Below are 57,671 nucleotides of genomic sequence, written 5' to 3'. Positions count from 1 at the left end.
CATTTTAATGATATTAATGGAAACCACTATAACTATGAAAAATAGTTATCATTGGAGGATTATAAATGAAAATAGAACTTGAATTCGAACAAGAAGTGATAAACTACTATAAGTGGTTAGATCAAAAAATAAATGAACTTAAACAGTTAAGTGTATATAGTATTAATGGATATTACTTTTTAGATAATGGTGGAATTAAGACTTTTCAAAGTTATTGTCAAAATGAACTAATAGAAATTTTTAGCGATCATTTGACTAATTACCATTTTTATATCTTTCTGAGTAAGAAAGTAAGTGATGCACATTCGCGAATAGAGAGATTCCGAAAAGTATGGAAATCTATTGATTCAGACATAAATACTTCAGGTTTTGAAAAGGGGCCAGAATTACTTTTAGATGAACATGAAAAACCGTTTTATGTCAGTATGGCCAAGGTTCCTCAACATGATTTAGATAAAGCATTGCGAATAATGGATCAGTATCAATCTAGTTTCATGATTGCCAGTAGAAGGGATTCTATGCTCTCAGAGGAATCTATAAAAGATTTGTTTTACTCAGGATTGGATAAGAATAGTCATGAAATAGATTATCAAGCGCTTTTTTTGAAGTATGGTTTGAATAGTGAAATTATCTTTAGATGGGGATCTGTTCTAAATGAGGCCGAATTGGCAATGATTTTAAATCAAGATCATACCCAGAAAATACGGGAGCGAATACAAAGCCATTCATAGTATCTTCAAAATGATCCCGTAATATTTTAAACAATCACCATATTCGGGACTGATCCCCGGTTTTGAGAGACTGGGATCAAAACACCGTATGAAACAGCCAGTTGTCGAAACTCTTTCGAGGACTGGTTGTTTCATTTCTATAGAATTCGAATAGTGGTATATGGATTTTATAAAATCGCTGAGTACTGTTTGTCAGAAGGTATTTGCTTTCCTTCAATCGAGAGAACATAAAATCCAAATACATGGAGAATACTATCGAGAGCATGAAATTGAAGCACTTAAAGTGAATGTGTATGAAGTCTTTATTCATTTAAATCACCTTCTTGAGCAAACAAAATTTTCAAGTGGGTATGGGGATTTTATTTTTGGAAGAATATTTCCGTTTTGGATTACGCATCGAGAGAACGGAATATTTTTATGAGCTAAGTATTTGGGGGCTGCGATGAACAGAATTGAGACATCATTTAAGGAGTGGAATGAACCACTCCTTTTTTCTATCGATGGTGTCATACGCTTGATCGATGAATTCCCTTCAAATTTAAGCAATTCACTATCTTTACCTTTCGCATTCGTATAAAATAAGAGCAGTGAAAAATTGAAGAAATGCTTGATACATGAAGGGCGTGTAAGCTGTGAGCTGCATGACATGATGAGATGTATGAACGTGAAGGCTGAAAAGCTGTTCTTCCTCACATATGAGATCTTGTAAGCGTAACCATTATTTGTCACTTCATTGCGATGGTGTTGAGGGGTGTGTCAGGATGAGGAATCCGTATGTGAGAACGGCTTCTAGTCTGTATATTAATTATTTTTTATTAGGTATGGTCAATATTATTTTGGCTTCAAATATGCCATTTTTAATCAAACAGTTAGATACCAATAGTGCGGGAATTAGTTATATGATATCGGCGCTTGGCATTGGCAGGGTGCTCACGTATGGTTTATCAGGCGTACTGTCAGATCGTTTTGGGCGAAAGCCGGTCATTTTGGTTTCTGGTGTGCTGATGGCGGTGTTCCTCATCGGAATCCCATTGTCTCCGAATTATCAAATCGCGTTTGCATTTGCGATTTTGGCAGGCGTCGCGAATTCGGCAATGGATGCAGGAACATATCCTGCGTTAATGGAGGCTTTTCCGCAAAACTCGGGATCTGCGAATGTGATGGTGAAGGCCTTTATCTCCATTGGGGCAACCATTTTGCCACTGGCGATTTTCTTTTTAGCAGAGCATGATTTGTTTTATGGAATTTCATTTTTTGTCCCTGCTCTGATCTATCTTGTGAATGTCTTGATGCTGTGGACCTTGCCATTTCCGAATCATCGTAAGGTGGAGCAAGTCCAGGTAACGGAGTATGACGGACTTCCGCGCTTCTCGACAGAGCCTACATTTTGGAGGGAAGGGATCGCACTCATTTTGATCAGCTTTACGTCAAATGGACTGTATGCACTGCCGCAAATTTGGCTTCCTACGTACGGTGAGGCCATCTTGGGGATGGCATCGGGCAGTGCTGTAAAACTGCTCAGTTACTATAGCATGGGCGGGCTGCTGTCTGTCGTGATGCTCGCGTTTCTTTTGCGCCGTTTTGTCCGTCCGGTCACTGTACTGCTGATCTACCCCATCATTACACTTGTTTCCATTTGTGTGCTCTTGGTCGTGAAATCCCCAGTTATAGGAACCGTCAATGCTTTTGTATTGGGATTTTCAACGGCAGGAGTTTTTCAGCTGACGTTAACTGTGATGGCTGAATTCTTCTGGAAAAACAAAGGGACGATGACAGGGATTATCTCTACAGCGGGCGGCGTGTCGGCTATCGTCATTCCGGTCGTAACAGGTTTAATTCAGAGTCACGCGTCCATTTTACAAATCTTTATGTTCGATGCAGCTGTGGCTGTTGCGGCCATTATCGGCGCACTGTATATCCTGTATCGATACCGTCAAATCATGATACATGATTAAAAAAAAGACGACCTCCGCAGGAAGTCGTCTCAGCGTGTAGAGCTGAAAACAAAGGGCTAAAATGATATCATTTTAGCCCTTTGTCTTTTTTATTTTAGAATCGGTCATTTTCAAAAAGAATTTGTTTTACTTGATCAACTGGCATATCTTCACCAGTAAAGAGTTTGTAAGCAAGTGCACCTTGCCATAGCATCATTCCAAGACCGTTAATGGTTTTGGCGCCAGCTTCCTGTGCTTGCGCAAGAAGCTTTGTTTTTTGCGGGTTGTATACGACATCTGTCACGATCAAATCTTCACGAAGTACATCAAGTGTATCATCGATAATGCTGAGTTGATCCAGTGGTTTCATGCCAAGGCTTGTCCCATTTGCCAGGATCGCACTTTCTGCTACTTCACGGCGGAACGCGTCTTTGTCTTCAAGTGGGAAAATGTTTGCTTTGACACCGAATGATTTCATTTCGTTGTTGATGTAATTTACATTTTCTTCTGCTTGAACAAAGTATTGATCATTACGAGCAAAAATACTAATTTCACGAATGCCGGACTGTGCAAGCTGAATCGCAATCGGAGTCGCAGCACCGCCAGAGCCAACGAGAGTGACCTTCTTACCAGCTAATTCAACACCATGTTCAATCAAGTTTCTTACATATCCAAGACCATCTGTGTTGTAGCCGATGAGCTTACCATCCTTGTTCACTACAGTGTTACTTGCACGTGTATATCTTGCAGAATCATCTAGTTCGTCTAAGTAATCCAATACTTTCATTTTGTTCGGCATAGAGACGTTAAATCCAGCTGCACCCATTGCTTTCATACCATTTACGGCTGCTTCTAGTTCATCATTTCCTACTTCAAATGCAAGGTAAGCATAGTTGATACCTGTTAGTGTATAGCCAAGGTTATGCATACGTGGTGAAAGGCTGTGCCCGATTGGTGTAGCAAGAAGACCAACTAATTTTGTTTTCCCATCAATATTACGTTCATGTATGTTTGTCATGATTGACATCTCCTTTAATTATCTAAATAATTTTTTCATGCGTCCAAGAACAAAGAGCGCTAGTAATATGCTAATAACTGCGATGATCATATCGAAAAATAACGTCATTTTAATATCGTACGTGCTGACCAATCCACTTGTAATGAGCGGCACGAGTATAAATGCTGAGCTTGCCGCAATGTTGACATAGGATGAAGCCGTTGCTTTGTTTGTCGGGAACAATTTCATCATAATACTCATCGCCAGCTGGAAGATTCCCGCTGTAAATAGTCCTAAGAAGAAGGTGCTGACAATGACAATGCTGTAAGTTTCAACTTGGAATAGTGCAAGCATTGCAAGGAACGCCCCAATTGGATAAATGATCGCCACCATAATCGGTGAAATGAATTTATCTAAGACGATCGAAAGCAATAGAACAGATACCAGTGCACCAATACTAAAATAAGATAGAAGCTGTGTAGCTTGTTCTGTGCCAAGTCCGATTAATTTTAACCCGAGCTGCGGAAGCCATGTCTGCCATACGACAAACAATGCAGTCGATGTGAATCCCATCAGTACAACAGCTAAACCTTCGCCAAGCATTTTTGGTTCTTCTTTCAGCTGGTCCTGTACTGGAAGAGAGTCTTGTGAAGAAACTTGCTTATGGTTCGGGAATGGCATAAAGATTAAGTAAATCCCTACAAGTAAATAAAGAAGCCCTAGTCCAAAGAACGCCCAGCCCCAGAAGATGTCATGTGCCACTAGGAACGCCAAGATAAATGGAAGAACAGTCGCCCCAATGGATACAGACGCTTTTACTAAAACAGAAGCCGAACTTGCTTTTTTCGGAAATGACTCTGACAAAGCAGGATAGGTTCCTGAATCAAGCAGTGAGTTGGCAATACCTGCTGATATCGCAAAGATAAATGCCAGTGTATAACTTGTTGTCGTTGGAATACCGATTAAGAATAATAAGTAAAGAAAATTTCCTGTAATAATGACAGGCTTACGTCCCCAGCTGTCGGCTAACCGGCCTGAGAAAAAGAGCGCAATGAGTTTACCAATTCCGATCGCCGATACAAGCAAGCTGATTTTCGGAATATCCACATGGTAGCGTTCAGATAAGCTGTCCATGTTGGAAGCTACAATAATATTGATCATGCCAAGCATGAAGTAGTTTAAATACATGCCAAGTGACGATTTTATATAAGGATTTTTCATGTTCCCACTCCTATATTTGAAACCCCATTTAAGGTCAAATTCTTTGTATACCCTTTGTTATTGTTTCCTTCAAAATAAATAATATGAAGCCCATCACAACACCCCTTATGTGATTGATGAAAAAATAATGAATATTCATCTGTTCTTCAATTAAGTACATCGTTCTACTAAAAATGAAAAAATAATAAAAGCCTTGATTAGGAAGTGAAACTTCATGATTTGATCAGAATCATAAAAAACCACTTTTAACTGTTTTTTGATAGAAATGATGATATGACGAAATAGGTATAACGATATACTAAAAGAAGCAACGAGATAAATATACTCCTGCATTTTAAATGTGTCAAGTTTATGACTTTGTGATTTAAAAAAAGAAAAATGAAACAAAGAAATAGTTGACTTGATCAATAAAAAAAGAGAATTGCTGCACACAATTCTCTTTTTCATCATGATGGAGAGGTTTCTCTAATATGAAGTTGAGGCTTTAAAATCAATCGCTGCAGCTCTTCATCCTGTTCGTTCATTTTATGATATAAAAGGTTCGCTGCTTTTACCCCGATGGATCGTGGGAAGGAGGAAACAGTGGTGAGCGGCGGATGATACATTTCTGCTTCAGGAACATTATCGAATCCAACGACATCGATATCTTCACCAGGCTTGATGCCCCGTGCTGACAGGGCTTGAATGACCCCAAAAGCGAATAAGTCACTAAAACAAAAAATAGCAGTAGGGGGCTCAGGCTGATCCATCACTTGGGCAAGTGCTTCTTTCCCGCCTTCACGAGTAGGTTCTATATCAATAATAAGAGAATCATCAATCGTCACATTTTCTTCGTCATGAGCTCTTTTGAAACCTTTCATCCGCTCAATCCAAGTCGAAGAAGTCTTGATGCCGCCTAAAAAAGCGATGCGGCGATGCCCTTTTTGAAGAAGATGATGAACCGCCATCCAAGTACCTTGTTCATAATCAACACCGACATAGTCACATTGCACATCTGATAATTCACGATTTGCCAGTACTTTTGGGGTGCGAATTTGATTTAATTGTTTGACCGTTCGAGCAGAGCTTTTCGAAGCTGGGTTTAAAATAATCCCGCCCACTCGGTGCTCTACCATGGTGGAAATGAGCCGCTCCTGTTTATCGACACTGTCAAAGGTCGTACCAAGTAAAACAGTATAGCCCAGTGACTCAAGCGTGGTTTGTACGCCAATTAAAAACTCCGAAATAAAGGTGTTAGAAATATCCGTCACAATCACACCCACGATATTTGAGCTTTTTGACCGCATGTTGGCAGCAACGCGGTCGTATACGTATCCTAATTCCCCCATGGATTGCAGTACTTTGTTTCGAGTGGCTTCAGAGATTCTAGGATTATTTCGAACAACGAGTGATGCCGTTGAAGTCGAGACACCGGCATGCTTGGCGACTTCCTGTAATGTGACACGCTGCTTGTTCATTTTTTTCATTTATCTTCACCAACTTCAATGGATTGCCTAACTTTGTTCATCATCAAGAGGGATTTCTCTATCAGACGAGCCGAACATCTTTTGATTTATTATACATGAATCAGGGGGGATTGATGAAGTGAAGACATATGAGTAACGCCGTAAATCATAAAAGATTACCATTGACAGCTTTCAGATTGAGGCGTAAAATATGAAATTATTCAGAAATAGCAACATTTTAATTAAATAACGAAGGCTATGAATGCTGTGGGTCACACTATAGCAGGAGCAGCTTCTGGAGAGACCGCATGTATGTGCGGCGCCGAAGGGTTCACAATCTCAGGCAAAAGGACAGAAGAGTACGAAATATTGTATTTGTGGTGCATGGATGATGCCGTGTATGACTTTTCTCTATTTTGCTATTCTTTTATGACCGTGAGATTGGAGCGCATCCAATCTCTTTTTTTATGGACTTTTTTAAAGGGTTCATTATTTCAGGATAAGATCGTGTCGTAGGAGGGTGTTAGCATTGGCACAACAAGAATTAAAACGTGATTTATCAAACCGTCATGTGCAATTGATTGCCATTGGCGGAACCATTGGAACAGGACTGTTTTTAGGATCTGGAAAAGCTATTCAATTGGCAGGTCCTTCAATTATTTTTGCTTATTTAATTGTCGGGATGGCCATCTTTTTTGTCATGAGGGCACTCGGAGAATTGCTTTTATCGAAGGCAGGCTATCAGTCATTAACCGATATTGCAGAGGACTATCTCGGCCCGTGGGCTTCCTTTGTGACAGGATGGACCTATTGGTTTTGCTGGATTATGACAGCGATGGCGGATGTCATTGCGGTCGGTGTGTACGTGCAGTATTGGTTTGACATCCCGCAGTGGATTCCTGCCATCATTTGTTTATTGATTTTACTAGGATTGAATCTATTAACGGTGAAGCTTTTCGGAGAAATGGAATTTTGGTTTGCACTCATTAAAGTAATTACGATTCTATTATTGATCGGGGTTGGAATGGTTCTTTTAATCATTGGTTTTCAAACAGATGCCGGACCGGTGACAGTAACGAATTTATGGTCTCATGGCGGGTTATTCCCGAATGGTGTCACAGGTTTCTTATTGTCATTCCAGATGGTGATTTTTGCGTATGTGGGAGTTGAACTGGTCGGTGTGTCCGCAGCAGAAACAGCCAATCCGCAAAAAAACATCCCTTCTGCGATTAATAAGATTCCATTAAGAATTCTATTTTTCTATGTGGGAGCGATTTTTGTCTTACTATGTATCAACCCATGGACTGAACTCAGCGCATCAGAAAGTCCTTTTGTGAAAACCTTTGGACTCATTGGGATACCAGTAGCAGCAGGGCTCATTAATTTTGTTGTGTTGACGTCTGCGGCATCAGCTTGTAATAGCGGCATGTTCTCGACGAGCCGTATTCTGTATAATCTTAGTCATCAAAAGCAGGGTCCAGCTTCCTTCGGACGTCTGAACAAGCATGCTGTCCCAAGCAATGCCCTGTTTGTTTCGACGATTGTGGTATCGGTTGGAGCTCTTTTAAGCAAGCTGATTCCCGAACAAGCCTTTGGTATTGTGACAACGATCAGTGCCATTTGTTTCATTTGGGTATGGAGTATTATTTTAATTAGCCATTTGAAATATAAAAAAACACGGCCTGAATTGCATGAAGCATCTACCTTTAAAGCACCTTTCACACCTTTTGTGAATATATGTGTTTTGGTTCTCTTCGCTGCGATTCTAGTGATCATGCTGTTTGCAGATGCAACACGCCCCGCGCTCTTATTAACGCCGGTCTGGTTTGGTTTCTTACTATTGATTTATGCACGAAAGAAACGCCGCGCGTCATAATGAACGGAAAAAGCACAGCCTTTGCATTAGGCTGTGCTTTTGTTCATTTAACGATTTCTAATCTTTAGCACATAATTTGCATTCAAAATGATCAAAACAACACCAATGACCATGATTGAGAAAAGCTGAGAGTGATTGGCTCCAAGGGAATACACAATCAAAATAAACATGGCGCCGGTCAATAGAACATTCATCATTTGATACGTGTGAAACAGTCCGCCAAGCATCACATGCTTTTCGCCTTCGTCTGAAATAGCGAGCAGCTTTTTACTATAATCTTTGTCAGATGGACTTGGCAGGTTGCGATTAGGGTAGACAAGCTTTAGAACAGATATCGCTATATATGAACTGATAATGGAGACAATAAATAAAGCAGCATTGACGAGAATCAACCAAATGGGCTGCTCGGTGACGATCGCGATACCGATGGCAACAATGGAAAAAATGGTACTTACCGTATTGGCTAAAGTCAAATCAGTAAAGGTCCGATATTGTTTTGCCTCCAGTTCATCCTCTTCATCTCCAGAAACCGAAAGAGATACTCTTTTTTTCATACGTGAAATCCCTGAAAAACAATAAATAATCAATAAAATCGTCAATCCACTGATGACAAGAGTGGCTTCAAATGCAACATCAAGAAGTGTCATTTCAAATTCGGCTGCCAGCAGACAGTAAGCGCCGAGAAAGCCAAGGAGAGCACCTAAGAGCATTTTGTATACAGTTTTCATGAGAGTTCATCCTCCTCGAATAGAAAAATACGTTCAATGGGTTCCTGAAAAATTCGTGAAAGCTTAACAGCGAGCAATAGAGACGGCATTAACTCATCTCGTTCCATTAAGCTGATGGTTTGACGAGAGACCTTTGCACGCTTTGCAAGTTCAGTTTGGTTTAAACCATCTCGCGCACGAAGCTCTTTTAACCGATTTTTCATTCTGTCACCTCAATTTTGGTTGAAATCTTTCCTTGATTGTAAAGCATTATATTCATTTTGACAAGTAAAGTTGTCAAAATGATAAAAATAATTGTCAGAAAGATCATCTTTATTGAAAAGGTGAACCATGATACGCTAAAGGAAAGAGAAACAGAAAACAGGTGATGTCCGTGTTCATTGATCAATTAAAAAATGACTTACATCAATCACAACCGTTGTTCATTGGAGAAGAGACAGCGTTCAAAGCAGCAGTCCTTATCCCTTTGGTGCAAGTAAATGGAGATTGGCATATATTATTTGAGGTCCGATCGTTGACCATGAGAAAACAGCCGGGGGATATTAGCTTTCCTGGGGGCAAGCTTGACGGCAGCGAAACTGCACAGGAAGCTGCACTGCGAGAAACACATGAAGAGCTGGGCATTCCGCCAGAATCGGTCGAGATCCTTGGACAGCTCAGTCCTTATATCGCTTCTCCATCTTTTGTGGTATACCCATATGTCGGTATCATTGATGAGCAAAAAGTGAAACACTCCTTTAATCAAGAAGAAGTAGAGGAGACTTTTACCGTGCCTCTATCATGGCTCAGCCAATATGAGCCATACTTACATCATGTATCCGTTCAGCCAACACCAGGAGAGGACTTCCCTTATGAAAAAATCATGAATGGTGAAAAATACAGCTGGGGAAGCCGTTCGATTGAGGAATGGTTTTATGATTACGAAAACTACACCATATGGGGATTAACAGCCCGCATATTAAAGCATTTTGTGACCGTTACAAAAAGAAATTCCTAGAGAATCGCTCTCTAGGAATTTGTTGTATTCAGACGGTCCTTCGCTGTTTGTTGACCTTTACTTATTGAAATAGGGGATTTTGCTTGGCTCAGTCCGTAGGAAGGCATGTTCACGTAGATGGATTCATACGAGCCGGCTTGAATTTGGTACGTTTCATGATAAATTCCGACGGCGTCATTATTTCGTGTTCTTTGGTTAAATTCTTTCCAAGCAGCCAAATGCTTCTCCATCTTGGCATAGGCAAGGAGGTCATCTGTTGATTTCCAATATTGAATCATCGCTGTCGTGCGTAATCCAAAGTAATTCTCTGTCCCAAGAAAGCCAAGCTCATCTTGATGGGTATACAGCTCCTTGATCATGCCAGGCATCGCCATGAACACAGGCAGCCATTGATGAATGGCCCAGCGTTTGTTGATCCTCATTCCGATGATGAACACAACAATCGAATCAGAATTGTCCGTTGTAAATCTACCCGCACGTATGTCTTTTTTCATTCATTTACCCTTCCTTCTTCATCGAATGGAATGTGTCCACGCACCAATCAATTCCTGCTTGAGCCACTCTTTTTCCATAATCTAAAGTAAACAGCCAATACTTCGCATCCGCTTCATCTGGATAAAGCTCTTGAATGTTTTGTTCAATTGAAACATAAGTTTCATAACGAATACGAAGCTGCCGCTCATAATCCTGTAAAAGCACTAGTTTCTTCTCAAACGAAAGATATTGACCAAAGAATAACTTTAATAACACCTCATTACGCTCTGTTGGTAACTGATCGAGCGGCTGCGCCAGCCACTCTCTTAACGTATTCAGTCCTTTTTCAGTCAAATGATATTCCCGCTTGTCTGAGCGGCCAGAAGCAGCAGCAGGAGAAACTTCCGCAAGGCCTTCCTCGACTATTAACTTTAAAGCTGGATAAATTTGTCCATAACTGATTTTCCAAAAATGATGCAGGCTTCTATCAATTAATTGCTTCACTTCATACCCTGACTTACAATCAGTCGTTAAAATACCTAAAATCGCATACGTCGTATCATTGTATTTTTTCATATCAGCACACCTATCTAAATGATATATCTTTTAGATATATAATAAATGATGTGAAGTGGCAGATACAAGGGGTTGTTGAAAAATAAATTCGATAAAGGGAGTGGATATTTACCTGATTTTGCTAATCAGAGGGGTGAATCACTCATATATATGGATGATCTTTCATCAGATTATATATTGGAGGGGTACGTATGAGTAAATCGAAAATCTGGTTTGTGGCTGTCCTGACGGTATTAGTCCTTGGTGCAGTCAGCTGGTCAGCCTATCAAGCAATCGGAAAAAAGAGTGCATTGAATCAATCCTACGCCTTTGCGCAGAAAACAAAAGAGGGCGTGAATTGGTTTAAGGTAACGGAGAGAAAAGGGAAAGTAACCGGTCACTTGAATGAAACCATTTTAGAAGAAAGTCCGGAAATGCATTTTGATCCGAATTTATTTAAACATAAATATCAATTAACTGGAAAAGCAATTGAAAACGGTTATGAATTTGAAGTGAAGCGAGGAAAAGATTCGGTGATGTATGAAGTACATGTTGCTGGAAAAGATCTCTCTGTGAAAAAACAAGGTGAAAACAAAAGCATCACATACAAAGCAGTTGATCAAAAAAAATTAAATGCGTATCAAAAAGCCATTCAAGATCGATATGATGAGTTAATTGATGACTCAGAAACTAGATTTTATGATTATTTAAGAGACTACATCAAGAAAGTAACAGGTGCTTATGGTTATCTGTATACTGCGGAGGATGGTACATACCAACTATTTCTACAAGTAAAGCACATGCATATTGAGTCTGAATGGTCAGGGGCCTTTCTAATGAGAACAGTTCCAGGGGATGGTGGTGAACCTTATAAAGAGACGAAACATAAAGCGGGTGGTGTTTCTGATGGAATCATGTTTGATATCAGTACCTATCCTCAAATCGAAGAGCACAAAACTGGTATTATCGTAGGTTCAACGAATCGAGGTGCAAAATCAATAAAACTTCCTCTGAAAATAGCAGGCGGCATCGTAGAATTTAAACCAGTCTCAAAGCAGGAATATCAAAAACAATCTGAAGCATTTAAAAAGCAGGCAGAAGAAAAGAAAAAATAGATGATGATAACCAGATGAATGAATAAATTTATCTGGTTTTTTATAATGAAGATAGTTATTGGTGAAAAAAAGAGAGGAAGGCAAACGCTTCAACTAATTAAGGAAAATGAATTTGGGTCTATAGACCTTAATAATTTTTAGAAAAATAAATGTTGACGCTTTCATATAATCAATATATACTAAAAACAAATCCAATATGAATAAATTAGACATGTGACTGGTCATGCAGGCAGGATCTAAAAACGATGAATTTCTTTTATTTGTCGTTTTAGGTCCTTTTTTTATTGCCAAAATATAGGTCTCATGTATGAGAAAAGGGGGAGAAAAAATGGATTACACACAAGTTGCCAAAGACGTTTTACAGCATATAGGCGGCAAAGAAAACATTGCGCACCTTGAGCACTGTTCAACAAGACTTCGCTTCACGCTAATTGATCAGAAAAAAGCAGATGTACCAGCACTAGAAAAAACACCAGGTGTCATAGCTGTCAGAATGTCAGGACAATGCCAAGTGGTGATTGGGAATGACGTCATTGAAGTGTATCAAAAGGTAACAAGTTTAATAGGCAGCAGCTCATCAAGCCAAGACGTGCCATCCAATCAGCCAAAAGAAAAGAGAAAAGCAGGCACAGTCCTGTTAGATTTCATTGTCGGTGTCTTCCAGCCTCTTGTACCAGCTATCGCAGGCGGAGGAATTTTAAAATCATTTCTTCTCCTTTTCTCTTTATTAGGCTGGATGGATGCAAAGGGACAAACCTATCAAATACTGAACATGGTAGGTGATGCACCACTTTACTTTATGCCTTTATTAGTTGCTGTAACGACGGCGAATAAACTAAAAGTAAATCCACTGGTCGCATTATCAGCAGTCGGTGCGCTCCTTCTGCCGAACATGACAGCAATGCTTACAGAAGGTGCGCAATTACTGTCATTCGATGTAAAAAATATAGCTTATGCGTATCAAGTGTTTCCGGCAATCCTTTCTGTATTGCTTTACGCGCAAATGGAAAAATTCTTTACGCGGTTTTCACCAAAACCAATTCGGATTTTCTTCGTTCCGATGATGTCATTGGTCATTACTGTACCAGTTACGTTACTTCTGTTAGGACCGATTGGTTTTACAGCGGGGCAAGGCTTTTCATCTATTATTCTTGCGATGTTTAATACGGTAGGCTGGGTAGCTGTCGCAATTTTAGCAGCGGTCCTCCCATTCATGGTTGCTTCAGGCATGCACAAAGCAATGGTCCCTTATGCAGTCACAACGATGGGAACCCTTGGGAAAGAAGCGCTTTATTTACCGGCATCACTTGCGCATAATATTGCGGAAAGTGGAGCGTGTTTTGCTGTGGCACTTCGAACAAAAGACAAGGTACTCAGATCAACAGCCATTTCGGCAGGGATTTCAGCCTTTTTTGGTATCACAGAGCCGGCGTTATACGGTGTAACACTTCAAAATAAGCGAGTCCTTGGAAGTGTTATGATTGGTTCGTTTGTTGGCGGAATTTTCATTGGTTTAGTTGGTATACAAGCCTTTGTGCTTGTTGGCCCAGGATTAGCAAGCATGTCGATGTTTATATCAGATGAACTTCCGCGAAATCTGATGTTTGCTATCATTGGAGCAGTCATTTCATTTATTGTCGCATTTATCGCTGCTTTTGTATTAGGTAAAGATCGAACAGTAGAAGAAAAGACAAAGGACCAAGCTGCATTTGCTGAACAAATTGGAGCAGGAGAAACTTTCAAAAGCCCTGTGATTGGTCAAATGATCTCTCTATCTGAAGTAAAAGATGATATTTTTTCTTCAAGGGTCATGGGGGACGGAATTGCCATTGTACCTTCAAAAGGAGCACTTTATGCACCAGTAGATGGTGAGGTGACCTTGCTGTTCGAAACAAACCATGCGCTTGGTATGAAAACGGACCAAGGGGTTGAAGTATTATTCCACATCGGCATTGACACTGTTCAGTTGGAAGGACAGTATTTCCATCCAAAAGTGCAGGCAGGAGATCGTGTTCAAGCAGGAGATTTATTGATTGAATTTGATTTAGAAAAAATTATGGAAGCAGGATATGATCCAGTAACACTTGCTGTAATCACAAATACAGATCAATATGATATTAAGGTACAGCCATTACAAGAGGTCAATCGTCAAGATACATTGATGGTTGTTACACAATTAGGAGGCTAATCATATGACAAAAATCAAAGGTTTTCCAAAAGGATTTTTATGGGGCGGCGCCATTGCGGCTAACCAGGCAGAAGGCGCCTGGAATATAGATGGAAAGGGACCGTCTGTTGCAGATATTGCAATGTACCGTTCCAACTTGAGTGTAGAAGATTATGAAGGTCATCTTGCTGTTACCACTGAAAATATAGATCGTGCAATGAAAGATCCAGACGATAAAAAATATCCAAAACGCAGAGGTATCGATTTCTATCATCACTATAAAGAGGATTTGGCTCTCTTTGCAGAAATGGGATTTCAAACACTTCGGATTTCTATTGCATGGAGTCGTATCTTCCCTACTGGAGAAGAAGCGGAACCGAATGAAAAAGGGCTTCAATTTTATGATCGTGTCTTTGCAGAAATGAAAAAACACAACATAGAACCGATCGTGACTCTCTCTCATTATGAAATGCCTTTAGCGCTTAGTGTGAAATATAATGGCTGGGTTGAAAGAAAAGTCGTTGATCTCTTTGTGAAGTTCGCCAATGTATGTTTTGAACGATATAAACATGATGTGAAATATTGGCTCACCTTTAATGAAATTGATAGTATTCACCGCCACTCTTTCATTACAGCAGGAATTATTCCTGATCGCTGCCCAGAAGGAAAAGTGGAAGAAACGGTGTACCAAGCACTTCATCATCAATTTGTCGCATCTGCTATCGTAACAGCAGATTGCCATCGCATCATCCCAGGCAGCCAGGTAGGATGTATGCTGACAAAATTGACAACGTATCCGCATACGTGCCACCCGAATGATGTGGAACAAGCTTTGAAACAAAACTTAGAAAACTATTTCTATGCAGATGTTCAGGTATTTGGCGAGTATCCGCCACTGATCAAGCGCATGCTGGAGAGAAAAGATATTCATATTCAAATGGAAGCAGATGATCTTACCATTTTAAAAGAAAACACAGTAGATTTTATCTCATTCAGCTACTATATGTCTTTAACGGAGTCAGCCCAAGAAGGTTTAGAAGAGACAGAAGGGAACACAATTCGAGGAGTCAAAAACCCTTACCTTCCTTCAACTGACTGGGGCTGGCAAATTGATCCGGTTGGTCTGAAAATTTCTTTGATCGAATTGTATGATCGCTATCAAAAACCTCTTATCATTGTCGAGAACGGCTTGGGTGCAAAGGATGTAGTTGAAGGTGATGGCTCTATCCATGACGACTATCGTATTAACTATTTTAAAGAGCATTTCCGTCAAATGAGAGAAGCGATTGAAGAAGGCGTCGATCTCTTTGGATATACGAGCTGGGGCTCGATTGATATTATTAGTGCAGGTACATCACAAATGTCAAAACGCTATGGCTTCATTCACGTCGATCAAGATGATGACGGGAACGGGACATTAAAACGATCTCGAAAAGATTCATTTTATTGGTACCAAAAAGTCATTGAGACAAATGGTGAATCGCTTGATTGAACACCACAATCATGAAAACAGGTGATGACGATGTTTAAAATCAAAAAAGTTTTAAACTCGAGTGTGGTCCTGGCTGAAGATCAGAACCAACAGGAGATGGTATTGTTCGGCCGAGGAATTGGCTATGGACAGAAACCAGGTCAAATGATAGAAGAGAAAAAAGCGGACCAAGTCTTTATGTCAGTTGATAACATGAGAGCAAAAGAATTTCTTCAACTGTTAGATTCAATGCCTCAGGAGTTTATCGATTTAACTCAGCACATCGTCCAATATGCAGAAAAACGTTTAAACTCAACTTTAAATTCAGGTGTTTATTTTACCTTAATGGATCATTTGAATTTTGCAGTCGAACGTCATAAAAAGAATATTAATATTACGAATCGCGTGTATTGGGAAATCAAAAACTACTATACGGAAGAATTTGAAGTAGGGAATTACGCACTTGAGTTAGTCAATGACACATTTGGCATACAATTACCAAAAGAAGAAGCTGCTAATATCGCCTTTCACTTAATTAATGCATTAGGTGAAAAATCCGATTCGAAAGATGGTATGAAATATGCCAAGATGATCGGGAGTATTGTCAATCTTGTGCGCTATACATTGAATATGAAAATGGATCAAGAGAATATTCATTACAGCCGGTTCATTACACATGTGAAATTCTTTGTAGAAAGATTTTATGCTGATAAATTATTATCAGATCAAGAAAATGAGTTGTTTGAACAAATTGCACACTTATATCCTCAAGCGATGGATGTTGCTTTTAAGATCAAAGACTATATTAAACAGGTGCATAGTATCGTCATTCCTAATGATGAACTTACTTATCTTGCGGTACATATACACCGCCTCATATCTTATCAGCAACTAAAATAAATGTGGAACCACTTGCCTTGATGAGGCGAGTGGTTCTTTGTATGACCAATATTTTTATAAAGTTCCGATAGGTCGTTCTGTTGTACCAGGATTTTCATCATTTAATGAATTGAAAGCCCCTGTTTGTCCTAAAACAACGATGGTTAAAGCGATAATCAATAAACTCATTTTTTTCATTTGAATTCCCCCAGTCAATGATAGGATGTTTCATGCGATCAGCTTCCTTTAAAAAGAGATAGGCTTGATGAATTGCTCCCAGCTCTTCAAAGTGTTTTGCAGCTAATGCACTTAATTCACAGGCTCCTTCAGCATCCTTTAATTTTTTAAGAATGCTGATTTCATCGAAACAGGCTTGAGCTTTTTGAGCCATATCTTCAGTGAAATATAGATGGTAAAGCAAATTCATTTTTGCTGTATAGATGGGGCACTTCTCTGATTCATGTTTTTGATTCACCAATTCGAAGTAATAGAGAGCTTGTGTCCTTTCATCGATAGAAAGCAGCTCTTTCATTAACATGTACATGGAGTGATGAAAGTAACACGAAGAGAGATAGTCTTCATCACTAAGAGCCTTTTCTAGGGCATCGATACATTTTTTTGATTCGCCAGCTTCGGCGTACAAAATGCTGATATTATGATAAAGCTGTGATGTTAGAAAATGATCGTTGAGACTGTCTGCGATGTGTAATGCTTTTTTGTAGTAGTCTTCTGCTCTTATAAAGTCACCAATGTCCATATAATTAGCAGCGGCGATGACAAAGGCTGCAGCTAGTCTTCTCTCATATCCTTCATGACTTTTGAAAATATCAATAGCATTCTGAATGTAGTGTAGAGAAATCAGGCTTTGACGAAGCAGCATATATAAGTTGGCGATTTTCGTATGGAATTCTGCTACTTCTATTTCATCAGGAATGTGTTGTAGTTTTTTCTCGGCAATTTTAAACAGTCCAATGGCAGATGCATAGTCTCTTTTATATGACGCGTAAAGGGCTTTGTATAGGTAAAAATAGTATTCAATTAAGTCGTTTGTTTTAGAGGGGCAATCTGGTTCTGTCTGTTCCTTCAGTTTTGTACCTCTTCGTTCATATAACATGAGCTTATACTTGCCTTCTAGCAATGAGTAATAGGTCAAGACCTCCTGATTCTCTTCCATTTTTTGAAGTAATTCTTTTAATTCTGTATACATTGCTTTTGCACTGTGTACATCATGCTTGCGAATTGCAATTCTCCAATCATTTAAACGATTCCCCACCTGTTCAGCAGAAATGATAGCCATGGAAATTTCACCTCTTTAAGATCCTTTCACCTGTTTCATAAAAAACGATATCACAATTTTTGGAAAAATATAATCGTTTCTGTGAAGTGATTGACAAGAGGTAATAAAAGGGACCTAAGGTCATGTGATGTACGATATTGTAAGGGTGATTGCTTGTTAGCACAAATGAATAAAATCTCTTTTTGGAAGTCTAAAAAAGGAATATATAATATGGATTTTATGATAATGAACGAAAATATTACTCGTATATTTGGAATAAAGAAGTTTTAGCTATTTCAGAGGGAAAATGGAAGGTCGATCTAGGAAAGAAAATCAGGTATGATGTTGCTAGATCATGAGATAAGAAACTGATAGATGCAGCCAAAAGTAAGTATTAAACACAAATTTAGACCTTTAGAAAGGATGTTGAAATGAAAAAAAGATTTCCAAGTTTAAATAGACAAATCACAGTCATTATCGCGACTCTGTTACTTGTTTTAGTGACGATTTATATGTCAAAGAGATACTTTTATAGCAAAGAAATTGAGCTGCTGACAGAATCTTGTCAACAAGCTGGCGGCAAAATCATCTTAGAAACAAATAGTTTTTCTATGGATTACTCGTTTGAGTGCCAAAAAAAATAGAACAGGCAGTTTCCTGCCTGTTTGTTCTCAAATTAAAAACCTAAATCTTGCAGCCATTGATTTAATCTCATTTCTCGGTTCTCGGCAGTTGAGTGATCATATCTTCCTAGTTGTAAACTGGCTACAATTTCCCCGTCATTCATAAACATAATTCTTTCAGAACGAAGAGCCACCTTGGGGTCATGTGTGACAAGCAGCAGTGTTGCTCCTTCAGCGTGGATCATTGAAAAAATATTCATCACTTCTTTTGTTGTACTGGAATTAAGAGCACCTGTTGGTTCATCAGCGAAAAGTATGTCTGGTTCATTCATGAGCGCTCGGCAGATAGCGGCTCTTTGAAGCTGTCCTCCCGATACTTCTGTCAAATATCTATTTGCCAAATGATCAATATCAAGTTTTTCCATTAAATATTGAGCTCGTTCATTCAATTCTTGTCTTGGCTTTTTCTTTGCTAAATAAGCCGCAGCTAGGATGTTGTCAAATAAATTAAGATTTTTTAATAAGTGGCTGTGCTGAAAGACAAACCCCATCTCTGTTAAGCGCAGAGTAGTTAACTGTTTGTCTGTCATTTCTGATAGTGATCGGCCTTTATATTCGATCTCTCCTGTTGAAGCTGTTTCTATGCCGCTAAGCTGATAAAGTAATGATGTCTTCCCGCATCCAGAAGGTCCCATAATGGTCATGAATTCCCCATGCTTTATCGATACATGAATATCCTTAAGAATGGTTTGTTTTTGTCCTTTTAATGAATTGATATGCAAAGACAATCGCTTCGTTTCAATCAAGTATTCCATGTGAAACATCTCCTTATAAAAGTGTTTGCCTTGTCGTTTGACTAGAAAAAAACGTCTTCAATAACCAGGTGGTCAAAGCTAAATTGACAATAAATAGTGTAACGGGGTACACAACTGACACCCATTGTGGTGACAGCCACTGGAGGCTCGACGCCCCTAATGTTGCTCCTCCTATACTCATCAAAGCAGGACCAATGGTATTGACCGCGATTGTTCCAATAAAGGCGCCAAAAGAGAGAACAGCGATAAAACTCGTTATATATTGTACTGTTATATCTGTTATAGAAAATCCAATTGTTCTTAGCATGTGGTTTCGGCTTGAATCTTTCGCCTTTAACATGTGCAGAAACATGAATAGCATTAAGCTGGCGGTTCCAAAGGCAGCTAATGCAGAAAAAAATGCAATAACTTTTACAATAGCTGCTGTGCTGCCGATCGTTTGATGAACGTATTCTTTCATATCTGTCACTTTTGCAGGAGATACCTTCTTTTCAAATACTTTCTTTTTCTCTGCGATATTTACTCCTGGTTTTAGTTGGATTTGAACGGTTTGCCAAAGAGCTGTTTGAGGAAATGGCTGTGATATTGCTTTTGCTGTTTTGCCTCCATTGGTCACGTCCTGATAAATACCTGTTACCGTTCTTTGGATTTCATGCCCATTAGTTACGAGAGTGATTCTTTCTCCTATCTTTTTCTGAAGTGAATCTGCATTTAATACGGATAAGGCAATTTCTTCATTCTTTAAAGGCTGTCGTCCTTGTAAATAGTTGAGGGGAAATGCTGAGAGCTCACCTGTTTCTAAGTAGAGCGTTTCTAATGTGTTCTCCTTTGATTTCACCTGAAGAGAAGTAGTTTTATAGATGGCTGCTGTTTGTATGCTCTGATCTTCACGAATCATTGATTCTATTTCGTTTGTATTTTTCGCTAGATGATTCCCTTGGCGTATATCCATTCGAAGGTCACTTTTACCAGAGCCAAGGTATGTGATGAAATCCGGTGATTGTAAGGTATGCCATAGCTGAATAGGCATGAGCATTAAAAATGGACAGAGTGCAATAATACAAGAAATCGTTGTGTACAGCTTCTTTCGTGATATCAGATCTTTTAAACCCAGCCAAATATTGATTGGTATGAACCTGCTTTTCTTGAGGTGCATAGGTATTTTTTTCTTATGATTCGGTGAATTGATAACGCCTTGAAGTGCTTGAGCAGCTGATATTTGACCAAACTTTCTTAGGACAGCATAGCTGCAAGAGATGACGATCATTGCCGTCGCAATAGAAACAAAAAGCGGGATTAACCAATGAGCAAAAGAAGGCTGATTCCCCATGTAACGGTGGATATTGGTTGTAAACATATCACCAAATATAAGCGTTAACACATATCCTGCTATACACCCTGCACAAGCAAGCACGGCATACTTTCCAACGTATAATTGCTTGATTTTTGTTAAAGGGATCCCAAGCACCTTCAGTATGCCAATTTCACGTTCATCCTCTTCTATTGAAGCCGTCATAGCAAGATGGAGTGAGAGAAGGGCTATACTGATGAGCAGCAGGCAAACAAGCAGGAGAATGGCAATGACCATTCCATCTGTCAATGCATTCAGCATACGCAGTAAAGGTAGTGTGACAGATGGACCTTGTTGTGGCAGTTGTGATGATTGATAGATGGCTTGAAAGGTATCTGTCTGAGCGACATCATGTAGTAAAAATTCGATTAAGTACTCTTTGTGATGAAACACTTGATTTATTGCATCCCAATCCTCGTTATGAAGAAGAAATCTTTTTGAACTGACAAGACTGGGGTTCATTTGTGCATCTCGCAAGAACGCTTTGATGCGAAAGGTGAATTGATTAGCTCCTTTCTCAATCAGTAACGTTTCACCTATGTTGAGCTGATACTTTTGTTGAAAATAAATTGGGACAGCCACTTCTCCTTTATTGACAGTGAGCTTTTCGTTTTGTTCATTTAAAAGAAAATCAAAGTTGCGATTTTGCTTCACAAATAAATGATCCATCACACCTGCTTTGGCAGGCTCATGTCCGAACCTGATGTTTGCATGTTCAATTGGTATCATTGGGACGATTTGATGGGCTTTTACCATGGACTGCTTGCTTGAAAATGCTTCAATGTCTTTTTCATTTATGCCGCCGTCATGCATTTGGACAAAGTCTGGCGCTTTGGCAGAATGGAGCATGTTAGAAATGGAACCATTCAGCTGTACGATCATTTGAGCTGCACTTGTTGCGAGAAATGAAGTCATCATGATGCAAATGGTTAAGCCGATTGAAATAAGACGGTGACGGGTTAAGTCTTTCTTTATAAACGCTAATCTCATGAGGCTGATTCTCCTTCATGCTGAAGCATATTTTTTGTTAAGCAGGCTAGTGCAAACATGAAAGTACTGACGATGAGCACCGTCACATACATGGTGGCTGAAAACGTATTGAACAAGAATCCATACATCATTTGGCCAAGCGGAGCAGCACATTGAGAAACCATTGTCAGATTGGCCATCACTTTTCCCAACTGATGATTTGGTGTTTTCTTTTGAACATGTGAAATCACAACGATTGAGATCATAGTCAGCAGCATAGCAATTGGAAGGCATCCTGCTAAAAAGAGAAAATAAGCTGGATAAGTGCCAAATTGAAGAGCTGTTTTGGATGTTGAGAACGCCACAGGCAGCAAGATGACTGCGATGACAAGAAGCCAGCGATATAAAGTAGGAATGCGCCATCGCTTCGCTACAAGTCCAACTAGCAGAGCCCCTGCGATGACAGCGAACTCAATCAAGCCCATGCCTATTCCATACATGATGTCACTGCTCTTCATTGTGACCCTTAAAATGATTGGTCCCCCAACAATAAAAAATGGTGTAAGGATGAAATTTAACATTGCGGCAAGCAGCATGGCCCTTTTTAAAAATGGCCGTCTGCCAATATAAGGAAATCCTTGTTTCATATCTTTTATGAGCACTTTGCCCATAGACTCTGTCAGCGGACTAGGGGAGAAGGAAATGTTTAACCTTAAAAGCATGCAGGCTGATAGAAAAAATACGATGGCACTTGCACCGATGATGGATTGGCTTCCAATCATTCCGTATAGAACTCCTCCGATAATAGGTGCGAGAACACCTGAAAGTGCCTGAACGCCATTGACAATGCCGTTTGCTTGTTCTAATTGCTCTTGTTTCACTAGCTGTGGAATGCTGGACATGACAGCGGGAGCATAGAACGTACTCATCACGCCAAGCAGTATCATGACAGCTCCGATCATATAGAGTGAATCATTTCCCGAAAATAACCAAAAATAAAAGGCAAGAATCATCATGCCGGTGAGGACATCAAATAAAATCATTAAGTTCCTTCTGTTAAACCGGTCAGCGATTGCACCAGCTAACGGGGAGAGAAGGAGCGGGATATTGGATAAAGCGAAAAGTAAGGCATATAAATCAACTCGGTGCGTCATATCCAGTACGTGTAAAGATAGAACAAACCGAATGAGAGAAGATCCGAAAACGGAAATAATCTGTCCGAGAACGAGGTAGATAAAGTGGGATGACCCTCTTTTGGATAACAAAGACATGAATATCACACTCCTTTTAGACCGACCGTCAGTCTATAATGTATGCAGGATTGGTATTGAAGTGACCAATCACTGATTATTTTCATCCAGCTCTCCAGATAATCGCTTGAGCAGGAAGGAAAAACTTCCCTTTTTTGCATGCAATGAGGATTCGAGTATTTCGATAAAAGCTAAAGCGCGTTGTAGACTTTCTTCGGCTGTCCATTGAAAAAGGCCTTCATCAAATATGACCTGCGCAGAAGCAAGAAGGAATTCAACCGTCTCTTGCGGATACTTCGTTTTGAATGTCCCTTCCTCTACACCTTGCTGAATAACATCTGCCAACACTGGTGATAGTTCTTTAATGGCTTTGATTAAGCTTTTTTGATGCATTTCTGCATTAGAAGGCTGATGGAACTGATCGATCATGCCCTGTTTATGGCTTCCTTGCTGAGGTGATTGCGCCATGATGATACGAAATAGTTTGTCAACGACTGGAAGGTCTGGGTCAGCTGCAATCCGCTTTGCCACGATGATATCTTCTTTGATGATCCTGTCAATAATGGCATCCATTACTTCTTCTTTGGATGCAAAGTAGTAGTAAAAGGTGCCTTTTGCAATGCCAACGGCTTTTAATATGTCAATAATTGTTGTTTTCTGATAGCCTTTGGTTGAAAAAAGCGCTTCTGCTGCGTTTAATATGTCATTTTTACGTTCCTCAGGATGTTTAACGGTTCTCATAAAGCCATCCTTTCTTTTAACTAGACTGTCGGTCGGTCCTTGAATTGATTAAACACTTTTCAGGGTGTCTTTGTCAATGGCTGGTTTTTAAACACTTTGCATTTATTGTTCAAAGACACTATGATACATTGAATGAAAAAACCTTCAGGGGAGATGGAAAATGCAATTTTTGACCAGTGAATTGGCTCAAGAAATGGTTGAACGTACGATGCATATTTTACATAAAAACATCAATGTGATGAATGCAGATGGTGTCATTATTGGTTCTGGTGAACGAAACAGGATTGGCCAGAAACATGATGGTGCACGACTTGTGCTGACAAGCGGGAATAGTGTGGAAATTGACCAGGAGACCTCTTTGCGCTTAGAAGGAGTGAGACCCGGGATTAACTTGCCTATTTGCTTCCATGAACAAGTAGTTGGTGTGATTGGGATTACTGGTGAGCCAGAGGACATTCGGCATCATGCCGAGCTGGTGAAGATGGCAGCTGAACTGGTGTTAGAGCAATCTTTTCTGCTTGAGCGGGTTCAATGGCGTCATCGAATAGAAAGTGAAATTGTCAATCAGTTGATTTCATATTCTGATGCTGGGGATCATCAGCTGAAAAATCGAGCTGCTTGGCTGGGGATGGATTTAGACAAGCGCCGAATGGCTATTGTTTTTCAGCCAGTTCCCTCCTCAGAGGATGCTGTTCATAAATTGATGCATGCGATTCAATATGATAAGAAGGCAGATGATTTACTTGGCATGACCTTTTGTCATGAATTGATTCTTTTAAGTCAGCCCATACCTGACCATCGAGTAAAGCAGGTGGCAGGTCATCTGCAAAGAACAATGCAAAGAGCAGTTGGAGGCCAAGTGTTAGTGGGGATAGGGACTGTCGCTGACGACATCAGCCAGCTGCCCATTTCTTTTCAGCATGCGAGAGATGCCCTGAGGTTAGGAAGGGCTCTTGATCCGGAGGAAAGTATGTATTTCTTTGAGTCTTATCAGCTGGAAAGCTTATTCATGATGGCGGGAATTGCTGAAAAGAACAGTCGATGGACTGACTTTTACAAGCCTTTGACACAAGAAGCAGAGCTCGCCCATACATTAAGGGTTTACATTGAAGAGGGCGGTGATTTGCAAAGAATTGTTGATCGTTTATTTATTCATCGAAATACATTGCGTTATCGTTTAGACAAAATTCAAGGATTGACCGGAAAAGACCCTCGTCATGTAAAACAGTTAATCGAGCTTTATATGGCGCAGCTAATGACTCAATTTTCTTGATTGTGCAAATGCACAATTCGGTAGAGTGGTCAGTTAAAAAAGTTCATCCAGATTCACAACACAATCCCTTTGGGTAAACGCTTACAATTGGAGAAAGATATTTTTAGGGGGATTGAGAATGGGTGGAGATGTGACGGTAAGTACTCTGGGAGCCATGGCGGCGCTTGTGATCGCGATTGTTCTCATTCTAAAAAAAGTATCACCTGCTTATGGCATGCTGGCAGGTGCATTTATAGGCGGATTGGTTGGCGGTGTAGACATTGTTCAGACCGTCAACGTTATGATGGAAGGTGCTAAGGACATGATTCCGGCTGTCCTTAGAATTATGGCCGCAGGTGTACTGGCTGGTGTTCTCATTGAATCAGGTGCAGCGTTATCTATCGCTGAGGCCATCGTGAGAAGGCTTGGTGAGGCGAGGGCACTATTAGCACTCGCTCTTGCAACGATGATTTTAACAACAGTAGGCGTTTTTGTAGATGTTGCGGTTATTACGGTAGCGCCAATCGCACTTGCTATTGCCAAACGCGCAAAGCTCTCAAAAACGGGAATTCTCCTTGCTATGATTGGAGGAGGGAAGGCAGGAAATATCATGTCCCCGAATCCGAATGCTATTGCCGCTTCAGACGCTTTTGGTGTACCTCTGACTTCAATGATGGCTGCAGGAATCATTCCGGCTGTGTTCGGGTTGGCGGTTACATATGTATTAGCTAAAAAGCTTGCAAACAAAGGGACACCCGTTCTTGAAGAGGAAACTGGGCAAAATAAAGTTCAAATACCTGCCTTTTTTCAAGCACTGGCTGGTCCGCTGGTTACCATTTTATTGTTGGCTTTAAGACCGCTTTTTCAAATCAATATAGACCCAATGATCGCCTTACCGATTGGAGGGATTGTAGGTGCTCTTTTCATGAAAAAAGGGAAATTTCTCAATGATTATGCGATGTCGGGGCTCCATAAAATGTCAGGTGTCGCGATCATGTTATTAGGGACAGGTACACTAGCAGGAATCGTATCGAATTCTTCCTTAAAAGATGTGTTTATTCAAGCACTGGATGCATCGGGTTTACCTCCATATTTACTTGCTCCAACTTCAGGGATATTTATGTCAGCCGCGACCGCTTCGACAACAGCAGGAACAGCGGTCGCGAGTGGTGTGTTTAGCGGAACGCTGATTGGGCTTGGTGTATCTGCTCTTTCAGGGGCAGCCATGATTCATGCTGGCGCAACAGTGCTTGACCATATGCCGCACGGGAGCTTTTTCCATGCAACAGCAGGAAGTGTTCAAATGGATATCAAAGAGCGTTTGAAGCTCATGCCTTTTGAATCGTTAATCGGTTTGACGTTAACTGTTGTATCAACCATTATTTTTGGCGTTTTCCAGCTGTTTGGCTGAGGACATGACAAGAAAAGAGGGGCTTTAGGATGAAAATTGTGATCGCACCAGATTCATTTAAAGAAAGTTTATCTGCTTATGAGACAGCATGTGCCATTGAACGAGGATTTCGTTCTGTTTTGCCAAACGCAGAGTATATCAAACTGCCAATGGCAGATGGAGGAGAGGGGACCGTTCAATCGTTGGTTGATGCGACGGGCGGACACATTGTTCATCAAGTGGTCACGGGCCCGCTTGGTGAGCCAGTGAATGCTTTTTTTGGCATGTTAGGAGACGGTCAGACTGCTGTCATAGAGATGGCTGCAGCCTCTGGTTTACATCTTGTACCCCGAGAAAAACGTAATCCGTTATGGACGACATCGAGAGGAACGGGTGAATTAATACTTGCAGCGCTCGATATAGGAGCGAAGCATGTGATCATTGGGCTTGGAGGAAGTGCAACAAATGATGGCGGTGTTGGGATGATGCAAGGATTAGGTGCAGCTTTCCTTGATAACACAGGACATTCCCTGACGTCAGGCGGCGGGGCACTTCATCAATTAGCTTCAATTGATTTATCTGGACTCGATCCAAGACTGCAATCCGTCCGTCTGGAGGCGGCTTGTGATGTGGATAATCCTTTAACGGGTGAGAGAGGAGCGTCTGCTGTTTTCGGTCCTCAAAAGGGAGCAGATGAAGAAATGGTTCAAGTGTTAGACAAGAATCTGGCTCAATTTGCACAAGTAGCTGAAAAGCAGTTCAATATCTCTTTTGGAGATGCAGCAGGGGCAGGAGCGGCAGGAGGGCTTGGTGCGAGTTTATTAGGCTTTTTACAAGCCGATTTGCAAAGAGGAATCGATATTGTGCTGAAGGCTGTTCATTTTGATGACGTCATCAAGGAGGCAGACCTTGTCATTACGGGAGAAGGCCGAATTGACCGGCAGACCATTTTTGGAAAAACACCAATCGGCGTAGCCAAAGCAGCGAAGCAGTATCATCTGCCTGTGATTGGCATCGCAGGCTCTCTTGCAAAAGACAGTGCAGTCGTACACGATCATGGAATTGATGCACTGTTTAGTATCGTTCCAGGTATTACCTCTCTTTCTGAGGCGATACAAGATGCGAATCTTCATGTAGAGAGAACGGCTCGGAATATCGCGGCAGCGTTAAAAATTGGAATAAAGAAGTAAACGATGAAAAATGTTTCCTTTTCTATCACATTCCTTCTATAAGAAATGTGGTAAAATCGATATAAATGATGTAGAAAGTTGGAGGAAACAAAAATGTCTAATCTACCGAATTGTCCTTCGTGCAGCTCACCTTATACATACGAGGACGGCAGTTTGCTGATTTGTCCTGAATGTGCGCATGAATGGTCACTTGAACAAGAACAAGCGGCAGAGGAACAGCTTGTTGTCAAAGATGCGAATGGGAACCTGTTAAGTGATGGGGACACGGTCTCTGTCATTAAAGACCTAAAAGTAAAAGGTTCATCATCCGTTTTGAAAATAGGAACGAAGGTCAAAGGCATTCGTTTAGTTGAAGGCGATCATAACATTGATTGTAAAATTCCTAGCTTCGGCGCAATGAAATTAAAATCAGAGTTTGTGAAGAAGATATAAACAAAAAAAGCTATACTATTAGAACTTGCCGATGAAGGCTAAATCTGAGCAAGAAATAAGTATAAGAATGTTATAGTTGTACAAAAAACACCTAAATTGTTAAAGGAAACATATCCCTTAATAAATTAGGTGTTTTATATTTTTATACAGTTTTTAAAATGATGAGGAACTATTCAAAGGAATATCCGTATACATTATTGGAATAATTTAAGCTTATCATTTCATAAATTAATTGAGTCCAAAAAATAAATGGGAGATAAAAATGGAGTTTGGATATTTTAAGAAGCCTGTAATCAAAAAAACGACCAAATGTATACCAATTATTAATAAAGATGGTGTTAACATTGGATTTATAAAAAGATTTTATACAAATAAAGTGGAAAAGTTGATTGATTACATATTTGATGAGTTTTATGTGAATGTTGAGGTAATGGATTCGAATTCTAATATGGTTGTAACAGCTATTGAAAATAAATCCCTCCAATCCATGTTTCGTTCAAACTGGGTGATAGAATGTAAAGATAAAAGATAAAGGAAAGTTAATATTAGAAGATAGAACTAAAATCAAAATAAATCCAATGATGAAATTAGTAATAGATGATACTACATATTATCTAAAGAAGGGTTTTGCAAATAATCGTGTAAGATTAGAAAGCTCAGAGCAGACGATAGCTGAAATTACATACGATAAAATAATACCTCCTGCAACAGTGAGTATTGAAAAAACAGGGGGACTTATCTTTACATCTTATTGCATGCCTCTATTATATATTTATGTTACGAGAGTAAGGCGGGAGCGCATTTTGAATCCCACAGTCTTTAAGTAATATAGAATTAGAGTTTTTTAAATCATTACCTTAACTCTACCTTAAAAAAGGCAGATGATTCGCTAAATTTCGGCTAATCCCCTTCACAACTTTTGGGCATTGCTGTACCATATGGAAGTGTTCTTCTATTTTTGACGGATCATGGAGTTTATCAGGAAATAGAATGATAGATGATACTTAGACACAGAAGGAGAGGTAACGTGACGAACGTTTTAGAACTGCATAATGTATCTAGGCATATTCACGGGAAAAAGATTGTTCAAGACTTGAGCTTTTCTGTCCAAGCGGGCGAAGTCTTTGGCTTCTTAGGACCAAATGGTGCAGGGAAAACAACAACCATTCGTATGATGGTCGGTCTTTCTCCCATTACATCTGGTGACATTCTGATTAATGGTCATAGTATTCAAACCTCCTATCAGCATGCCATCCAACATGTCGGTGCGATTATTGAAAATCCAGAAATGTATAATCATTTAACGGCAAGACAAAATCTTGTTCACTTTGCCAGGATGAATGGGAAAGTGGATGAAGCGCGAATTGATGAGCTGTTAGAGCTAGTCAGCTTACAGCATGTGAAACATAAACGTGTGCGTACATTTTCATTAGGGATGAAACAGCGATTGGGCATTGCGCAGGCACTCATACATAGACCGAAACTGCTAATCTTAGATGAGCCGACCAATGGACTTGATCCTGAGGGAATTCGAATGATACGAGATTACTTGAGAAGGCTTGCGAAGGAAGAAGGGCTTGCTGTAATTGTTTCAAGTCACCTCATGTCAGAGATGGAATTGATGTGTGATCGCTTTGCAATTATCCAAACAGGAAAGCTGATTGCGATTGAGGATCAGCGTGCTGAGACGAAGCAGGATGATTTGGTTAATTATCGAATGAAGGTGGCAGCAGGGGAGCTTGAAGAAGCACAGAAGCTCATTGGTGCATTTGAGGAAGGCGTCACTGTAAGAGAAGAGGAGCAGTACTTATTTTTCTCTATGCCAGAACAAAAAATGCCAGAATTAATCCGTCATTTGAGCAGCGCGTCTATTCATTTGTACGAGATCAAAATTGAAAAACAAACCTTAGAAGATAAGTTCTTAAGCTTAACAGGTAAAAAGGAGGCAGACGTATGATTCGCCTCATTCAAAACGAGTGGATGAAAATCAGTTATCGTGTTGGAACTTGGATTATGGTTGGGCTTCTTGTATTAGGTATGGTTGCCACGCTGATCTTTGTAGTGAAAACAAATGACAAAGATCAAGCTTCAGGTGATTGGAAAACCCAGCTAGAAATGATGAATAAGGAAAACAAGAAGGAGCTCAAAGAGACAGAGAATGGTTTCTTTAAAAGAGAGCTTGAAAAAGAGATCACTATTAATGATTATCGAATCAAGCATAACTTGCCGCCGGCTGATCAGTTTAGCGACAGTGTATGGGACTATGTGAAAACAAACGCCAATTTACTTCAGCTAGTCGGTGTGTTTGTGATCATTATTGCTTCCACCATTGTATCGGCTGAATACAAGCATGGTACAATTAAATTATTATTGATTCGTCCACCATCAAGGCTAAAGATCCTAATATCTAAATATATTACGGTGCAGCTGTATGCTCTTTTACTTGTTGTGGTGCTATTTATCTTGTCATTCATATTGGGTGCTATTTTCTTTGGACTTAACACTGATTATGTGAATTTGGTGTATCAAAATGGTGAAGTGATTGAACGTTCACAGTTTGCCAATATGGTCTATTATTATCTCGCTCATTGTGCAATGTTTGTCGTTTTGGGAACCCTTTCGTTCGCCATTTCTACAGTGTTTAGAAGTGAGGCTATCTCCATTGCCATTAGTGTGTTAGCGTATATTGTGGGTGGATCAGTCACAGGTATTTTAATGCTCTTCTTTGATTGGTCAAAATATCTGTTATTTGCAAACGATCCATCCCAATACTTTATGGAACAGGTTACTGTTATCGAAGGTATGTCCCTAGGATTCTCACTAATCGTCCTAGTCATCTATTGGGCTATTTTCTTAGCCATTGCCTTAATCGTCTTTCAAAAGCGAGAAGTGAAAACAGGTTAATTTAACTTTTTAGGAGGTTTACACATGATTAAACGTAAAGGTGAAAAAATTATGGGGATTATTAGTATTGTCCTCAATGCCATTGGTGTCGGGTTTGGGGCATTAATCCTTTCTGTGGGTCCATCATTTTATGATGAAATCAATGAAGTGTTAAAAGAGGAAGGGGAAACATTGCCGATTGAAACACTTCAAGCTTCTGTCAATGCATTTGGTACTCAGTTTATGGTTGTTTCCGCAATTGCGGCTGTGCTGTCGATTGTAGGTGTGATTTTCTTGAAAACTGACCGTCGTGCCGTGCTTTCAGGTATTCTTTTCTTGGTTTCTGCTGTGACTCTTTTAATTGGAACAGTTGGCCTTGCATTCGCTCCAATGGTTCTATTGTTTATCATTGGATTAATGTCTCTTATTAGAAAGCCGAATTCAGACATTCACACAAGTGAATATCCTTCATAATGAAAGAAAAGACATGCGCATATCCGCGCATGTCTTTCTTTTTAAATGATGCCAATCAGCATCGCCACAAACAGAAGGATAATACTGAATCCCCACATCCAAAAGAAGGAGTAGCGGATGTGTTTCCCCATATCAACCCCTGCAAGACCTACCGCGAGCCAAACAGCGGGAGCAAGCGGGCTGACAAAGGTTCCGATGATGTTCCCAATCATCATGGCATATGCCGCAGAAGTGCCTGGTACGCCAACTTCAGATGTAATGGATTCAACAATTGGCAGAAGGGCGTAATAATAGGCGTCTGTACTTGTCAGCATATCAAGCGGTACTCCAAGCATACCGACAATAATATGTAAAAACGGCAGCAAGAAGGCTGGTAAAATGTGAATACTGTCAACAGCAATGGCTTTCAGCATCCCTGTGCCTTCAAGAATTCCTAAAAATGACCCTGCGGAGAAAATGACAGCCGCCATCATCAGCGCACTAGGTGCGTGGGCCTTGATCCTTTCCATTTGTAGATTCACATTCGGAAAGTTAATCAACAGTGCAAGTGACAGGCCAATCATAAACATAAAACTAGCAGGCATCACGTTCAATACGAGAAGTACCACAACACACAAAAACAGAACAAGGTTCACCCAAATGAGATGATAACGCTTTAAAGAGGCGTCTCCCGTTTCACTAATAGACTGAATGGCACGATCCCAATCTGCACCTTCTAGTTGAACCGCAGCTATTTCATTTGCAGCAATTTTCACCCGAATTCGCTTTTCTTCCCTTTTTCCTAAAATGAATGCCATCCCTAACACGAGCACAACGCCAATGAGCTGAATTGGAATGAGCGGCACCCAGAGTTCAGAGGGGTCCATATTCAGGACACTTGCTGCCCGTCCAGTCGGTCCAGCCCATGGAATCATATTGGTTAATCCAGCACTCGTCCCGATTAATAACAGCAGTAAATAAGGACTCATATGTAATTTTTTATAAAGCGGAAGCAGTGCAGGTACAGTTAATAAAAAGGTCGTAGCCCCTGCTCCGTCTAAGTGTGCGATAACTCCAATCAAAGCAGTTCCCATTGCAACTGTAACAACATTTCCTTTTGTCAGCTTGATTAAAGCTTTAATTACAGGTTCAAAGAACCCTGTATCTTGCAAAATACCAAAAAATAAAATGGCGAAGATAAACATGGTCGCCACCGGCAATACTTTGATAATCCCTTCCTCAAAGAAGGTTTGAATGTCATTGATCCCAAATCCCGCAATGAGCGCCCCTATTAAAGGCACCATGACCATGGCGACAATTGGACTTGCTTTCCCCCAAATCAGCAGCACAACAATCGTTAAAATAATCATCAATCCAACAAACGTTAACATAAGCCCCTCCCCCTACAAATAAACCGTTTACATTTGTCTATACTTTTCATCCAATGCATTCCCACAGCTGCATTGAAAAAAAAGGGTATCAAATTTATGAGTATGAAGCAACCGCTTTCATACCTATACAATGGTAAAAAAGGATGGAGGGACCAGTCGTGTCGCGGCATCAAATATTGTAAAAAAATTTAGATAAAAATAACGATTAAAGTTCACAATGATTAATATGGGTATTTAGACTTATTAAATCAAAAAGCGCCCAATAAATGGACGCTTCTTTCAACTATTTTTTCAAGATGACATACTCGTAAGGATCAAGTTGAAGCTGCTCAGACACTTGCTGTCCAGTCAGCATATTCTCATAACTTGCCTCTGAATCTAGTGATATGTTCTGCTGCTCTTCTGTGAAATTCATCAAAAACACATAGTCCTGCGTACCGTCTGTTCGTTTTTGTACACTGACTCCTTCTGGAATTGCAGTGGATAGGACGGGCTGTATGTCAATACCTGCGATAAGGTCTTCGTAAAATTCATCATAAAAAGCCTGATCATTTTCTGAGGCCATATAGTATGCTTTCCCTCTTTCTAATGAACGGACAGTCAGGGCCGGCTGTCCTTCGTAGCAGCCATTCTCAAAATGCCCTAGCACAGAGGCCGTCTCAGGGTGTATGGATTCGCAGTATTGTCCGACATGATAGGTGCGTCCATTCCCTGTGGTCATTAACACATGTTCATCAGGCATCAATGTGTTGATTTCCTCTGCCCAAATGCCAAGTACATGGCGGAGAGGACCAGGAAAACCGCCGAGGAAACAGAGATCATTTTCGTCGACTATGCCGCTCCAGTAAGTCGCGATAAAAATGCCGCCCTCTTTGACAAAGGCTTCAATTTTTTCTGCAACGCCTGGTTTGATCATGTAGAGCATTGGCCCAATGAGCACACGATAGGATGAGAAATCTTTTTCCATTCCGACAATGTCAACAGGGATGCCTTTTTTCCAAAAGCTTCGATAGTGAGTTTGACAAGCCTCTACATAGCGTTTGTTTGTGTTATTTAAGCCTTGCGCATCATCAATGGCCCAGTGATTTTCCCAATCGTAAATGATGGCGACCTCTGGCTGAACGGACGTGCCCGCAATTGGCTGCAGCTGCTCCAGTTGTTTCCCTAGATCAGCTACCTCTTGAAACACACGCGTATGTTCATGGCCAGAATGATCGACAACGGCACCGTGGAATTTCTCAGAGGCGCCTCGGCCTTGCCGCCATTGGAAATATAGTACGGAGTCTGATCCGTGGGCAATTGCCTGCATGGCAGAAAGGTGTGCCATGCCTTTATGTTTGACCTTGTTCACTTCATGCCAGTTTACAAGGCTAGGCGTACTCTCCATGACGAGAAACGGCTGTCCGTCCTTTAAGGAACGATACAAATCATGTACAAAGGCAACGTTTGATGCTAATTCGGCCGTTGTTTCTCTGCCGCTATGCCAAGCAGGATAGCTATCCCATGAGATCACATCGACCTCTTTTGCAAATTGATGATAATCCAGCCCAAGGAATGGACGCATATGCGGATAGTCGCCCATAAAGTTCGTGGTTACTGGGATATGAGGCGTCAATTCCCGCAGCGGCTTAATTTCATTTTGATAAAAATTGATCGTTTGTGCTGTGACAAAGCGCTTCCAATCCAGGTTCATGCCGTGAATCATGTGCTCCCCATGCGGTGCAGGTGACTCGATTTGTGACCAATCACTATACGTATGGCTCCAAAATCCTGTCCACCATGCTTGATTTAAAGCCTCAAGATCATGATTGTATTTGTCCTTCAAATAGTCTCGAAATGCTTCCTGGCACAGGTCGCAATGACACTCGCCGCCGTACTCATTTGAAATGTGCCACATGATCAGTGCGGGATGATCCTTGTAGCGTTCCGCCAGCAGCCGGTTGAGTGCGTTCGTTTTTTCTCGATAAACCGGAGAGGTAAAGCAATGATTATGGCGCAGTCCATGTAAGTTACGCTGACGATTCGCTTCGACGCGCAATACTTCTGGATATGTTTGTGACAGCCAAGCAGGTCTTGCCCCGCTTGGCGTTGCGAGAATAGCGTGTGCCCCCTGCGCTGCTAAGCGGTCCATGATGTCATCCAGCCATGCAAAGTCATACTGACCTTCTTTTGGCTCTAGCTTACTCCATGCGAAAATGTTGATGGAGAATGTTTGACAGTGTGCAAGCTTCATTAATCGAAAATCTTCGTCTATGATCTCTGGCATATGGAGCCATTGATCTGGATTGTAATCGCCACCATGCAAAAAGCCTTTCACATTTGGGTGAACGAGTGGGTAACGCTTTCCCATTTTGTCACGTCCTATCCTTTTAGTTACGGTGTCATTTGTTTAAATACATCAAGAGATGGCAGTGCTTTTCCGTTGAAATCGAACATCGCTTGATTTTCCCACGCATTTCCGACAGTCCCGGTTGTTTGGATATAAGCGAGCCCATATTGACTAGACCACGGAGCACCTTTCGCTGGAATCCAAAGCGGCTCCCAATAAAAGAACCCCTTCCCGCGGTTGTTGTTTACTTGTGAAATTTTTTCGGATAGATCTCGTATAAAAGATGCCTGGCCTTGAGGTGAGGCTGGATAGCCGGCTGTATTGACAGAGTCTTGGTTAAATGAGTTATCTAGGTTGTCACCGTTTGCTGTCGTAAAGCCGTAAGCAGTTTCTACCACGATGACGTCTTTGTTATAGCGGGCACTAATATCATTCATATTGGACGTAAGACCGCTAAAACCGCCGTCCCAATACGGGTAATAAGATAAACCGATCGTATCGAATGAGACACCTCGTTTTGTGATTTCATCAAACCACCAGCGGGATGCACCATTGTCTCCGCCATGTGCAAGGTGAAGCATGATTTTGATGTTTGAATCGACAGAGCGGACGGCATTTGTGCCAGCTTTTAGCAAAGCAGCGAGCCGGTCAAATTCACCACCGCCTTCACCCCAGCTTTTTCCGTTTGGCCACAGCATACCTGAGTTCAACTCATTCCCGACTTGAACCATGTTCGGCAAGGCATTTTGCGCTCTCATCGCTTTGAGCACATCGCCTGTGTAAGTGCCGACCGCTTTTTCTAAATCGCTTTGTGAGAGGGATGCCCATGCTTTCGGTTTGAATTGTTTACCGGGGTCAGTCCAGAAATCACTGTAGTGAAAATCAAGCAGCACTTTTATGTTTTGTGCTTTTGCACGTTTCGATAAAGCGATGGCTGTATTGAGATCATTTGTGCCGCCGTTATAGGCCCGGCCTTGATTGTCATATGGATGGTTCCACAGTCTGATACGCACATAGTTGACGCCTTTATCCTTTAATAGCTTGAGCGGATCAACCTGCTGTCCGTTCTGGTTGTAGTATTTGCCGCCGCTTTTCTCTACTTCTGCAAGCATAGAGATATCGGCTCCTTTGATGAAATTACCTTGCAGGCCATTGATCGGTTTCACAGAAATCGTATCGGCCCTTGCTTCAGGCAGAATACCTAATCCCATCAGAAAGAAAACGACAACAGTGACAAGCAACCATTTCTTCATCAAATCTCCCCTTATCCTTTTGTCCCGCCTTGTGTAAGGCCGGATACAAATTGTTTTTGTAAAACAAGGAACAATAAAGCAACTGGAATCGCAATGAGTAAAGCCCCGGCTGCAAAGGTCGTGTAGCTGGCACCCATTTTATCTGACACAAGATTGTACAGACCGATTGGGAGCGTATACATTTCGGGTGAGCGGACAATGACACTGGAAATGATGAAATCACCCAGTGGACCTGTAAATGAGTTGATTGCGACAACAGCTAAGATGGGCTTGGCGAGCGGCATAATAATTTGGATGAAAATCCGGAAATGCCCTGCGCCGTCCATTCTGGCTGATTCATCGAGATCCTTTGGAATCGCATCAAGATAGCCTTTCATTAAATACGTATTCATCGGAATTTGTCCACCTGCATAAATCAAAATCAGGGCAAGGTGGCTGTTAATGAGTCCAAGCATTTGAGCGAGAACAAAAATCGCAATCAGCGCTGAAAATTGAGGAATCATTTGCAGCAGCAAAAAGAGCATCAGCCCATTTTTTCGTCCTTTGAAGCGGAATCTGGAAAAGGCATAGCCTGTAAAACTGACAAGAACCAGCGTTAAAACCATTGTGGCAATGCTGATCTTCATTGAGTTCCAATACCATTTTGCATAAAGTGCTCCCTGACCGAAGAAGAGTTCTGTAAAGTGGCTGAACGTTGGATTCTTCGGAAACATGCTTGTGCTCATCAGGCTGTTCCCAGGATTAAAGGAAGCGCCGATCGTCCAAAGGAGTGGATATAGAATACAAATGGAGGCAATGAAAAGGATGAAATAAGTGATACTCAGGCGAATGAGCTTATTTTGTTTTGATCCCATATCACATCATGTCCTCCTCTTTGAATGAATTCGTTCTCTTAAACTGCCAGAGTGCAATGGCGATGACAAAGATTGAAAGTAAAATCGTGACAGCGGCAGCAAGTGCATATTGAGAAGACTGCATCGTGAGTTTGTAAATCCAAGAAACCAAGATGTCCGTCCCCCCAGCAGTTGAGCCAGCCACAGGCGGTCCTCCGCCATTAAATAAGTAGATGATATTAAAGTTGTTAAAGTTAAACGTATATTGCGTGATTAATATAGGCGCAATGGAATAAAGGACAAGCGGTAACGTGATGGACCGGAATTTCTGAAAGAAGTTTGCCCCATCAATGGTCGCAGCTTCGTATAGATCCTCTGGAATCGCCTGCAGAACACCGGTTGTCATAATGAAAACAAAAGGAAATCCAAGCCAAGTCTGCATCGCAATGAGGGCAATTTTGCTCCAAAATGGATCTGTCAGCCATGGTTTTGGATCAATTCCAATCGATGCAAAAAGTGTGTTGTTAATGGCTCCAAATGTATCGTTGAACAGTCCGGCAAACACCAAAATGGTCACAAAACCCGGAACAGCCCAAGGAAGAATCAAAATGGTTCTAAAAAACCGTTTTCCTTTTAAATCCTTCTGATTGAGCAGAACCGCTAGAAAGATGCCGACAGCACATTGAAGGGTCGAAGCAGCGAGCGTCCATACGACGGTCCAGCCAAGTACATCAATGAAAGTGTCTCTCCAAATATCAATTGAAAAGATATTTTGAAAGTTCTTGATCCCTACCCAATCGATCAGATTGGCAGGAGGCGAGTGGTATAAATCGTAGTTCGTAAAGGCAAGCGCAAAGCTGAACATAATAGGAAAGACAACAGAGAATAGAAGTAAAAAGAAAGCAGGAGTGCTCATTAAGTAAGGAAAGCCTTGGTCGATCAGCTGATGATATTGAGCTCGGATGGAATGGAGCGGAACCCCTTGATCACGTTTCTTTCCGTTCATAAAAGCATCACGCATCATGAGTACGTAAAAGCCGATACCAAAACCAGCTGTTAACAGCGCAATAATCCCTTTTGCCAAAAGAAAAACAGAGTTGTCACGAGGCAGCATCGTACCAAGTGTGAACAGCCCCCAGAAGCCAATATTGAATAAATCATAAAATACGATGAAAAAAGAAACACCGAACAGGAAAAAAAGTGCCCCTTTGCCGTACTGCTTGTTGTACATCTGCCCCATACCGGGTATAAGAGAGAACATTAGCGCCCGTCTCCGGTGTGTCTTTGATTCCACTATGTGTGTGCGGTCTAGTTCAAGGTTACCCGTCACGTCTAACACCTACTTCATATGAAATTAGCTCAAATACGGGCAGCTTGATAGACTTAAAGGCTACCCGTGTTTGATGATTATTTAGAATGGTTTGCTTTAATTTGAGAGTCGATTTGATTGACGGCATCATCAAATGCCTTTTTCACATCTGTCCGGCCGGTTGCAATGAGACCTAATGCGCTGTCAATCGGCTTCCACACCTCTGCCATTTCAGGGGTATTCGGTGTCAGCGTGGCATATTTTGTTTGTTTTGAAACAGCATCCGCATTTGCGTTTTTAGTAATGATTGGATCTTTCATCAGCTTTTTCACTGGTGGAATTTCCTCTGTCACTTCGAATCGCTTCTTCGAATTTTTTTCATTCGTGATAAACTCAACAAATTTCTCAGCAAGTTCTTTATTTTTAGAATAAGAGGAGACGTTGTAGCTCTTTACACCTAAGAATGAGCTCATATGCTTTCCGTTAGGGAGTGTTGGCAGCTCTGTTACGCCATAGTCAATTCCTGCTTCTTTATATGGACCAAATGACCATGGACCAGAAATGACAGCTGCGGCCTTTTTCTCTGTGAATAAGGAGTTGAGGACATTGATTCCTTGTTCACCAATGATGCCTTTCGGGAAAAGTCCTTCGCTAAAGAATTTTTGAATGTATGCTCCGCCTTCAACAGCGCCATCGTTGTTCAGGCCAATATCATTTACATCATAGGAGCCATCGCTTTTCTGTTTGAAAATATAGCCTCCTGATCCGCCTAACACACTTTGTGCATAGTAAATTTCATCCCATTTCGCTACAAAACCGTATTTCCCGTCTTTTGTCAGCTTTTTCGAAAGGTCATACCAGCCATCAAGTGTAGTTGGTGCCTTTTTGACAAGGTCTTTGTTATAGAAAAGCACTGTCGTTTCAACGGATTTAGGAAGGCCATACAGCTTGCCGTCTACCGTTTGTGATTGAATGGATTCGTCTGTAAAGGAATCGATCACTTTTTGATCAGGCTTGATTTCCTGTAACAGCCCCTCAGTGACAGCTGATCCAATTTGATCGTGAGGCATCGTGATGACGTCTGGGCCTGTCCCGGCTGCTCCATCAAGGCGGAGAGCTTCGATTTGGTCGGCATACGCTTTTTCGACCACTTTGATTTTCACATCGTTTTGTTTTTCAAATTCTTTTACAGCGTCTTGAATCCCATCAGACTTTTTGACATCCTCCCATACTAGCAAGGTCTTTGTACCTGTAGATGCTGGCTGTGTCCCGCTTGAATTGTCATCTCCTGGCCCGCATGCTGAAAGCAGAAGCACAGCAGTACCAACGACTGCTGATAATGTCGCCCATTTTCCCTTTTTCATTGGTAATCCCCTCTCGTTCTTTTTTCACAGATGATAAGAAAACGCTTTCTTAATGTGAGAATATCAACTTAAGTAAAAAAAGTAAACACATTTTATTAAATTTATTAAGTAAAATTTTTTACTCATATAGAGAGAAAAGAAGCCCTCCACTTTGGCAGGACTTCCAGTTTGTTTATATGGTGCTTTTTCGAAAGACAGGCTCTGAGGCAATCAGAACAGTCTTAGGCAATGTTCTGCCATCCACAAGTCTTTCTAAAAGTAAATCGATCGCTGTCTCACAAAGTAATGACGTATGGATGTGATACGTGGTGAGCGGCGGCGACACATATTGAGACACATGAATATCGTTGATACTAAAGACGCTGACGCGGTTCGGCAGAGAAAATCCGCGCTCATTTAATGCTTGTAGGCAGCCGATGGCAAGAGGGTCACTAGCGACACAAAAAGCGGTGGGCAGATCATCACCAAGCTCGTCGATCGCCTTCATCATCAGCGAATAGCCTTCATCTACTGAGAAATGGTGGCCGATATAGACCAATCGCTCATCAAGCATATGGCGGGCCAGCATGTATTCACGGAAAGTCGTTTCACGAATATCTGGAATGTGCACGTTCGTATTGAGATCAAGGTCTGTACCGCCAATGAATCCGATGGATTGGAGCTCTTTTTCGATAAAGGAATCTATGATCTTTTCAACAATTCGTTTCAGGTTCGGCTTTACAGAATCAAAACGGTCTTCATCTGGCGTTGTATCAATAAAGACAATATGCGGAGTGATCGCATATAATTGGTCAAGCTCTGACGTTTTAAAGCGGCCGATGGCGATGATTCCTTCTGTAGCAGAATCAATGGAATGAAGCCCATCAGACGGATTGTAAGCGGTGACATTTAAGCTCCGAGTATTGGTGAGTTCCTCAATGCCGAGTCGAATGGATTTAAAATAAATATCTTCAAGCTCTTCCTTTTCGGTCATCCAATAGAGAAAGGCGATTTTTTTTAATGAATGTTTGAATGTCTTCTTTTGGTAGGACAAAGCTTCTGCGGCGGCATATACTTTTTCGCGTGTTTGATCGGTGACGGATAGGTTGGGATCTTGGTTCAGTACGCGAGATACCGTTGCAATGGATAAGCCTGCTTTTTCTGCAATGTCCTTTATTTTAGCTGCCAAATCAGCACCTCCTATAGAAAATATCTCCTCTTAGTATAGAGTCTTTAAAAAAATTAGTAAATATTTTTATTAAATTGTTTTCGTTTAGGCGGTTCTTTACGTGCTGGAGAGGAATTAGTAAGATATATATAGGTAAGGTGTTGGATTAAGATTTCTGATAGGAGAGGGACCGATGTATTACGATGCACTGAAGACATTTGTGACAGTGGTGGAGGAGAAGAACTTTACAAAAGCAGCCCAAAAGCTGCGAATTTCTCAGCCGAGTGTCAGTCTTCATATTAAGAACTTGGAGCAGGAATTCCAGACCGTTCTGCTGAATCGTTCACCAAAGCAATTAACCGTTACACCAACTGGGGATATGCTGTACCATCGATCAAAACAAATCATTCGTCTCTATGAACAGGCGAAGCAGGACATTTATGAGCATCATCATTTGGCAAGAGGAAAGCTGACCATCGGGGCGAGCTTCACAATTGGTGAGTATGTGCTGCCGCAAATATTGGCAGAGTTTCATCAGCTCTATCCGCATGTTGATATTGAGGTGGTCATTGATAATACAGAGGCGATCGCCAGACATGTCCGTTTATTCCATGTCGACATCGGTTTGATCGAGGGACAGACCAATGACAAGGAGCTTTCTGTAGAAACTTTTCTAGAGGACGAACTTTATATTGTGGCGCCATTAGATCATCCTTTTGCCAAGAAAAAAGATGTCACCATTGATCAATTACAAAACGAAACATGGATCACGAGAGAAGAGGGATCAGGGACAGGAGAATATTTACAGCATGTCCTGAAATCAAATGGACTGAAAGCACGAACCTTTGTGACCTTTAGCAGCAATCAAGCGATTAAAGAAGCTGTGATCCATGGAATGGGTCTTTCTGTTTTATCTAAATATGTCCTCCAGCGAGGCAGCATTGGCGGTGAATTGGCTGTTATTTCTGTGAGAGGCATGGATTTCAAACGAAAGTTCTCCTATGTCGAGTCACCGATGACCGGGGGAAATAAAAATAAGGAATTGCTCGTTGATTTGTTAAGGAAAGAGAAAGAAGAAGCTTCTCCGTAATAGGAGAAGCTTCTTTTTTTATAACCCTTTAATTTTGATTTCATCGACTGGAAGGAAGATCTCACCTGTATCTGTATATTTCATGGTGACCTGATCGCCCTCTTTTAAATAAATGACGAGAGGTTCCTTTTCAGATGACATAGTGTAGCTTTTTCCATCGTCTAGCAGGAAGGTGACGGTTGTATAATCACCGGTCTTTTCTTTGTAGACTCGTTTGACCTTCCCTGCCGCTTCTTTCTTTTCCTGCTTAGAGGAACTGTTAACGGTACCGCCGCCTTTTTGAAGAGCTGTCTTATAGGCTCTCAGTGCTTCGTTTGGTGTAGAAGCATACGCGGCGATTTCAGGATTGGCTGCAGAAACGATAAAGTAGTTTTGCAGGAATCCATTTGAATCGAGAACCGGTGTGAGCCAGCTGGCTTCTCCATAGAAATTATAGAGAATCGGCATGCGCCCTTTCCATTTCTTCTCGATGAATCGTTTCTCAATAATTTGCAGAGCGCCCTGAGAATCCATGTAGGATTCTTCAAGATTTCCGGTATAATAAGTCGCTTTTCCTGTTCGGGCATTGGTCAGGGCATATCCGAGCATGGAATCAACGCCCTCTTTCGGACTTGTGAAATCTGTGAAGTAATACATATCTCCTTTTGAATCAAATACCGGGCTCACATTGGCTTCCGTTCCTTCATCTGAAGGCAGCTTGACATCTGACTTTCCAAACATACTATTCCAGAACCCGTGAATATAGTTTCCGAAATAGCTGTTTTGCAGACTGACTGCCTCTGGTGAAACAGCACCGTCGATAAAGGCAGGTACTTGATCTAGAGCATATTTCTTCGTTGCACCCGTCTTGGCATCAACAACGACGACACCGGAAGCTTTAAAGCCGTTTCGGGCAGAGATGAAATCGCCATACGTTTGAATGTAATAAGGCTTGCCGTCATCATTGATTTCCAGCTGTGTACCGCCGTAGAAAATCAAATCTGGGTACTGGAGACGGATATGCCGCTCAATTTCTTTGTTGAAATAGGAGGAAGGCGTATAGACCATCTCCGTTTTCACGAACTTTGGATTAGCAGAGGAGTCGGTCGCACTTAATGTGAAGTAACCCGGCGTGCTGCCTGCACGAATCCATTTAAAGAAGTCCGAGAACTCCACTGGAGCGATGTAAACATACTCCCCGTTGACTTTCTGAATTTGCAAGCTGCCAAGCTCATAGTAGCTTGTGTTTGGCACCTGTCCGAACGATTTCTTCATTTTGTTCCGAGCAAATTGAGGCGGCACACTCGCAGGTGTTTCTGTCTCATCAAACGCTTTGATTTCTACTTTTTGCTCCATTTTGGAGACATCGAATTTCTCATTCGCATTGAATAGAAAAGCTGTCGCCATGTAAACACCGAGCAGCAATAGAATAAGAAACAGCACGCCTTTGATTTTACGCTCCAATCCAACCGACAAAAAGGCTCCTGCTGCTGTCACAACAAGTCCAATCAGCCATAGAGATGAAGGGTTCCGGTCTAAATTGGTGATGTAATAGAAAACAAAAATACCGATCATGAACAGCAAAGCAAGACCAGCAATCCACATGAGCGGCACCTGCTGCTTTGTCCCTTTCTTTCTAACGATCAACCTGAGCGGTGTGAGCAAAAGGGTCAAGACAAGACCGATCACAACCGAAAATAACAAAATATATCCCACAAACAGATCTCCTTTCAAATCAATCACTCTTTTAGTATATACGAGTGTGAGGGGGAAAAGATTCAGAAGAATCATACCAATTCGATTTTATGAAAAAATGAGTTGAAAAGGGCCTTTTAATATTTCGGTAGGTTAAATGATATTGTCCTTGCGCTAGATGATTAGATTTTAGTGAATATTTTGTGGACGTAAACATTAATTTTTATCTCCGAGGAGTGTATATTCTTTTTATTCATTACTTTATGAATTTATATTGTAATAAATAAGATGTTAAAAGACAGAGATATCTTTTAAACAGTATAAAGATTCATTTTAATTTTCTACAGAATGAAAGAGTTATAACATTCCTATTATGTTATATTATTTTTTATATAGTTAATATTAGGAGGTAATTTAAATTGAAAAGACGTATCCCTTTTCTCATTATTTTTACTTTAATTGTATCGTTATTTTCACCGTCTGTAACATTCAATATTAATCGAGAGGCTTCTTCAAGAGACAAAAGTGTCCAAATTGGTTATAAAGAAGCCGATGCTGTATGGGGTCTTGTCATTCGAACTATTTTTGTAAACGGGGTGAAAGCAAGTAAACATTTGTATAAATCAATAAAATATGCCCCTAAATATCCTGCTGATTTTAAAGCTGTTCAAAATGGGACTAAAAAAGTTACAGTAAATAATAAGAAGTTGTTATCTGAGTTAAAACAGATTGAAGGAGGGACTTGGAAAAAAGTATATAAAGATGGCTATAAAGACGGAAAAAAGGTTTCTGTACATTATTTTCAAAGTAAATCTGGTTTGGTGTATGATGTGAAAGTTAAAAAAGGTTGGAGTGTGAAATGATTTATGAATAAAATAGAACTAAGATATTCTTCACATGAAGATTTAGATAGGATTATTGTTATAAATATCATTGGTATAATCATGTCGCTAAAAGAAGGTTTAATCACTATAGAAGAAGCGGAAAAGCTCATGTTCAGTCCACGAACAATCGATGTTTTAAAGAAGAAAGGGATAAATGAAGAACTGATAAACATACTTCATTTGGGAACAGAACTTGAAGATGTAGAAAGTTTAATACCACAAGAATTAAGTGATAGTTTAGAAGAAATAAGGGTAAAATGCTTAAGATTCCTGGAAAGAAATACAGAAAATGAAGTTAAAAATAATGTGGTAGATTATTGAGCTAAAAGTGTATATTATAAAATTTTGAGTAAATCTGTTTTGATCTATTGATCAAAACGATGAATTCATAAAAAAAGAAGTCTGTGCAAACAGGCTTCTTTTTTATAAGATGGGAACATGAGGAAATGTATGCGTTCACATGAATAAGGAAGGAGTGAAGTCAATTGGCTTCTGTCAGTTTAAGTAGTATTGAAAAAATACGAGCAGCAAGCAGAGGATTGCCGCCAAAGCTGAAAGGAATTGCAGAACATATTACAAGTGAACCTGGCGACATTATTCATTTATCAATTGTCGAGCTTGCCAAAAAAACAGCTAGTTCAGAGGCAACGATTTTTCGTCTTTGTAAAAGGCTTGGATTTGAGGGCTTTCAAGATTTGAAGATTGCAATTGCCCAGGAAATAGATCAAACAAAGCCTGATTATGTAGATGAAGAAATGAGTCTTGATGATGATACGGCCGTTTTTATGCAAAAGGTTTTTCAGGCGAATATAACCGCATTAAAGGATAGCTTTCAATTACTGAATCCAGAGGATGTAGAAAAAGCCATTCAAATCATTCATGAAGCAAAGCGCTTAGAGTTTTATGGGAGTGGCGGGTCGGGACTCATTGCAACAGACGCTTTTCATAAATTTATGAGGACAGGCATCAACTGTATTGTTCACACCGATTCTCATTTTCAAGCGATGTCTGCCGGTCTTCTCGACCAGCACAGTACAGTGATTGGTATATCTCATTCTGGCCGTAATAAAGATTTACTCGATGCAATGAAAACAGCAAAGGAAAAAGGAGCGAAAACCATCGGTATTACAAGTTATCAACGCTCTCCATTGAGCCAGCTTGCTGATGTCACGTTGTATACTTCGACGCAAGAAACGGCTTTTCGAACAGAAGCGATGTCTGCAAGACTTGCTCAGCTCACTGTCATTGACGTACTATACTTTGCACTTGCTCACTTAAGACAGCAGGAAACTTTAACAAATTTAAAACAAATGAGAGAAACCATTTCACAAAAAAGGGTGTAATGGTTTCAAAAATAAATTTTTCTATTAGTGAAAAATGCTGTTGTGGTAACGATTTTGAGCTTTTGGATGAAAATAATTTTCTTTTCAGTCGTTGAATGTCGAAAAAATTATTCCTATAATGGGATTTAACAGCTATATCAAAACAATAAAATATGATTTCAAATCAATGATTGGGCGTGATACAGATGAAGGGAAACCAGGCGGTAATTGGTTTGGATATTGGAACAACAAGTACAAAGGCGGTTCTGTTTGGACCACAGGGGAAAGTGATAGCAAAGCATTCGGTTCCTTATGATCTCATTCAGCCCCAGCCAGCATGGGTTGAACAGGACCCTGAACATATATTAGAAGCCGTCATTGCAAGTGTAAGAGGTGCGTTGACGAAAGCAGCATTTGATGCAAAACATCTCATAGGCGTCGGGATTAGTACAGCGATGCATTCCTTGATTGTGATGGATAAGGATGGCAAGGCGTTAACGAACAGTATCATTTGGGCAGATAACAGAAGTGCAGAACAAGCCAAGCGAATCACTTCAGACATGGACGGCTTCCAAGTGTATAAAAGAACCGGCACGCCGATTCATCCAATGTCACCGCTTTCAAAAATACGGTGGATCAAGGAAATGGCACCTGATGTCTTTAAGAAGGCAGCGAAATTCATTTCCATCAAAGAATATATTCTTTATCATTTCTTCGGTCAGTATGTCGTCGATTATTCAATCGCTTCAGCAACGGGACTGTTCCGTTTGGAAACGCTTCAATGGGATGAGCAGGCGCTGCGTATTGCTGGAATTGAAGCTGATCAATTGTCTGAACTTGTTCTCACGACGTATCAGCTGAGAGGGCTTCAGCCAGAGATCGCCCTGCGAATGGGCATTGCGGAAGATACACCATTTGTGGTTGGTGCGAATGATGGGGTTCTAGCGAACTTAGGTGTGGGAGCGATTGGAAAAGGTGAGGTGGCTGTCACGATTGGGACAAGCGGTGCAGTTCGTACGGTCGTGGACAAACCAATAACAGATGAACAATCAAGAACGTTCTGCTATGCGCTGACTGATAAGCATTGGGTGGTTGGAGGACCGACGAATAATGGCGGGATCATGCTGAGATGGCTGAAGGATGAATTTGGATCCTCGGAGGTAGAGGTAGCAAAGCGCCTTGGAGTGGACCCTTACGACCTGATGATTGACATTGCGAAAAAAGTTCCAGCCGGCTCAGAGGGGCTGCTGTTTCTGCCATTTTTAACAGGTGAGCGAGCACCTTATTGGAATCCAAATGCGAGAGGCACTTTCTTTGGGATTGGTCTTCAGCATAAGCGTGAGCATTTTATCAGAGCTGTGTTAGAAGGCGTCATTATGAGTGTTTTCTCAATCGGTGTGGCCTTAAGGGATTTAACCGGTTCAGCAAAGGATGTCAGGGCGTCGGGCGGATTTGCGCGATCTCCGCTGTGGCGGCAAATTTTAGCGGATACGATGGGCAGGGAAGTACTTGTTCCAGAAAGCTACGAGGCATCAGCACTTGGGGCGGCTGTCCTCGCACTTCATAGTTTAGGTTATATGGAAGAGATAGAAGAGGTTCAAGATTGGATTCGAATCTCTGCCCGTCATGAACCCAATATGGAGAACAATGAAACATACATAGAACTGTTTTACTTATATGAGCGTCTCTATGACAAACTCAAGGATGAATTTGATGTCATTAGTGCGCTTCAATTAAAACAAAATCATTAAACATCAGGGAAAAGGTGGGAGAGCATGCTTTTATTCATCGTGATTGCCGCAATTGTCCTTTTACTCATCCTCATAACAGTTGCTAAGTTGAATCCGTTTGTGAGTTTAATTATTACCTCTATGTTAGTCGGCTTTGCCACAGGGATGGACCTGCAGGAAATCATTCAATCCATCAAAACGGGGTTAGGCAATACGTTATCATTGCTCGCCATAGTTCTAGCGCTTGGAACCATGCTCGGGAAAATGATGGCTGAATCAGGTGGAGCTGAGCGGATTGCTCACACATTAATCGGCCGGTTTGGAACGAAAAATGTGCATTGGGCGATGATGTTTGTTGCCTTTATTGTGGGAATACCTGTCTTTTTTCAGGTCGGATTCGTTCTTCTCATTCCTTTATTGTTTACGATTGCGATTGAAACGGGCATCTCGCTCGTGACAATTGGGATTTCGCTCATTGCTGGATTGTCTGTCGTTCATGGTCTTGTGCCGCCTCATCCAGCTGCCATGGCAGCTGTCGGCATCTATCATGCCAACGTGGGGAAAACCATTTTCTTTTCCATTATTGTCGGTTTGCCGACAGCTATTATTGCTGGGCCGCTGTATGGAAAGTGGATTGGAAAGCGGATTCATAAACCAGTTCCAGAGCTGCTGAGAAAGCAATTTACTGAACGCAATGAAGATCGAAAACTTCCCGGCTTTGCAAATACGATGTTTACGATTTTGGTGCCAGTGATTCTAATGCTTCTTGCCACACTGGCGGATATTATTTTACCAGAGGACAATATTTGGTATCAGGTATTTAAGTACATTGGAGATCCAATTACAGCACTGCTGATTGCAACGGTGTATTCTTTCTTCAGTCTTGGCTTTGTGCAAGGGATGAGCCGTGACCGGGTGCTTTCCTTTAGTAATGAGTGCTTAGGACCGATTGCTTCTATTCTGCTTGTCATTGGAGCAGGCGGGGCTTTCAATAATGTGCTCATCGATTCGGGTGTTGGTGATTATATTGCAGATTTAGCAAAACACTCGCCGATCTCGCCAATTTTGCTTAGCTGGCTGATTGCTGCGGTTATTCGTGTGGCAACAGGATCTGCTACGGTCTCCATGATGACCGCAGCTGGTATTGTCGCACCGATTGCTGCATCTATGCCGGATGTGAGCAGAGAGCTTCTTGTGTTAGCAACAGGGGCGGGTTCGTTGATTTTGTCTCACGTCAATGACTCTGGTTTTTGGCTGATCAAAGAGTATTTTGGTATGACCATTAAAGAAACGTTTTTGACATGGACGGCTATGGAGACGATCATTTCTGTTAGTGCTATTGCATTTATTATGATCATTAATATGTTTATATAGTGAAACGCAACAGCCTGATTCTTCGGAATTGGGCTGTTTTTGCTTTTGGCAATACCACCTTTGTCAGATTGGGGTAAAATAAAGATATTGAGAAGCGGGAGGCGGACACGATCGAACCATTAAAACACGTTTATCATGAATTATTTATTGAAGAATTAGCAGAGAAACTTGCACAAGCGTCGACTGGGTTTGATGCTGAAGAATTCCAGCGGCTTGTGTTTCAAAAGGATTGGCAGCAGCTTGAGTTAAAAGGCAGAATGAAAAGAGTCACTGAATCAATGCATGCCTGTCTGCCTAAGGATTATGAGCAGGCGATTGAGGTGCTACGTCAGACAGCCCCGCATTTTTCAGGACTTAGTGCGCTTGTATTTCCAGACTACGTCGAAACATATGGCCTAGCACATTGGGATATCTCGATCAAGGCGCTCGAATTCTTTACGCCTTTTTCCACTTCTGAATTTGCCGTTCGGCCTTTTCTGATTCAGGATCAAGACAAAATGCTGGCGCAAATGCTTGTATGGTCACAGAATCAAAATGAGCATATTCGGCGGCTGGCTAGTGAAGGATGCAGACCACGTTTGCCATGGGGATTAACTGTTCCTGCGCTTAAAAAGAATCCTTCGGTTACGCTGCCTATTTTAGAAAACTTGAAGTCGGACCCAGCGCGCTATGTGCAAAAAAGTGTAGCGAACCACCTAAATGATATTTCTGCAATTCAGCCTGATTTGATGAAGAAAACGGCTAAAAGCTGGTATGGAACGAATGAACATACGAACTGGATCATCAAACATGCATCTCGTACCTTACTAAAAAAAGGCGATCCAGATATCATGGCTTTGTTTGGCTATGGGGATGATCCATCTGTTCAAGTAACAGATTTGAAGGTAGTGCAGGACCCTATTCGTAATGGAGAGAAAATGACCTTTCAATTTACACTTCAGGCCGCTAAGCCACTAAAGCTGCGTGTAGAGTATGCCATAGACTATGTCAAAGCTCGGGGTACCCGCAATCAAAAGGTATTTAAAATCACAGAGTTTGAAACAAGTTCAGCGTTACATAGAGAATTTATCAGGTCTCAGTCCTTTCAAAATATGACGACGAGAAAACACTATGAGGGAACCCATACTTTAACGATTATCATCAACGGCATTCCAAAAGCGTCGGTTGATTTTGAGGTAACAGAAGATAGCAGCTCATAAAAAAACCCGCCAATTCGGCGGGTTTTGGCGTTTAAGCCTTCTTTTTCATTAAGAATGAAGCGATGATGGCAGCGACTAAGAAACCAATGCTGATAATGGAGCTAGGCAGGTTTTCTTGTCTGAATAGGAACAAAACAAAGCTCAAACTGAGTACAAGACCTGCAAATAAAGTTAGATACGGAAACAGCCACACCTTGAAATACGGCTCCTGTGGATATTTTGGACGCAGTTTCAGATGTGCCAGACAAATGCTGATCCAAATGAGTGAAACAGCAAAACCAGGAATAGCCAGCATATAGCTGAAAATTTGGTCCGGATATAAGTAAGCAAAAAATGTTCCGATAAGAAGAAATAGAACGGTAACCCATAAACTTAAAATGGGTACGCCTCTTTTGTTGACCTGTGCCAGTTTTTTCGGACCGCCGTCTGATTTAGCCAGAGAATGAATCATTCTCGTCGTTCCATAAATTCCGGAATTCGCCGCAGATAGAACGGCTGTAATCAAGACGAAATTAATAAAGTGAGAGGCGCCTTGCATACCAGCAGCAGAGAAGACTTGGACAAAAGGACTGTTATTTGGGTCAATTTGATTCCAAGGAATAAGGCCGCAGATGATCAAAATCGGCAATGTGTAAAATAAGATAATCCGCCACATCATACTTTTGACTACTCCAGGCAGGACCTTCTCCGCATCCTTTGTTTCAGTAATGGTCAGCCCGATCAATTCAGAGCCTCCATAAGAGAAAATAACCACTAAAAGTGATGCAAAGATCGCACCCCATCCGTTCGGGACGAAATTTTGATAGTTGGTAAAGGCTGGTGTGCTTTGTTCGTTTGGAATGATCCCAAATAATAATGCTGCACCAAGAATAATAAAGACAATAATAACGAAAATCTTCATTCCAGCGAACCAAAACTCAATTTCACCAAAGTATTTTACATTATTTAAGTTAATTCCGATGACTAAGAGTGAACAAAGTAAACATAGTGACCATAGCGGCACGTTCGGCAGCCAGTATTGAAGCAGACTGCCAGCTGCAATAATCTCAATGACACATACAGTGAGCCACATAAAACAGTAAACCCAGCCGACGACAAATGAAAAACGTTGACCAAGCGCAATTTGTATAAGGTCGCGAAGATTATTTCCCGGATACACAATGGCCATTTCGGCTAATGCTGCCATCACAATGAGGAGCAGCAATCCAGCAAATACATAGGAAAAAATGACCCCAGGGCCTGCTAAACCAATTGTATCGGCACTTCCTTTAAAGATTCCTGTACCAATGACCCCGCCCATCGCAATCATGCGAATGTGACGCGGTGATAAAAGCTTTTTTAATTCTTGTTGCTCCTGATTCGCGCTCATGACGTTCTCCTTTTTTAAAAATGCTTATGTTCCATTTTCTTTTTTCAAGACGTCAGTGTCAATATAAAAAAAGAGATTTTTCAGACAAAAATAGTGGTTGATTCTATCAAAACATATACTTATATCCATAATTCCCTTATTTCATCCATATTCTAAAAATGAAACTTCAAATAAATGAACATTTGCCTTATTTATGACATAAACAATTTTCAGTTTTTGTCGATATATCTTTTGTATTACTAAAGTCCTAATAAAGAATTGTTTATAACTGTAAAATATTTCAAAAATGTAAGAGTTGAAAGGAGTTATGAAAGATGTTTATGAAAAAAGCAAATGATTCATCGGCTGGAATCCTTCTGAGTGAAAGCAGCCAATTAATAGAACGAATCGAAAAGGGAGACCTTTCAGCAAGATTAGATACTGCTGCATTTTCTTCTAGCCAAACAATAGAAGCAGTGGCACAAATGAATGAAGCGCTGCAAAAGATGCAGGAAGCACATGAAAATATTCAAATGCGGGTGGAATTAGTGACAAAAGCCATTCAAGTTGGCTTATGGGATATGGTCGTCATCGCTGGAGACCCGGTCAATCCAAAAAATGAATTCACATGGACGGATGAATTCCGCAGAATGCTCGGCTTTCAAAATGAGCACGATTTTCCAAATCTATTAGACAGCTGGGCATCTCGAATACATCCGGATGAACAAGAATATACATTAGATGCATTTTCTTCGCATTTATTGGATCATTCAGGGCGTACGCCATATGATATCGAATATCGCTTGAAGTTGAAAAATGGAAATTATCGCTGGTTCAAAGCAACTGGAACGACCGTTCGTGATCGAAATGGTGTCCCTCTTCGTGTGGCGGGAGCTCTTTTTGATATCCATGATCAGAAATTGAAAGAAGAAGAGCTGCAAGCATTCGTCACAAGATATGACTTAATCAACCGTGCGCTTGTCGAAGCTCCTTGGGACATGGTGGTAGAGGCCGGTGATCCAGTCAATCCAAATAACGAATTTTGGTGGTCTCCGCAGTTCAGAAAAACGCTTGGTTTTACAGACGAAAAAGATTTCCCGAACGTGTTAAGCAGCTGGAGCGACCGTCTGCATCCTGAAGATCAAGAAATGGCTCTTCAAGCCTTTGAAGATCATTTAAATGACCACTCTGGACGCACACCGTTTGATATTGATTACAGATTGCAGCGCAAAAATGGGGAGTACCGCTGGTATCATGCGGGTGGTGAAACCATTCGTGATGAAAAAGGTGTTCCTCTTCGTGTAGCAGGAACCATTCGTGACATCACGTTAGAAAAAAACAAAGAGAAAACAGCGAATGAAATGGCTTCACAAGTAGAACAGCTTTCAAGTTCTATTAGCGAGATGGTATCGGGCATTAGCTCTGTGACAAATCAAGCACAGGAGCTTGCTGTTGCTCAAGAGCAGTCAACGTCTGCCGCAAATCTAGCAAAAAATAGTGCAGATGAGACGAAAAACATTTCTGACTTAATCAAAGAAGTGGCGAACCAAACGAACCTGCTTGGTCTGAATGCTGCAATCGAAGCAGCTAGAGCTGGTGAACAGGGCCGCGGATTCTCTGTTGTTGCAGATGAAGTACGGAAGCTGGCGCTGCATAGTGCCAATGCAACGGAAAATATCGAATCTAGTTTAACGGAAATGAAAACACAAATTGATGAAATTCTTGAAAATATCTCGAATATGACAGCTCTTACGCAAACACAGGCTGCTTTAACAGAGCAAGTGAATGCTGCAGTCGATGAAGTGAATCACATGTCTCAGCGTCTTGTGGCGTATTCAAAGAGTATTTAATCGTGAAAAACCGCCCTCTCATAGAAGGCGGTTTTTTTCATTAAATTTGATCTGCTGGGAAAACAATACCTGCATCTTTTCTTGCGGCATCAAGAACTTTCATCACGGAGAGACTTTCATCAAGCCATGCATAGCACTGTGCATGATTTTTTGTTTCAATGATCTGCTGGAAAGCTTCTGCTTCATAAAACAGCCGATTTGGATTCGTTTGTGCATTGAGTGAGATGACCCTGTCATCAACATGCAGCAGCACTTCCTCGCACCCATTCGCCCCATTTTTCACATGAATGAAGCCTTTTTCTCCTTGAATCAATGCAAAGTTCATGCTGCTTGTATCCTTACTGCCGACACTTGTCGCAATAAAATCATTGTAAGTGAACGTCAAAACACCAGATGTGTCAATACCGTTTGGATGGCGGTTTGCCTGATATCGGACTTGCTCTGGTGATCCAAAGAGGTTCATGATGAAATGGACATTATAGATGTTAATATCCATCAGCGCTCCTCCAGAGAACTCAGGGTTAAAGACATTTGGCGTTTCGCCGGCTAGCAGCTGATTATATTTGCTTGAATATTGACTATAGTTGCATTGAACCAGTTTGATTTTACCTAATTGATGAAGGTGCTTTTTGATCAAATGATAGTTTGGCATATGAACGGTCGTAATGGCTTCAAATAGGAGAAGCTGCTTTTCCTTTGCGAGAGCGATTAAGGCTTCCAGCTCTTTCACATTAGAGGTGAAAGGCTTTTCGCATATCACATGTTTTCCGTGTTTCAATGCTTTCGTTGCATGCTCGCTATGTAAACGATTCGGTGATGCGATGTAAACGGCTTCTACGTGGGGATCTTCTAGCATAGCAGTTAGATCCGTATAAGTTGTCTGCACCCCAAATTTGTCTGCGAGCTTCTTTGCCGTTGCTTCCTTTCTTGAATAGACAGCGTGACAAGAAGCACCGTCGAGCTGTTCAACCGCTTGCAGGAAGCCTTCCACAATGATACCTGTTCCGATGGTTGCGATGTTCATTCTCAAAACCCCTTCCACTCGTTTAAGCTGACTCTAGTATAACCGATGTTTTCATTGAACGTGTACTGAGATACCTGAGCGAAGGTGTGCCAGTGATCAACACCGGCACACCTTTGGCAGCCCTTACAATCAGCTGATATTTGCTAATGTTTGCTTTGTTAACAATTGAATAGCTGCCTTCCTTTTTTTTAACTCTTGAATAGAGTGCTGGATATCTTCGACTTTTTGCTCGAGCAGCTGTTCAGCTTCTGTTTTTGACTTTTTTTCGAAAAGTGATTTGATAATTTCACGAATTTCTTTAAGCGAGAAATCTAGCTTTCTCGCTTCCGTGATAAATGACAGCATGAGTACATATTTTTTATCATATAGACGATAGCCGTTATGTGCTCTCTTTGGCTCTGGGAGCACTCCCTCATTTTCGTAAAAACGAATGGTTTCAATATGTACACCAGACATTTTTGACAATTTACCTCTCGTAAACGTAATCATTCCCTGCACCTCCTTTCTTTGCTATCCATCATACAATTAGATTTACTCGTTTCAAAACATTCTATAGTGGTGGACAATTGTTCTGTTTTACTAGTTTCAAATGGGGGATCAGCGCGATGAATAGAATGCGTTATAATAGAGTAGACTCATGTGATATTTGTTACAGATATGAACAAGTAGACAGCGTGAAGAAAAAACGATAGGCTAAAATAGGTAAATAGTAATGAAATAACCTGTCATCATCGTAATGGTGGCTCAAAATAGTGACAGCACGTTTTTGCTGAGAAAAGGGGACCAGTGAATGTATAAATTAGTCGCAATTGATATGGATGGTACGTTATTAAATGATCAACATATGGTGCCGGATGAAGTGTTTGAAGCCATTCAACAGGCTAAGGCAGAAGGAATTAAAATTGTCTTATGTACAGGCCGGCCGATTGGCGGGGTAAATCGCTATTTAGCTGATCTTCAGCTTAATCAAGAGGGAGATTATGTGATCGCGTATAATGGAGCACTCGTTCAAAACAGCCATACAAATGAAGTGGTGTCAGAGCTGACATTATCCTATGATGACTTAGCTTCTTTATATGATTTGAGCCGTCAGCTGGATACACCGATGCATTATTTCGATTCAGCCAATTTATACACACCGAATCGCGATATTAGTGAATACACAGTTCTTGAATCCTATTTAACAAAACTGCCGCTTAAGTATTTACCTGTCGAAGAGGCAGATTCATCTATGAGGCTTCCGAAGATGATGTATATTGATCAGCCAGAACGTTTGGAAAAAACGATACAAGCCATCCCATCTGAAGTGAAGGAAAAGTATATGATGGTGAAAAGTACAGATTTCTTCCTTGAAATCCTGCATCCTGATGTGAGTAAGGGAAATGCCGTGAAGCTTCTAGCGAAGGAGCTGGGAATTCCTCGTGAAGAAGTCATGGCTATTGGTGATAACGGGAACGACGTCTCAATGCTAGAGTTTGCGGGCTGCGGCGTCGCTATGGGAAATGCCATTGATGATGTCAAAGCCGTAGCAGATGTTGTAACAAAATCTAATAATGAAGCCGGAGTAGCACATGTCCTGCATGAGCTGGTTTTAGGAAAATAAGAAAAGAGCGGTCTGCCAGTGCGGTAGCCGCTTTTTTATATATTGGAGAAAAAGTAAACAAGCATACGTCTGCTGCTTAAATTCGTCTTTTGCAGCATCGCTTTCACATGATCATGAACGGTATGGGGTGAAATATATAACGTACTCGCAATTTCCTTTGTCGACTGGCCCTTTAATAAGCAGTCGAGGACGTTCATCTCTCTTTCTGTCAGCCTGTACGTTTTCGCTGCATAAGGAAGAATATCATTTGTTTGGGCTCGTTTGATGTGAATCATGACAGCCTCCTCCTGCCTGTCAGCCTGCGCCAATCGAAAGGCTTGAAGGGAAAGAAAGACCCCCGTAGGCATTCTTGTGATGCTTGCTGCTGTTTGATCGGTACCGCCGTATAAAAGTTTAGCGCCTAATGCTCTGAACGGGCGGGGCATGACAGCTTGGTCATGGATTTGCTCAAAGGTTTGAAATGTACGAAGCCAATGGAGCCCTGTCTCATTTCCATAAAGAAGCTTGTAATGAGTTGTAAGAATGAGAAATCCTTGCTGCTCCGCCGCATCATCATCTTCAGTGGCCCATTTATTGAAAATCTCATCTCTCAGCTTGGCTGCAAGTGACGGTGTTAGATCGATGACTGCTTGTATATCTCGCTTCTGAAAAGGTTCCTTGCCCTGTTGACGATAAAGACTGGCGATACCCCAGCATTCTCCTTGGATCACAAGGGCTGCCCGCAATTCATCAGACCAACCGTTTGGTATTAAAATATGCAGATAGCGCTCGCTGCTCAGATATTCTCCGCTTTGGACGAGACTCGCAGCATGAATAGGGCCTTTGGCTAGAAACTCATGCTGATGCACGTCCTTTTTTAAAAATTCATTTTGAAAGAGCTGGTCATGAATTTCTTCAATCGGTTCATCAGTGTAGGAACCTGTCGAGAGGAGAGTGGCTGGATCGATGGTTGTGATACAGGCGGCATCAAAATCAATGACAGCAGCAAGCTCGTCCCGAATGTGCTGCCTTAGCTGCTGAAAATGAGTGGCTGGATTGACCACAGGATCTCCTCCTCAAAAACCCCCACTTTTAGGGATCGTTTTTTCTGGTGCCTCTTTTTACAATAAAGGTGTCATATCGTTAGTGTACAGGAAACGATGGAAAGCGGAAAGGAACTGGAGGAGAATCATATGAAAGGAAACCAGCATTGGCACGACCCTGTTGCTGAATCATACGCAGCAACGATTTCACATAAAGTACCCGGCTATCACCTTTTGCATGAGTTAACAGTAGATGTATTAGAAACTGAAATAAAGGGAGCGGCCTCTCGTATTCTAACTGTCGGAGCGGGTGGGGGCGAAGAGATCATCAACATGCTTCAGAGAAAAGGAGACTGGCTCATCACAGGAGTCGATCCGTCTGCATCTATGCTGGATATGGCGAAACAGCGGGTTTCAAAGCTCCATATGGAGACGCGTGTCACATGGTATGAGACCGCATTAAACAAGGTGTCTGCTGAAGCTGTTTACGATGCCGCAGTGAGCCTGCTCGTGATTCATTTTGTAGAAAATCGGCTGCCATTTTTACAGGAGATTGCACAAAGGCTTCAACCAGGGGCCCCGTTTGTACTCGCATTTATACAAGGAGAGATGAATTCCAGCGCATTTCAGCAAGAGCTTCATATGCTGTCTCTTTTCATGAAGCGGCAAGGTCTAGGAAAAGAAGTGTTTTCGTCCTTTCATGACAGACT

The 57,671-nt window shown here is 41.2% G+C and carries 51 protein-coding genes and 1 riboswitch (2 of these 52 cut by a window edge); of the genes, 27 read left to right on the top strand and 24 right to left on the bottom strand.

The annotated features are described in order from the left end of the window. The 3 genes from NSQ34_RS18245 to NSQ34_RS18235 all read left to right on the top strand — a co-directional run. Window positions 1-45, top strand: the 3' portion of a protein-coding gene (locus NSQ34_RS18245) for an HNH/endonuclease VII fold putative polymorphic toxin (RefSeq protein ID WP_342501088.1). It extends 348 nt beyond the left edge of the window; only the last 45 of its 393 coding nucleotides appear in the window; the start codon falls outside the window, past its left edge; it ends in the stop codon at window positions 43-45. Between the two features lie 20 nt (window positions 46-65). Continuing rightward, a complete protein-coding gene (locus NSQ34_RS18240; protein WP_342500988.1) occupies window positions 66-731 on the top strand; it encodes a hypothetical protein in 666 nt (221 codons plus the stop codon). Between the two features lie 761 nt (window positions 732-1,492). Next, complete coding sequence (locus tag NSQ34_RS18235) at window positions 1,493-2,686, top strand: MFS transporter (RefSeq protein ID WP_342500987.1); 1,194 nt, start codon at window positions 1,493-1,495, stop codon at window positions 2,684-2,686. Between the two features lie 94 nt (window positions 2,687-2,780). Here NSQ34_RS18235 and NSQ34_RS18230 read toward each other — a convergent pair whose 3' ends face one another. The 3 genes from NSQ34_RS18230 to NSQ34_RS18220 all read right to left on the bottom strand — a co-directional run bounded on the left by NSQ34_RS18230 (window position 2,781) and on the right by NSQ34_RS18220 (window position 6,349). Then, complete coding sequence (locus NSQ34_RS18230; RefSeq protein WP_024423990.1) at window positions 2,781-3,683, bottom strand: shikimate dehydrogenase; 903 nt, start codon at window positions 3,681-3,683, stop codon at window positions 2,781-2,783. An 18-nt stretch (window positions 3,684-3,701) separates the two neighbouring features. Then, window positions 3,702-4,883 carry an MFS transporter gene (locus NSQ34_RS18225; RefSeq protein WP_061110317.1) on the bottom strand — a complete coding sequence of 394 codons (1,182 nt, stop codon included), beginning with the start codon at window positions 4,881-4,883 and terminating at the stop codon, window positions 3,702-3,704. A 446-nt stretch (window positions 4,884-5,329) separates the two neighbouring features. Continuing rightward, on the bottom strand, window positions 5,330-6,349 hold the full coding sequence (locus NSQ34_RS18220; protein WP_268456234.1) for a LacI family DNA-binding transcriptional regulator: 1,020 nt from the start codon (window positions 6,347-6,349) through the stop codon (window positions 5,330-5,332). Window positions 6,350-6,613: 264 nt separating this feature from the next. Next, window positions 6,614-6,693: riboswitch (glycine riboswitch) on the top strand. Between the two features lie 164 nt (window positions 6,694-6,857). On the opposite strand from NSQ34_RS18220, the gene NSQ34_RS18215 reads away from it, so the two are divergent. Then, entirely contained in the window at window positions 6,858-8,204 is a 1,347-nt protein-coding gene (locus tag NSQ34_RS18215) for an amino acid permease (RefSeq protein WP_061110315.1), read from the top strand. Between the two features lie 47 nt (window positions 8,205-8,251). Here NSQ34_RS18215 and NSQ34_RS18210 read toward each other — a convergent pair whose 3' ends face one another. Next, on the bottom strand, window positions 8,252-8,932 hold the full coding sequence (locus tag NSQ34_RS18210; protein WP_041118373.1) for a DUF3169 family protein: 681 nt from the start codon (window positions 8,930-8,932) through the stop codon (window positions 8,252-8,254). Further along, a complete protein-coding gene (locus NSQ34_RS18205) occupies window positions 8,929-9,135 on the bottom strand; it encodes a helix-turn-helix transcriptional regulator (RefSeq protein ID WP_003215336.1) in 207 nt (68 codons plus the stop codon). The genes NSQ34_RS18210 and NSQ34_RS18205 overlap by 4 nt, the downstream gene beginning before the upstream one ends. Window positions 9,136-9,305: 170 nt before the next feature. Here NSQ34_RS18205 and NSQ34_RS18200 point away from each other — a divergent pair, with 170 nt between their 5' ends. After that, a complete protein-coding gene (locus NSQ34_RS18200) occupies window positions 9,306-9,929 on the top strand; it encodes a CoA pyrophosphatase (protein WP_046312645.1) in 624 nt (207 codons plus the stop codon). Window positions 9,930-9,940: 11 nt separating this feature from the next. On the opposite strand, the gene NSQ34_RS18195 is transcribed toward NSQ34_RS18200, so the two are convergent. After that, the gene (locus NSQ34_RS18195; RefSeq protein WP_061110314.1) at window positions 9,941-10,423 is read right to left on the bottom strand and encodes a DUF4188 domain-containing protein; all 483 of its coding nucleotides are present in this window, start codon (window positions 10,421-10,423) and stop codon (window positions 9,941-9,943) included. A gap of 4 nt (window positions 10,424-10,427) precedes the next feature. Further along, window positions 10,428-10,979 (bottom strand): PadR family transcriptional regulator, encoded by a 552-nt coding sequence (locus NSQ34_RS18190; RefSeq protein WP_061110313.1) that lies wholly within the window; start codon window positions 10,977-10,979, stop codon window positions 10,428-10,430. Window positions 10,980-11,170: 191 nt separating this feature from the next. On the opposite strand from NSQ34_RS18190, the gene NSQ34_RS18185 reads away from it, so the two are divergent. The 4 genes from NSQ34_RS18185 to NSQ34_RS18170 all read left to right on the top strand — a co-directional run bounded on the left by NSQ34_RS18185 (window position 11,171) and on the right by NSQ34_RS18170 (window position 16,611). Further along, the gene (locus NSQ34_RS18185; protein ID WP_120208007.1) at window positions 11,171-12,073 is read left to right on the top strand and encodes a hypothetical protein; all 903 of its coding nucleotides are present in this window, start codon (window positions 11,171-11,173) and stop codon (window positions 12,071-12,073) included. Between the two features lie 328 nt (window positions 12,074-12,401). Then, on the top strand, window positions 12,402-14,261 hold the full coding sequence (locus NSQ34_RS18180; RefSeq protein ID WP_268456233.1) for a beta-glucoside-specific PTS transporter subunit IIABC: 1,860 nt from the start codon (window positions 12,402-12,404) through the stop codon (window positions 14,259-14,261). 4 nt (window positions 14,262-14,265) lie between these two features. Beyond that, a complete protein-coding gene (locus NSQ34_RS18175; RefSeq protein WP_098677053.1) occupies window positions 14,266-15,732 on the top strand; it encodes a glycoside hydrolase family 1 protein in 1,467 nt (488 codons plus the stop codon). Between the two features lie 30 nt (window positions 15,733-15,762). Beyond that, complete coding sequence (locus tag NSQ34_RS18170; protein WP_098677054.1) at window positions 15,763-16,611, top strand: PRD domain-containing protein; 849 nt, start codon at window positions 15,763-15,765, stop codon at window positions 16,609-16,611. A gap of 97 nt (window positions 16,612-16,708) precedes the next feature. On the opposite strand, the gene NSQ34_RS18165 is transcribed toward NSQ34_RS18170, so the two are convergent. The 5 genes from NSQ34_RS18165 to NSQ34_RS18145 all read right to left on the bottom strand — a co-directional run bounded on the left by NSQ34_RS18165 (window position 16,709) and on the right by NSQ34_RS18145 (window position 23,615). Next, window positions 16,709-17,887: a Rap family tetratricopeptide repeat protein gene (locus tag NSQ34_RS18165; protein ID WP_075621418.1), complete on the bottom strand. Its 1,179-nt coding sequence runs from the start codon at window positions 17,885-17,887 to the stop codon at window positions 16,709-16,711. A gap of 655 nt (window positions 17,888-18,542) precedes the next feature. Next, on the bottom strand, window positions 18,543-19,304 hold the full coding sequence (locus NSQ34_RS18160; RefSeq protein ID WP_098677056.1) for an ABC transporter ATP-binding protein: 762 nt from the start codon (window positions 19,302-19,304) through the stop codon (window positions 18,543-18,545). A gap of 13 nt (window positions 19,305-19,317) precedes the next feature. After that, complete coding sequence (locus NSQ34_RS18155; RefSeq protein WP_268456231.1) at window positions 19,318-21,645, bottom strand: ABC transporter permease; 2,328 nt, start codon at window positions 21,643-21,645, stop codon at window positions 19,318-19,320. After that, the gene (locus NSQ34_RS18150; protein ID WP_268456230.1) at window positions 21,642-22,895 is read right to left on the bottom strand and encodes an MFS transporter; all 1,254 of its coding nucleotides are present in this window, start codon (window positions 22,893-22,895) and stop codon (window positions 21,642-21,644) included. The genes NSQ34_RS18155 and NSQ34_RS18150 overlap by 4 nt, the downstream gene beginning before the upstream one ends. 69 nt (window positions 22,896-22,964) lie before the next feature. Next, window positions 22,965-23,615 carry a TetR/AcrR family transcriptional regulator gene (locus NSQ34_RS18145; protein WP_061110305.1) on the bottom strand — a complete coding sequence of 217 codons (651 nt, stop codon included), beginning with the start codon at window positions 23,613-23,615 and terminating at the stop codon, window positions 22,965-22,967. Window positions 23,616-23,775: 160 nt separating this feature from the next. Here NSQ34_RS18145 and NSQ34_RS18140 point away from each other — a divergent pair, with 160 nt between their 5' ends. From NSQ34_RS18140 to NSQ34_RS18105, 8 genes are all read left to right on the top strand, one after another. Further along, window positions 23,776-24,888 carry a sugar diacid recognition domain-containing protein gene (locus tag NSQ34_RS18140; protein WP_268456229.1) on the top strand — a complete coding sequence of 371 codons (1,113 nt, stop codon included), beginning with the start codon at window positions 23,776-23,778 and terminating at the stop codon, window positions 24,886-24,888. Window positions 24,889-25,006: 118 nt separating this feature from the next. Next, a complete protein-coding gene (locus tag NSQ34_RS18135) occupies window positions 25,007-26,278 on the top strand; it encodes a GntP family permease (RefSeq protein ID WP_081125160.1) in 1,272 nt (423 codons plus the stop codon). A 29-nt stretch (window positions 26,279-26,307) separates the two neighbouring features. Next, on the top strand, window positions 26,308-27,447 hold the full coding sequence (locus NSQ34_RS18130; protein ID WP_268456228.1) for a glycerate kinase: 1,140 nt from the start codon (window positions 26,308-26,310) through the stop codon (window positions 27,445-27,447). A gap of 93 nt (window positions 27,448-27,540) precedes the next feature. Beyond that, window positions 27,541-27,879: a zinc ribbon domain-containing protein YjdM gene (locus NSQ34_RS18125; protein ID WP_034281410.1), complete on the top strand. Its 339-nt coding sequence runs from the start codon at window positions 27,541-27,543 to the stop codon at window positions 27,877-27,879. A gap of 262 nt (window positions 27,880-28,141) precedes the next feature. Further along, window positions 28,142-28,411 (top strand): hypothetical protein, encoded by a 270-nt coding sequence (locus tag NSQ34_RS18120; RefSeq protein WP_254001501.1) that lies wholly within the window; start codon window positions 28,142-28,144, stop codon window positions 28,409-28,411. 495 nt (window positions 28,412-28,906) lie between these two features. Then, on the top strand, window positions 28,907-29,836 hold the full coding sequence (locus tag NSQ34_RS18115) for an ABC transporter ATP-binding protein (protein WP_034281408.1): 930 nt from the start codon (window positions 28,907-28,909) through the stop codon (window positions 29,834-29,836). Then, window positions 29,833-30,783, top strand: coding sequence for an ABC transporter permease (locus tag NSQ34_RS18110; RefSeq protein WP_254001500.1), 951 nt, complete (start codon window positions 29,833-29,835; stop codon window positions 30,781-30,783). Before NSQ34_RS18115 ends, NSQ34_RS18110 begins: the two co-directional genes overlap by 4 nt. A 24-nt stretch (window positions 30,784-30,807) precedes the next feature. Next, window positions 30,808-31,236 (top strand): DUF4064 domain-containing protein, encoded by a 429-nt coding sequence (locus NSQ34_RS18105; protein ID WP_034281406.1) that lies wholly within the window; start codon window positions 30,808-30,810, stop codon window positions 31,234-31,236. 41 nt (window positions 31,237-31,277) lie between these two features. Here the strand turns inward: NSQ34_RS18105 and NSQ34_RS18100 are convergent, their stop codons facing one another. The 7 genes from NSQ34_RS18100 to NSQ34_RS18070 form a co-directional block, all read right to left on the bottom strand. Further along, window positions 31,278-32,606: a citrate:proton symporter gene (locus NSQ34_RS18100; RefSeq protein ID WP_268456226.1), complete on the bottom strand. Its 1,329-nt coding sequence runs from the start codon at window positions 32,604-32,606 to the stop codon at window positions 31,278-31,280. Between the two features lie 283 nt (window positions 32,607-32,889). Beyond that, window positions 32,890-34,956 (bottom strand): beta-galactosidase, encoded by a 2,067-nt coding sequence (locus tag NSQ34_RS18095; protein WP_342500986.1) that lies wholly within the window; start codon window positions 34,954-34,956, stop codon window positions 32,890-32,892. 23 nt (window positions 34,957-34,979) lie between these two features. Then, window positions 34,980-36,188: a glycosyl hydrolase 53 family protein gene (locus tag NSQ34_RS18090; RefSeq protein WP_268413234.1), complete on the bottom strand. Its 1,209-nt coding sequence runs from the start codon at window positions 36,186-36,188 to the stop codon at window positions 34,980-34,982. A gap of 11 nt (window positions 36,189-36,199) precedes the next feature. Continuing rightward, window positions 36,200-37,042: a sugar ABC transporter permease gene (locus tag NSQ34_RS18085; RefSeq protein ID WP_024423962.1), complete on the bottom strand. Its 843-nt coding sequence runs from the start codon at window positions 37,040-37,042 to the stop codon at window positions 36,200-36,202. 1 nt (window position 37,043) lies between these two features. After that, on the bottom strand, window positions 37,044-38,282 hold the full coding sequence (locus NSQ34_RS18080) for a sugar ABC transporter permease (protein WP_046312688.1): 1,239 nt from the start codon (window positions 38,280-38,282) through the stop codon (window positions 37,044-37,046). 146 nt (window positions 38,283-38,428) lie between these two features. Beyond that, window positions 38,429-39,694 (bottom strand): extracellular solute-binding protein, encoded by a 1,266-nt coding sequence (locus NSQ34_RS18075; RefSeq protein WP_065214988.1) that lies wholly within the window; start codon window positions 39,692-39,694, stop codon window positions 38,429-38,431. A 172-nt stretch (window positions 39,695-39,866) separates the two neighbouring features. Beyond that, window positions 39,867-40,862: a LacI family DNA-binding transcriptional regulator gene (locus NSQ34_RS18070; RefSeq protein WP_111926989.1), complete on the bottom strand. Its 996-nt coding sequence runs from the start codon at window positions 40,860-40,862 to the stop codon at window positions 39,867-39,869. 172 nt (window positions 40,863-41,034) lie between these two features. Here NSQ34_RS18070 and NSQ34_RS18065 point away from each other — a divergent pair, with 172 nt between their 5' ends. Next, window positions 41,035-41,931: a LysR family transcriptional regulator gene (locus NSQ34_RS18065; protein ID WP_268456225.1), complete on the top strand. Its 897-nt coding sequence runs from the start codon at window positions 41,035-41,037 to the stop codon at window positions 41,929-41,931. Window positions 41,932-41,949: 18 nt separating this feature from the next. On the opposite strand, the gene NSQ34_RS18060 is transcribed toward NSQ34_RS18065, so the two are convergent. Continuing rightward, a complete protein-coding gene (locus NSQ34_RS18060; RefSeq protein WP_070326213.1) occupies window positions 41,950-43,626 on the bottom strand; it encodes a hypothetical protein in 1,677 nt (558 codons plus the stop codon). Between the two features lie 398 nt (window positions 43,627-44,024). Between NSQ34_RS18060 and NSQ34_RS18055 the strand changes: the two genes are divergently transcribed. The 6 genes from NSQ34_RS18055 to NSQ34_RS18030 all read left to right on the top strand — a co-directional run bounded on the left by NSQ34_RS18055 (window position 44,025) and on the right by NSQ34_RS18030 (window position 50,114). Next, window positions 44,025-44,468, top strand: a complete 444-nt coding sequence (locus tag NSQ34_RS18055; RefSeq protein WP_254001499.1) for a hypothetical protein — start codon at window positions 44,025-44,027, stop codon at window positions 44,466-44,468. A 3-nt stretch (window positions 44,469-44,471) separates the two neighbouring features. Next, on the top strand, window positions 44,472-44,810 hold the full coding sequence (locus NSQ34_RS18050) for a DUF3969 family protein (RefSeq protein WP_098677071.1): 339 nt from the start codon (window positions 44,472-44,474) through the stop codon (window positions 44,808-44,810). A 164-nt stretch (window positions 44,811-44,974) separates the two neighbouring features. Next, the gene (locus tag NSQ34_RS18045; RefSeq protein ID WP_034624103.1) at window positions 44,975-45,832 is read left to right on the top strand and encodes a MurR/RpiR family transcriptional regulator; all 858 of its coding nucleotides are present in this window, start codon (window positions 44,975-44,977) and stop codon (window positions 45,830-45,832) included. A 185-nt stretch (window positions 45,833-46,017) separates the two neighbouring features. After that, window positions 46,018-47,562, top strand: coding sequence for a gluconokinase (gntK, locus tag NSQ34_RS18040; protein ID WP_254001498.1), 1,545 nt, complete (start codon window positions 46,018-46,020; stop codon window positions 47,560-47,562). A 24-nt stretch (window positions 47,563-47,586) separates the two neighbouring features. After that, window positions 47,587-48,915, top strand: a complete 1,329-nt coding sequence (locus tag NSQ34_RS18035; RefSeq protein ID WP_024423953.1) for a GntP family permease — start codon at window positions 47,587-47,589, stop codon at window positions 48,913-48,915. Window positions 48,916-49,130: 215 nt separating this feature from the next. Beyond that, window positions 49,131-50,114: a hypothetical protein gene (locus tag NSQ34_RS18030; protein WP_342500984.1), complete on the top strand. Its 984-nt coding sequence runs from the start codon at window positions 49,131-49,133 to the stop codon at window positions 50,112-50,114. Window positions 50,115-50,145: 31 nt separating this feature from the next. On the opposite strand, the gene NSQ34_RS18025 is transcribed toward NSQ34_RS18030, so the two are convergent. Continuing rightward, window positions 50,146-51,483 carry an amino acid permease gene (locus NSQ34_RS18025; RefSeq protein ID WP_065214981.1) on the bottom strand — a complete coding sequence of 446 codons (1,338 nt, stop codon included), beginning with the start codon at window positions 51,481-51,483 and terminating at the stop codon, window positions 50,146-50,148. 314 nt (window positions 51,484-51,797) lie between these two features. On the opposite strand from NSQ34_RS18025, the gene NSQ34_RS18020 reads away from it, so the two are divergent. Further along, window positions 51,798-53,312, top strand: a complete 1,515-nt coding sequence (locus NSQ34_RS18020; RefSeq protein WP_098677072.1) for a PAS domain-containing protein — start codon at window positions 51,798-51,800, stop codon at window positions 53,310-53,312. Window positions 53,313-53,352: 40 nt separating this feature from the next. Here the strand turns inward: NSQ34_RS18020 and NSQ34_RS18015 are convergent, their stop codons facing one another. Together NSQ34_RS18015 and NSQ34_RS18010 are read right to left on the bottom strand one after the other, a co-directional pair. After that, a complete protein-coding gene (locus NSQ34_RS18015; protein ID WP_098677073.1) occupies window positions 53,353-54,336 on the bottom strand; it encodes a Gfo/Idh/MocA family oxidoreductase in 984 nt (327 codons plus the stop codon). Window positions 54,337-54,465: 129 nt separating this feature from the next. After that, window positions 54,466-54,825: a MerR family transcriptional regulator gene (locus tag NSQ34_RS18010; RefSeq protein WP_024423948.1), complete on the bottom strand. Its 360-nt coding sequence runs from the start codon at window positions 54,823-54,825 to the stop codon at window positions 54,466-54,468. A 301-nt stretch (window positions 54,826-55,126) separates the two neighbouring features. On the opposite strand from NSQ34_RS18010, the gene yidA reads away from it, so the two are divergent. After that, window positions 55,127-55,939 (top strand): sugar-phosphatase, encoded by an 813-nt coding sequence (gene yidA / locus NSQ34_RS18005; RefSeq protein ID WP_046312710.1) that lies wholly within the window; start codon window positions 55,127-55,129, stop codon window positions 55,937-55,939. Window positions 55,940-55,974: 35 nt separating this feature from the next. Here yidA and NSQ34_RS18000 read toward each other — a convergent pair whose 3' ends face one another. Beyond that, window positions 55,975-56,982: a helix-turn-helix transcriptional regulator gene (locus NSQ34_RS18000; protein WP_098677075.1), complete on the bottom strand. Its 1,008-nt coding sequence runs from the start codon at window positions 56,980-56,982 to the stop codon at window positions 55,975-55,977. Between the two features lie 129 nt (window positions 56,983-57,111). Between NSQ34_RS18000 and NSQ34_RS17995 the strand changes: the two genes are divergently transcribed. Beyond that, window positions 57,112-57,671: the 5' portion of a class I SAM-dependent methyltransferase gene (locus tag NSQ34_RS17995; RefSeq protein WP_098677076.1), read on the top strand. Its footprint extends 148 nt past the window's final position; only the first 560 of its 708 coding nucleotides appear in the window; it begins with the start codon at window positions 57,112-57,114; its stop codon lies off the right edge, out of view.

Source organism: Bacillus sp. FSL P2-0069, from assembly GCF_038593315.1.
GTDB lineage: Bacteria > Bacillota > Bacilli > Bacillales > Bacillaceae > Bacillus > Bacillus safensis.
This window is presented reverse-complemented; position numbering and strand designations above follow the sequence as displayed.

Excerpts from the sequence above, each read along its gene's own strand:
- NSQ34_RS18240 (WP_342500988.1), top strand. The coding sequence starts at position 66 with ATGAAAATAGAACTTGAATTCGAACAAGAAGTGATAAACTACTATAAG.
- NSQ34_RS18235 (WP_342500987.1), top strand. The coding sequence starts at position 1,493 with ATGAGGAATCCGTATGTGAGAACGGCTTCTAGTCTGTATATTAATTAT.
- NSQ34_RS18230 (WP_024423990.1), bottom strand. The coding sequence starts at position 3,683 with ATGACAAACATACATGAACGTAATATTGATGGGAAAACAAAATTAGTT.
- NSQ34_RS18225 (WP_061110317.1), bottom strand. The coding sequence starts at position 4,883 with ATGAAAAATCCTTATATAAAATCGTCACTTGGCATGTATTTAAACTAC.
- NSQ34_RS18220 (WP_268456234.1), bottom strand. The coding sequence starts at position 6,349 with ATGAAAAAAATGAACAAGCAGCGTGTCACATTACAGGAAGTCGCCAAG.
- NSQ34_RS18210 (WP_041118373.1), bottom strand. The coding sequence starts at position 8,932 with ATGAAAACTGTATACAAAATGCTCTTAGGTGCTCTCCTTGGCTTTCTC.
- NSQ34_RS18205 (WP_003215336.1), bottom strand. The coding sequence starts at position 9,135 with ATGAAAAATCGGTTAAAAGAGCTTCGTGCGCGAGATGGTTTAAACCAA.
- NSQ34_RS18195 (WP_061110314.1), bottom strand. The coding sequence starts at position 10,423 with ATGAAAAAAGACATACGTGCGGGTAGATTTACAACGGACAATTCTGAT.
- NSQ34_RS18190 (WP_061110313.1), bottom strand. The coding sequence starts at position 10,979 with ATGAAAAAATACAATGATACGACGTATGCGATTTTAGGTATTTTAACG.
- NSQ34_RS18185 (WP_120208007.1), top strand. The coding sequence starts at position 11,171 with ATGAGTAAATCGAAAATCTGGTTTGTGGCTGTCCTGACGGTATTAGTC.
- NSQ34_RS18180 (WP_268456233.1), top strand. The coding sequence starts at position 12,402 with ATGGATTACACACAAGTTGCCAAAGACGTTTTACAGCATATAGGCGGC.
- NSQ34_RS18175 (WP_098677053.1), top strand. The coding sequence starts at position 14,266 with ATGACAAAAATCAAAGGTTTTCCAAAAGGATTTTTATGGGGCGGCGCC.
- NSQ34_RS18170 (WP_098677054.1), top strand. The coding sequence starts at position 15,763 with ATGTTTAAAATCAAAAAAGTTTTAAACTCGAGTGTGGTCCTGGCTGAA.
- NSQ34_RS18165 (WP_075621418.1), bottom strand. The coding sequence starts at position 17,887 with ATGGCTATCATTTCTGCTGAACAGGTGGGGAATCGTTTAAATGATTGG.
- NSQ34_RS18160 (WP_098677056.1), bottom strand. The coding sequence starts at position 19,304 with ATGGAATACTTGATTGAAACGAAGCGATTGTCTTTGCATATCAATTCA.
- NSQ34_RS18155 (WP_268456231.1), bottom strand. The coding sequence starts at position 21,645 with ATGAGATTAGCGTTTATAAAGAAAGACTTAACCCGTCACCGTCTTATT.
- NSQ34_RS18150 (WP_268456230.1), bottom strand. The coding sequence starts at position 22,895 with ATGTCTTTGTTATCCAAAAGAGGGTCATCCCACTTTATCTACCTCGTT.
- NSQ34_RS18145 (WP_061110305.1), bottom strand. The coding sequence starts at position 23,615 with ATGAGAACCGTTAAACATCCTGAGGAACGTAAAAATGACATATTAAAC.
- NSQ34_RS18140 (WP_268456229.1), top strand. The coding sequence starts at position 23,776 with ATGCAATTTTTGACCAGTGAATTGGCTCAAGAAATGGTTGAACGTACG.
- NSQ34_RS18135 (WP_081125160.1), top strand. The coding sequence starts at position 25,007 with ATGGGTGGAGATGTGACGGTAAGTACTCTGGGAGCCATGGCGGCGCTT.
- NSQ34_RS18130 (WP_268456228.1), top strand. The coding sequence starts at position 26,308 with ATGAAAATTGTGATCGCACCAGATTCATTTAAAGAAAGTTTATCTGCT.
- NSQ34_RS18125 (WP_034281410.1), top strand. The coding sequence starts at position 27,541 with ATGTCTAATCTACCGAATTGTCCTTCGTGCAGCTCACCTTATACATAC.
- NSQ34_RS18120 (WP_254001501.1), top strand. The coding sequence starts at position 28,142 with ATGGAGTTTGGATATTTTAAGAAGCCTGTAATCAAAAAAACGACCAAA.
- NSQ34_RS18110 (WP_254001500.1), top strand. The coding sequence starts at position 29,833 with ATGATTCGCCTCATTCAAAACGAGTGGATGAAAATCAGTTATCGTGTT.
- NSQ34_RS18105 (WP_034281406.1), top strand. The coding sequence starts at position 30,808 with ATGATTAAACGTAAAGGTGAAAAAATTATGGGGATTATTAGTATTGTC.
- NSQ34_RS18100 (WP_268456226.1), bottom strand. The coding sequence starts at position 32,606 with ATGTTAACGTTTGTTGGATTGATGATTATTTTAACGATTGTTGTGCTG.
- NSQ34_RS18095 (WP_342500986.1), bottom strand. The coding sequence starts at position 34,956 with ATGGGAAAGCGTTACCCACTCGTTCACCCAAATGTGAAAGGCTTTTTG.
- NSQ34_RS18090 (WP_268413234.1), bottom strand. The coding sequence starts at position 36,188 with ATGAAGAAATGGTTGCTTGTCACTGTTGTCGTTTTCTTTCTGATGGGA.
- NSQ34_RS18085 (WP_024423962.1), bottom strand. The coding sequence starts at position 37,042 with ATGGGATCAAAACAAAATAAGCTCATTCGCCTGAGTATCACTTATTTC.
- NSQ34_RS18080 (WP_046312688.1), bottom strand. The coding sequence starts at position 38,282 with ATGTTCTCTCTTATACCCGGTATGGGGCAGATGTACAACAAGCAGTAC.
- NSQ34_RS18075 (WP_065214988.1), bottom strand. The coding sequence starts at position 39,694 with ATGAAAAAGGGAAAATGGGCGACATTATCAGCAGTCGTTGGTACTGCT.
- NSQ34_RS18065 (WP_268456225.1), top strand. The coding sequence starts at position 41,035 with ATGTATTACGATGCACTGAAGACATTTGTGACAGTGGTGGAGGAGAAG.
- NSQ34_RS18050 (WP_098677071.1), top strand. The coding sequence starts at position 44,472 with ATGAATAAAATAGAACTAAGATATTCTTCACATGAAGATTTAGATAGG.
- gntK (WP_254001498.1), top strand. The coding sequence starts at position 46,018 with ATGAAGGGAAACCAGGCGGTAATTGGTTTGGATATTGGAACAACAAGT.
- NSQ34_RS18035 (WP_024423953.1), top strand. The coding sequence starts at position 47,587 with ATGCTTTTATTCATCGTGATTGCCGCAATTGTCCTTTTACTCATCCTC.
- NSQ34_RS18025 (WP_065214981.1), bottom strand. The coding sequence starts at position 51,483 with ATGAGCGCGAATCAGGAGCAACAAGAATTAAAAAAGCTTTTATCACCG.
- NSQ34_RS18020 (WP_098677072.1), top strand. The coding sequence starts at position 51,798 with ATGTTTATGAAAAAAGCAAATGATTCATCGGCTGGAATCCTTCTGAGT.
- NSQ34_RS18015 (WP_098677073.1), bottom strand. The coding sequence starts at position 54,336 with ATGAACATCGCAACCATCGGAACAGGTATCATTGTGGAAGGCTTCCTG.
- NSQ34_RS18010 (WP_024423948.1), bottom strand. The coding sequence starts at position 54,825 with ATGATTACGTTTACGAGAGGTAAATTGTCAAAAATGTCTGGTGTACAT.
- yidA (WP_046312710.1), top strand. The coding sequence starts at position 55,127 with ATGTATAAATTAGTCGCAATTGATATGGATGGTACGTTATTAAATGAT.